Consider the following 51,679-nt stretch of genomic DNA (forward strand, 5'->3'; position numbering starts at 1 on the left):
TCTGTGGTATATTTTTTGCGTTCACCGGTAATCGTTGCCCGGGTAAAATGGGGCGACGTGGTCAGCGCATTCTGGCGGGCCGGGTCTTCGCCCGCATCGGCGGTCGAAGCCTCGTCGGGAAGTGGTTCGACGATCATGAACGTCGGGTCCCACATGTGCATCGGCGCCAAGGGTGGCGGGTCCGAACCCGGCCGCCTCGTCCAGCAGTGGGACTGCAGCAAGAAGCCTGAGCAGAGCTGGACGTTCAAGGAGGCGGGGCAGGGGTACACGATCGAGAACGGTCACGGCCTGTGCCTCGGCATACAGGAAGGCAGCAAGAACAAGGGCGCCCCGGCGGTCCAGGCGAAGTGTGACGGCAGTAACGACCGGCACTGGAAGCTCAACTTCGTCCACGGCTCCAACTGGCAGCTCGTCAACAGCAACTCGGGCTACTGCCTGGGCATCCGGGAGGGCAGCAAGAAGGAGGGGGCCGACGCCCTCCAGTGGGACTGCCTCGACATCCCCGATCAGCAGTGGAAGCTTCAGGTGGGCTGACAACCCCGGAGACGATCTCCGCGGTGGTTGGACCGCTGCGTGACTCTTCCCAGCGTGGTGGGCACCCGCAGGAGCCCGTCGGCGCTAGGGAGAAGGTCCGGCCGGAGAAGCAGCGCAAGTAGGGACATGCTCTTCCACGCGGATCCGGTGCCGGCCTGAATGACACCGGGCACCGCAGCAATTCCGGGACCGCCAGGCGTCATTGACGTCTGGCGGTCCTTCGTGGTCTCAGCTCTCGTCCGTCCTGGGTCGTGGTCTGCGCTCGGTGGCGGGCAGACGCAGGACGAGCCGGGCGCCGGGCGCCGTCCCGGCGGGAGCCTCGGCTGTGAGGGTGCCGTGGTGGGTGGTGGCGATGGACCGGGCGATCGCCAGGCCGAGGCCGGCTCCTCCGCAGCCCCTGGTCCTGGCCGCGTCGAGCTGCGTGAATCGTTCGAAGACCCGTTCCCGGTCGGCGGGCGGGATCCCCGGACCGTCGTCGGCGACTTCCAGCGTGATGCTGCCGTCCTCCGTCGCGACCCGGACGTGGACTGCGGCGCGCGCGTGGCGGCGGGCGTTGTCGACGAGATTGGTGAGGACGCGGCCCAGGTGCGCGGGAGTGCCCCGGACCGTTGCCGGGCCGGGCGCGTCGACGAGCACGACGGGGGCGGCCGAATTCGACGGGACCGCTCCGTGGGCACGGGCCAGCTCGGCGAGGTCCACCTCTCTCTCGCGGCCCGGGCGGTGCGCGTCGAGCCGGGCGAGCAGCAGCAGGTCGTCGACGAGCCCCGCCAGTTCGTCGGTGTCCTCCAGGGCGTCCGCGACGGTCCGCGGCCAGTCGGTCCGGTCCGGGTGGGCCAGCGACAGCTCCAGACGCGTACGCAGGGTGGCGAGGGGGCTGCGCAGTTCGTGGGAGACGTCCCCGGTGAACGTGCGCAGCCTGGCCACCGCGTGGTCGAGCCGGTCCAGCGTGGCGTTCATGGCCGTGGCCAGGCGGGCGATCTCATCGCGCCCGCCGGGTACGGGCAGGCGCCGGTGCAGGTCACCGGCCGTGATGTCGGCGACCTCGCGGCGCAGCGCCTCGACGGGCGCCAGCACACGGCCGACCGCGGTCCAGGTCAGCCAGGCGCAGAACAGCACGAGGACGAGGAGGATGGGGATCATCCACGACGACATGCTGAGCAGCGTCGCGCGCGCGGCGTCGAAGTCGACGACCGCGGCGACCTGGAAGCGGCCGTCGCCCGAGTTCACGATGGCCGTCGCGTCCGAGGGGGCGCCGGCGGACGGGGAGGCAGAGGTCGGTGACACTGCCGCGGAAGGGTGCTGCGCGACCGGTCCGGGATCCCACTGCGCGGCCGTCGTACCGGGGTCGCCGAGGCTGACGGCGCCGACGGCGCCGCCCCGGACCGTGTAGCTGCCGCCGGAGGAGCTGCTCTGCGCCTCCAGCACTTCCATGGCCGAGACCGCGTTCCGCCGTGCTTCGTCCCTCGCGGCTTCCCACAGGTCGGCCCGCAGGGCAGCGAGGAACGCGGCCGAGGCCGCGACCAGCGCGAGGGTGAACGCCGCGGTGACGGCGGCGGTGGCCCGGGCGCGCAGCGTTCGCGGAGCCGACCGCCTCAACCGCGCTGACTGCTCGTTCACCGGCGGCCGATCGGTCGGGCGGCGTCGTCCCGGGGCTGTTCACAGGAGACGGTCGTGGCGGGAGGGGCTGACGGAACGGGCAGCAGACGCATCCCACCAGGATGCCTGAGTGCGCAGGTCCGGCCACGAATCCTGAGTACGGCGTCAGTTCGCCATTCGCTGGTTCACGGGGCTCACGGGGCTCACGGGCGGGAGGTGCCGCAGTGCCGTGCCGTGAGCCGGTAGCCGGCGCCCCGCACGGTGAGGATGCTCACCAGCCCGAAGGGAGTGTCGAGCTTCCGGCGCAGGGCGCTGATGTAGACCTCGACGACGTTGAGCGGCCGGGGCGACCGTCCCTCCCAGACCCGCTTGATGATCTCCGGCTTCGTGACGACCTGCTCGGCCCGTTCGGCCAGGCAGGCCAGGACGGCGAACTCCTTGCCGGTGAGCTCGACCTCCGTCCCCCCGCGCCAGACCCGGGTCGACACCGGGTCCACCCGCAGGTCGCCCACCAGCCACTCGGTCGGGGTCCGCTGCGCGCTGCGCCGCACCAACGCCTTCAGGCGGGCGAGGAGCACGACGAACGAGAAGGGCTTGACCAGGTAGTCGTCGGCGCCGGTCTCCAGCCCCTCGGCGATGTCGTACTCCCCGTCCTTGGCGGTGAGCATCAGGACCGGCGTCCGGTCGCCGACCGTCCGCAGGCGCGCGACCACCTCGTACCCGTGCATCCCCGGCAGCATCACGTCGAGGACGATCACGTCGTAGTCGCCCTCCAGGGCCCGTCGCAGGCCCGCGTGCCCGTCGGGGGCCCAATCCGCGTCGATGCCCTCGGCGGCCAGGCCCTGGCGGAGCAGGTCGGCGAATCTGGCGTTGTCTTCCACGAGCAGCAGACGCATGACGCCAGCATGACGCCCGTCGTCGCAACCCTCCGGTAACCCTGAAGCAGACTTCAGGAGACTACCGGTGGCGGCCGGTACGTGGTCTAGCTTTCACCCAGCGGCTCCGGACGTTCGGCGCCGGGCCCGCATGTTTGCCGGGCCTGGGTGTTTGCCGGGCCCGCGTGTTCGCCGAGCCCGCGCGTTCCCGGCGTCGATGCACGGAAGACCGCCCGATCGCGAGGCCCCGGCCGTCACCGGCCGGTCCGGCGGGGGATGCGCCCGGAGGCTGAGCTCGGACCGCTCCTTGCACCGACCGCCGATTCACCTTCCGTCCTCGGTCCCGGCTCTGCTGCCGAGGACGTCGTTGCTCTTGAGACAGGGACACCCACGATGTCGTTGCCGGAATTCAGCGAGATCCCCGCACCCGCCGACTGCCCGTGCCCCGGTTGCGCCGAGGCCGCCGCGCAGGACCGGGCGGCCGTGGCCCGTTCGACCCGCGTACGGGCGACCAGGCTGGTCGCGGCGGGTGCCATGACCGCGGCGGCATTCGCCGGTGCCGGGACCGCCGGGACCACCGAGGCCGTCGCGGCGGAGGGCGCCGCACCGGCCGCGCCCGTCGGTAAACCGACGGGCGACGACGACGGCTCGCCGTCCCCGCAGGGCATGCCCAGTCCCTCCACCGGCTCCGCGGCGACCGCCGCACCCCGGCTGACCCGTGCCCAGATCCTGGCCCGGGCCCAGGGCTGGATCGATGCCAGGGTCCCGTACAGCATGAACCGCTACCGCCAGGGCTACCGCACCGACTGCTCCGGCTTCGTCTCGATGGCGTGGTCCCTGCCCGGCAGCCACTGGACCGGGGACCTGCACCAGTACGCGACCCGCATCACCAGGACGGAGCTGCGCCCGGGGGACATGCTGCTCTTCCACAACACCGCGAACCCCCAACGGGGTTCGCACGTGGTGCTGTTCGGCGGCTGGGCCGACGGGGAGCACACGCGGTACGTGGTGCTGGAGCAGGCCGGCGGGCGTGGTGCGATCAAGCGGACCATTCCCTATGCGTACACCTCGCACGGGTCGTCCTACATCCCGTACCGCTACAACGGTGTCCAGGAGGAGGACATACCAGGAGACGGTTCCGATCGCGCCTTCCCGGGCGCGGCACGGTTCGGCCCCGGGGCCGACAACGCGGACGTCACCAGGCTCGGCACCATGCTGATCGGCCGCGGCGCCGGGCGCTTCTACCAGCACGGGCCCGGCCCGCGCTGGGGCCGTCCCGACAGTGATGCCACCCGGGCGTTCCAGCAGGCGCAGGGCTGGTCGGGGGCGGCCGCCGACGGAATCCCCGGGGCGCAGACCTGGCGACTGCTCGTCGAGGGCCGGGGCAAGGACATCGGACCCGGCGCGGACCGCCCCGCCGACCACCCCGCGAACCGGCCCCCGGCATTTCCCGGGGCCGGGCACTTCAGGCCGGGCCAGCGGAACGACCACGTGGCGCTCCTCGGCAGGCAACTGGTGGCCAAGGGCTACGGCCGGTACTACCGACAGGGCCCGGGGCCTGCCTGGAGCGAGTCGGACCGCCGCGCGGTGCAGGCCTTCCAGACCGACCAGGGCTGGCACGGCGCCGACGCGGACGGATACCCGGGGGAGCACACCTGGCGACTGCTGTTCCGATGAGGTGAATGCGTGATGCCGGGTCAGCCATGTGTGGACGGTGGCCCGGGCACTGTCCTCGACACGTAGGACCGAGACTCATCGTGGAGCGCATCGAGGGCCCCTGAGCGGGTACCGGTCGGCGGTTTCCTCGATTCACTTTGGTGCATCCCCCCGGTGACTTTCCGGTCTACCGGGGGGATCGGCGAGGACCCAGGATCGATGCACGGTGGGACCGACCCGCCTGAACCATCGACAGGGATCGAGGAAGAGATGTGCGATGACGTCGGCCGGTCGGAGCGGACGAAGAGGCGGCCCGAGTACCGGGACCTCGCCGCCGACCTGGTCGATCGGCTGCCCCGGCCCAGGTCGCCCGAGCGGGTCCCGGCGGTCGGGCGGATCGCTCGCCTGTACCGAATCCCCGTCCCCACGGCGGAGTTCGTCCGGCGGGCTGCGGTCACCCTGCTGCGGCGACCGCCCTGGCTCCTGCCGCAGCCCCCCGGATCGGTGGCGTGGCTGGGCGTGGCTGCGGATCTGCGTGAGCGCATCGAGGCGCGCAGCCTGCGAGGGCGGATCCCCGGGCGGCGGGCGCTCGCGGAGGCGTACGGGGTGAGTTTCGACGTAGTCAACCAGGCCGTCGAGGCGCTGATCGAACAGCACCTGCTGGTGGTCAGGCCCGGTTCGCCGGGCACCTACGTCAACGAGGAACGGCCGTGACCGCCGCGAACAGCACCCCGGGCAGGGGTGCTGTTCGCGTTTCAGCTGCTCAGATTTCAGCTGTTTGCGTTTCAGGGGGCAGGGCGCAGGCCGGTGACGAGGTCCTGGACGAGGGTGTACGAGCGGATGCGCAGCGCGTGGTCCGGGCACGGGGTGGAGACGGCGAGGGTGTCGGGCCGGTACAGGTCGAGCAGGTAGGCCAGGTGTGGCCTGATCCGGTCGGGCGTGCCGACCAGCGTCCGAGGCCGAGCGGTGGCCGTAGGCGGCTCCGCCCAGGCGAGCAGGGCCTGCAGCGCGGCGGCCTCGTCGGGGTTGTCGGCGCACGCGATCCGCAGCGCCAGCGCGACGCGCGGTGCCCCGGGGCCGGCCTCCGTGCGGCAGAACTTCCGGTAGTGGTCCAGGAAGTCCGGGCGCGGCAGGTGATCGGCGGGGAGTTCGAGGCAGAACGGAAGCCCGTACGCCGCCGCGACGGCGGCGTCCTCGGCACGCTGTCCGGTCAGCCAGATCCGCGGTGGAGCGGTGGGGGAGCCGTGTACGTCCTCATAGCGGAGGGCGGCGAGCAACGCGGTGAGCCGGGGGCCCGGGAAAGGCGTGCCGTGAGCGGCGTCCGGATCGGTGGCGACGATCAGATCGGTCCGCCGCGGGTGCAGGTGGGCGAGCGACATGAAGCCGGCGGCGCCGCGGACCGGGCCGCCGTCCTCGGGCAGGACCAATCCGGTTCCGACCCGTATGGATCCGGTGATGGTGGCGGCGGCGGAGGCCATGGCGGTGAGCATGTGCGAGTGACGGACCGTGCCGGGGTCGACGGCGGCCCAGTAGCCGTCCCAGCCCAGCTCCTCGCAGTCGACCGCCAGCCGGACGGCCTCCTGCGCGGCGGCCGCCGCGCCCGTCAACGCGTGCTCGCGGCCCGACACGTGGATCGGCGCCTGATCATCGACGATCAGTTCCATCGGAGTTGAGGGGAGCCCTTCGGGTCGCGGAGCCTGGAGTCCGTCCCGCACCGCGTGCGAGGAATTCCACTCCGGTGTGCGGGTGGTGTTAATCATGGCGCTTCCTGGTCGAATGGGCGCAAAAGGACGGTAGCACCGGGGAAGGCCACTTTCGCTGCCCGTCCGGTCCACTTTGGATTCGCCCGCCCCAGGTTTGATCGATGGGTGCTTGGCCGACCCGGCCGGCCGCGGAAAATCCGAAAAGCGGAGATCAATTCAATGACGATGAACAACCGGCGCACCGAGACCGCTAAGCGCTGGACGAAGCTGGCGGCCGTGCCGGTCGGTGTCCTGGCCGCGGGGGCGATGGTGCTCGGCGCCACCCACGCGACGGTGAAGGCTGGCGCGTGGAACAAGGACAACACGATCGAGTCGGGTTCTTGGACGAAGTCCAAGGTCGGCAGCGACCAGGGCACCGACGCCGTCGTCAAGGTGTCCAACCTGATGCCCGGCAAGCCGGGTAGCGCCAAGGTGACCTACACCTACGAGCCCAAGAAGTCGGAGGGCAAGGAGAGCTGGGGCCAGGTGGTACTCAAGGACATCACCGTCACGAAGAGCGGCGAGCCGATCATCATTCCCTCGCAGACCGAGCTGGCCAAGAACCTGTACCTCAAGATCACCATCAAGCAGGGGAACCACACGACGGAGGAGCAGAAGACCCTCGCCGCGTGGTACGAGATGACGAACACGGACAAGAACAAGATGGGCCGCATGGAGCTGCGGCGGGAGAAGCTCGACCGGAACAACGTCCACGCCCCCGAGAACAAGGCTGACGTCACGCTTGAGTGGAAGCTCGCCGACAACGCCCCGGCAGAGGCCGAGAACTCCGGTCTGAAGTTCGACCTCGGCGCTGAGATCGACGCCGTGTAGTACCCCTCCACCCTCGCGGCGGCGCCCGGCTAGGAAGCGAGGTGCCGCCGTGAGGTGAGGTAACACCGACAGAAAAGCAGGAAGGCGTACGGGGTGAACGGCGATTCGAAGCCGGAGGAGGGGCGAGCGAGTGCTCAGGAGCCGGAGGCCCAGGAGCACGACGTAGAGCAGGAGCAGGCCAATGAGGAGACCGAGAGCTGGTGGGCCGTCGTAAGCGTCGCGTTCTGCCGTGCGGTCGTCACGCTGGTCACGAGCCTGGTGCTGATGCCCCTGGCGGCGCTGGTCTGGGGCTGGAGTCCGTCCGTGGTCATCTCCGACTCCATGAGGCCCGCGTTGAGCAGGGGCGATGTGGTCGTCACGCGGTCGGCGGACCTCGGCGAGATCGGCGGTGGAGCGGTGATCTCGTTCAAGGACCCCCTACACGACGGTCGCCCGACGACCCACCGTGCCGTCGAGCGTCTGGAGAGTGGTGCCGCCTACCGGACCAAGGGCGATGCCAACCCCGATCCGGACCCCTTGCTCGTCAGGGCCGGGGAGTTCACGGGCATCGTCACGGTCGCGGTCCCGTGGGCCGGCAAGGCCTGGACCTGGGCCGAGGACCGGGACTGGGGCCCGTTGGCGGTCGCCGTGGTGCTGTACGTGCTGCTGCTGCGGGGCTGCTGGACCGGTTCCCGGCGATCCGGGGCCGCCGTCGCGGCGCCCTGAGGCGCTCTGCTTCCCGCTCTGTTCCACCGCTCTACTCGCCGTCGAGGAGCCCCGCGTTGTGCGCCAGGATGGCGGCCTGGGTCCGGTTCTCGACGGCGAGCGCGGTGAGCAGCCGCGAGACGTACGCCTTGACGGTGCCCTCGGCGAGGTACATCCGCTGGGCGATCTGCGCGTTGGACAGGCCGCCGCCGACCAGGCGCAGCAGTTCGCGTTGCTGCTCGCTGAGCTTCTCCAGGCGGCGCCGCTGGTCCGGGGGGACTCGGACCGCCTGGTCGGAGCGGTCGCGGGACGCGTTCACGAGGTGGGCCGCCGAGGCCGAGGCCAGGACCGTGCCGCCGCTCGCCACCAGCCGGATCGCGCCGACCAGTTGCTCGGGCGGGGCGTCCTTGAGGAGGTAGCCGGCGGCACCGGCCTGGAGGGCCTCGGTGACGCCCTCCTCCGTGTCGAAGGTGGTCAGGACCAGGACGATCGGCGGATTCGGCAGGGCCAGCAGCTGCTTGGTGGCGGTGATCCCGTCCATGCCGGGCATCCGGAGGTCGGTCAGCACGAGGTCGGGCGCCAGGGCCCGGGCCTGTGCGAGGGCCGTGGCCCCGTCGGCGGCCTCGCCGACGACGGTGATGTCGTCGGTGGCGTCCAGCAGCGCGCGCAGTCCGAACCGGACGAGCGGCTCGTCGTCCGTCACAAGCACGCGGATCACTGCCGTCTCCTCTGGGTTCGTCCCCGTTTCGTCAGGGGCTCCGGATCAAGATCTCCGAGGGTCGCACGGCGGATGTTCACGAAAGTGAATGGTGCGCCCGCCGAAAGTGGGGACTCGCGGGACTCACCGGAGTCACGGGCTTGCGGCCGGATTGTCGAGCGGGACCGACGTCACGACGCGCCAGCCGCCCCCGTCGGTGGGACCGGCGTGGAAATCCCCGCCGAGCAGCAAGAGGCGTTCCCGTAGCCCGATCATTCCGAAGCCGTCACCCGCCACCGCGATCCGCCGGGCGGGGACCGGCGATGGGTCGTTGCGCACCATGGTTTCGAGCCTGCCCTCCGCTGTGGAGACCCGCACCTCGGTCCTCGCCTCCGGGGCGTGCTTGACGACGTTGGTGAGCGACTCCTGGACGGTGCGGTACGCCGTCAGCGCGATCTCGGGCGGGACGGGGCCGAAGACGTTCGTGGCGAAGGTGACGGGCAGGCCGGACGAGCGGGCCTCGGCCACCAGCTTCTCCAGGTCGGAGAGGCAGTGGCCCGCGATCACCGAGTCGTCGCCGTCGCGCAGCGCGCCCAGCACCTGGCGCAGGTCCCGCAGGCCGGCCCGGGCGGTGTCGCCGATGGCACGCGCCACCCGCCGACTCTCCGGCTTGACGCCGGGGACGAATTCGAGGGCTCCGGCGTGCATGGCGATGATCGCGATGCGGTGCCCGAGGACGTCGTGCATCTCGCGGGCGAGCCGGACGCGTTCCTCCGCCCTGGTCTGGGCCACCCGGCGCTCGCGCTCCTCGCGCAGGGCGACGATGCTGTGCTCGTAGGCCCGTGCGCCCAGCCCGCAGACGACCGGGAAGAAGGCGTAGAAGGCCGCGGTGAGGAGGTCGTTCGTCAGCGACTCCCCGGGGCGGCCGGGGAGCAGCGCCTTCAGCGGGACGGACAGCACGCCGGCGGCTGTGATGACTGCCGCGCGGTGCCGCGGCTGGAACCTGGCGAGGCTGAACAGCGCGAGGAAGACCGGCGTGCGGGCACCGTCCAGGACCAGCCCCGCGAGGGTCAGCACCGTGACCGCCAGGGGGGCCTGCCGGCGCCACAGGAAGCCTGCCGTCACCACCAGGGCGACCGCGAGGCTGGGCACGACGTCGCACAGCAGGCCAGTCGTCGGTTTGAGGGCGTTGTTCACCGACCCGATGCCCACCAGCCCCACGATCAGCAGGTCGGCGCGCGTCCACCGGGACCGGCCGGCCGGCTTCGTGAAGGCGGTGTACCAGCGCTCGAAGGCGTCCGGAGCGATGGAGAGCGTCACGGGGGGCGGTCCTTGATCGAATGCGGCTGATTCGGGCGAAAGATGACGATTCTAGACGTTTTCCTGCTTGATCGCTGCGGACTCTCGATCGCCGCGGCGTCTCGGCGGGCGGAATTCGATCATCGGCAGGGTGCAGCGGGAGCGGGGAAGTATTCCGTGGCGACGCCGGATTCTCCATGCACGAATGGCAATGCAATTCACAACTCCGGATGCGTTTCCGACCACCTTCGGCCGTGGCCGGGACGGATGGGCACAGGCATGATCATTGGCGCCCGAGAGATCACCCTTCCGAAGACAGGAATCCCCGTGCCCGCAATTCCCGTCCTGCCCGAGGACATTCCCGCGGAATGGACCGCCCATGAGGCCGTCCTCCGTCGGATCCTGGCCGGCCTCCGGTCCGCCGAGGCGACCGAGCTGCCTACCCCTGGCGCGAAGGAGAGCGGAGGCCCTCTCTCCGCCGGTCGGCCCCGCTGACCTCCGTCCGCCCCCGCCGATCCGGCACGACCACTCCGCAGAGAAAGCGCCATGAGCATCCGCCGACTTCGCACCCGCAGCACCGGCCTCGTCCGGGCCGCCGTGACCCTCGCGTCCGGACGCCCGCCCAGGACCCGACCCGACAGCCGGGCAAGGACATCACCCGATCGTGGCCCGGAGGCGGTGGCACTCCCCGGACTCCCCGGACTCCCCGGGCTCCCCGGCGTGCCGGACACCCCGGCAGCGCGGGAGTCCGCCCGGCTCTTCGTCGCCGAGGCCGCCCGGACCGGGCTCGCCGAGGAGGACCCGGCGGTGACCGAGGTGGTGGCCCGCTGCGGGTACCACCCGCTCGCCATCCGGCTGACGGCGGCCCGTTTCCGGGACCGGCCGCTCTGGTCGCTCGGCAGCCTCAGCGCCGAACTGGACGCCACGGCACGGCAGTCGACGGGCACACCCGCCGTGCCCGCTACCGTCCCCGCCGTCGTGGCCGCCGCGTTCCACCTGGCGTACCGCGACCTGGCGCTTCCGCAGCAGCGCCTGCTCAGGAGGATCGGGCTGGTTCCCGGTCCGGACTTCGACGTCCTCGCCGCCTCCGCCCTCGTCGACAGTGATCCGGCCACGGTCGAGGCCCTGCTGGACGGCCTGGTCGGACGCCACCTCGTCGAGAAATCGGCCCACGGACGCTACCGACTGCCCGGGGTGCTGCACGAACCAGCCCGCGTGCTGGCGTTCGGTGACGGCCCCAACACCCGTGCGGCGGCCATCAACCGGTTCCTGGACCACTACCTCGCCTGCGCGACGGCGGCCGACCGCCAGCTGGCCCGCCGCCCCCTCCTCGCGGCCGGACGGCTCGCGCCGGGCGCGGACCGCGCCCCGGACCTGTCCACCCCGGAGCGGGCGATCGCCTGGATGCAGGGCGAGTGCGCCAACCTGCAGGCCGCCGTGGAGTTCGCCATCCGGCACGGCCGCCACGCCCACGCCGTCCACCTGCCGGCCGCGCTGCACGCCTACCTGCGTGGCCGTGGTCACTGGCAGGAGGCCCGCGTCCTGCACCACCTCGCGCTCGACAGCGCCGTCCTCCTCGGCGATCGGCCGGGCCGGGCCGAGACGCTCCTCAACCTGGCCGAGCTGGACGGGCTGACGGGCGAGCAGGCGGCGGCCGAGGAGCGGTACTCCCAGGCACTGGAGCTGTACCGGGGCCTGGCCGACCGCACCGGCGAGGCGTACGCGCTCTCGGGGCTCGGCCTGGTCCAGGAGGCACAGGGCCGGTACGAGAGCGCGGTGGAGACCCACCAGGCCGCGCTGCACCTCCACCTCGCCGACGGGGACCGCCACGGCCAGATCGCCGCGATGGTCGGACTCGCCCGCGCCCAGCGGACGTTGGGGAATCACACGCAGGCCACCCAGAACCTCCAGCCGGCGCTGGAGCTGTCCGAGTTCCTGAACAGCCGCCCCGGCCGGGCCGACGCCAGCCTCGGCCTGGGCGTCGTCGGCGAGCTCACCGGGCAGTACCAGGCCGCCGCCGCCCGGCACTGGGAGGCCGTGAACCTCTATGCCGCGATCGGCGACCGACTGGGGCAGGCCGATGCCCTGTCGGCACTCGGACGGATGCAGCAGCTGATGGGGCAGTACGCGGCGGCCCTGGGGAGCCACGGGGAGGCGCTGGAGATCCACCGGGTCCTGGGCCACGACGAGGGACGGGCGGACACCCTGCTGCTGCTCGGGGACGCCCATCTCGCGCTCGGCGAAAGCGACCTGGCCACACGGGAGTTCACGACCGCGCTGGAGCTGCACCGCGACGGGGGCCGCCGGCGGGCCGAGCTGGACGCGCTCCTCGGGCTGGCGCGGCTGGACCACGCGGCCGGTCGCTCCCGGGTCGCGGTCGAATGGCTGTCCGGGGTGGTGGCCGGCTACCACGAGCTGGGCGTCCGGCCCGGCGAGGCCCGCGCGCTCGCCGTGCTCGGCGACGCCCAGCGGTCCACCGGCGCCTACGAGCCTGCGCTCCAGAGCCTGTGGCGCGCCCTGAGCCTGTGCCGGGACCTCCAGGACCCGGGCGCGGAGGCGCAGACGCTCAACCTGCTGGGCCGGCTGCTCGCGGAGACGGGCTGGTCGAACCCGCACACCCACTACGCGCAGGCCCGCGACCTCGCCTGCGAACTGCCGCTCCCGTACCAGGAGATGCTCGCGTTGGAGGGCGCCGGGATCGGCCTGTGCGAGGAGGGCTCGGAGGCCGAGGGCGAGATCTGGCTGCGCAGCGCCCTCGGCGTTGCGGACCGGCTCGGGATCCCGGACGCCGAGCGGATCCGCGCCCGCCTCGACGCCCTCACCCGCGGTCCCGTCCTCGTGGCCCGGCCGGAGGCCGCGCCGGAGTCCGCGCCGGAGCCCGCACGGGACGACCAAGGCTGACCTGCCGGACACAGAACGGCTGCGGTCCCACACCCGGGGTTCGGGTTTGGGACCGCAGCCGTTTCGCGCCCGGCAGATCAGCGCACGTCGCCCATCAGGGACCGGACGGTCCGGCGGCCCAGGTGGATCGCGACGCCGGCGAGGACGGCCAGCGCCGCCTGACCGACGATGGCCGGAGTGCCGTTGAGGTTCACACCGGTCATCGAGAGCAGACCGGCCACGCAGTCACCGGCGGTGACCGCGAGGAACCACACGCCCATCATCTGCGAGCCGTACTTCGCCGGCGCCATCTTCGTGGTCAGGGAAAGGCCCACGGGGGACAGGCACAGCTCGGCGACCGTCTGGACCAGGTAGATCGCGACGAGCCACATCGGGCTCACCTTCTCGTCCGGGCCGGCCACGGCCAGCGGCACGGCGAAGACGAGGAACGAGGCGCCGACCAGGACGAGGGCCAGGCCGAACTTCACGACGGTGCTCGGTTCGCGGTCCCGGCGTGCCAGTCCGAGCCACAGCGCGGCGAAGACCGGGGCCAGGGCCATGACGAACAGCGGGTTGAGGGACTGGAACCAGGTCGACGGGAAGTCGAAGCCCAGCAGCGTGTTCGCGGACTTGCCCTCCGCGAAGGTGGCCAGCGTGGAGCCGCCCTGGTCGTAGATCATCCAGAACACGGCGGCGGCGACGAAGAACCAGATGTAGCCGTTCATCCGCGCCTGCTCGGTGTCCGAGAGTTCCTTGTCGCGCTTGATCCGGACCAGCACGCCGACCGGGATCAGCAGACCGGCCAGGGAGAGCGGGAGGAGCGCCCACTCCAGGGTGAACGCGCCGGCCATGACCACGCCCGTGTAGAAGAGCGCGATGACACCCGCGACGGCTGCCGCCGTGGCGAGGAGCTTGGAGCGCTCCTGGGGGCTCAGCGGGTTCGGCACGACGTCGCTCTTCGCACTCAGGTGCCGGGTGCCGAGCAGGAACTGGAGCAGCCCCAGGGCCATGCCCACGCCGGCCAGGGCGAAGCCCAGGTGCCAGTTGAACTCCTGGCCCACGGTGCCGATGACGAAGGGCGCGACGAAGGCGCCGAGGTTGATGCCGACGTAGAACAGCGTGAAGCCGCTGTCCCGGCGCGGGTCCGCCGGTCCGTCGTACAGGTGCCCCACCATCGTGGAGATGTTGGCCTTCAGCATGCCCGAGCCGACGGCGACGAGCGCGAGCCCGGAGAAGAACATCGCCTGCCCGGGGACGGCGAGCAGGAAGTGGCCCGACATGATCACGACGCCGGCGACGGTGACGGTCTTCCGGGCGCCCCAGACCCGGTCTCCGAGCCAGCCGCCGGGCATGGCCATGAGGTAGACCATCCCGACGTACACCGAGTAGACGGCCGTCGCGGTCGCCATCTTCATGGCGAGGCCACCGCCCTGGCTGCCCGCCGCGGAGTCCGGCCCGCCCGAGATGAGGTAGACGACGAGGAGGGCGCGCATGCCGTAGTAGGAGAACCGCTCCCACATCTCGGTCATGAACAGGGTGGCCAGGCCACGGGGTTGACGGGAGTGGGACGTCCCGCTGGCGGTGCCGACCGTCTCGTTGGTCAGGCTTGGTGCCATGGTGGTTCCTTACTGATTGCTGCTCACTGGTCGCGCGTGGGGGCGTTGCACCCCTGCGACGGATCGGGGGCCGGTACGGAGTCCGGCCGCCTGGGCGTCTCGTCCCGGAGGGCCCGGATCGCCCACAGGCCCCTCATTTCTAGGCCGCCACGCGCGGGCCGCGACAGTCGCCGATCGTCCCCGCCCGATGCCCTTTCGATGTGCGCCAGGGGCCCACCCGTGCACCAACGTCGACTACCGGCGGGTCGCCTGCACGGCTTCGGGTGGCTGGTTGGGGACGGGTCGAGACCTGTACGCCATCGGTAATCGGTCAATGAACTTTGGATTCCCACTCGCCCTATTTGGTTTGTGGACGCCCCGAGGTTGCTCTGCATAGAGTCGGCCGAAGCAATCGGGATCAGTCGGAATATGGATCCCGACCGTCAGTTCCCATTGGGGGAGAACTTTCATGGCGATGATTCGACGTATTTCATTTGCGGCGGCAGCGGCTGCTGCGGCGATGCTCGGAGTGGCGGGGACGGCGCATGCCGTCGGGAGCAAGTCCTCCGACGGCCTGGGGGAGGCCCCGATTGACCAGCAGACCTGTGGCGCCGGATCGGCGGGCCTCAACGGGGCGAAGGATCCGGTGGGTGAGGCGGACTGGGGCAAGGCCGGGAAGGTCACATCGGGTTTCTTCTACTCGGACAAGCAGCAGGAAAGGCGCACCGATGACATCGTCGCCTGCTTGAAGGACGGACAGGTCCTGCTCTACCAGAACGAATCCGACGGGAATTTCTCGAAGGTCCACAAGCTGGCGGAGCCCGGCTCGGAGGGGCGCTGGAAGGATGCCGTCTCCATCACTGCGGGCAATTTCACCGGCTCCGGCAGCAATGACCTGTTCGTGCGCTGGCGGGGCGGAGCCGCTTCGCTGTTCAAGAACGTCTCCACCGGTCACAAGCTGAAGGAGGAGATCCAGATCGCCCCGCCCGCGGGTGAGGAGGGGGTCTGGCACAACAACGTCGTCAGCATCACCTCCGGGAAGTTCCACAAGGACGGGGGTCTGGACGATCTCGTGGTCCTCTGGACGGACGGTGAGGTCACCCGTTACGGGCTGACCGCTGCGGGATTCGGCGAGCAGGGTCAGCTTCGGGCGCCCGACAAGAAGTGGAGGGCGACCAGGACCGTCGCCGCCGGGCACCTCGACGGAACCGGCGACAAGAGCATGAGCGACCTGATGGTTCGCTGGAGCGACGGTCGGGTGAGCGTCTACGACTATTCCGTCGAAAAGGGCCTCCACTCCGAGTCGTTCATTCGGCCGGCAGGGGACCACGAATGGGAAGGCGGCCTGATGGCGATCGGCAACTATCATCAGGCCGAGGGGAAGCCGACGAATCTGCGGGACGATCTCCTCCTCCGGTGGCCCAACGGCGGACTTTCCCTGTTCCAGGACACTTCGAGCAAGGGCCTGGGTCGGGAAGTGAAGCTGTCGAAGCCCCGCCCCTGATAGAGATCTCTGGATCTATTCGTGGGACGTGATTTCTGATGCCTGGGGCGGGAACTTCCGGCCCCAGGCATGTCGCCGTGGTCGCTGCCTCGGTGGTCACATCGATATTCGTTCTCCTCGGGATGTCCGCCCTGGTGACCCATGAGTCGATCAAGGTCGCCAAACGATTTGGCGGGATATCCAGCGTGGGGGTGTTCGTCGATGGCGGCAGGGATATCAAGGAGCACAATTGCACGGGTGCTGTGATCGAGAGTCCTGGGGGTGGCATCGTCATCACTGCCGCCCATTGTGGCGTTCAGGCCGGCAAAACGCGGTTCATTCCGGGATATGACGGGGCCGAGGGGAGTTCCGGGCAGCCTTTTGGTATTTGGGATGTGGATAGGACCTGGACCGATCCGCGTTTCTCCCGCACCCCGGAGGGTGAGGAGTTCGACTTCATGTTCGTGCGGCTGAGGCCGAACTCGGCAGGTGCCCCGATCGCTACGGTCACGGGAGCCAACTCCCTGCGGAGGGGCTCGTGGCATCACGACGGTCCTGTCACGGTCATCGGATACCCCTGGCGCCGGAAGAATCCGGCCGACTTGCCCGTCAGGTGCACTGCGGGCACGGGCACGCTCTCTGGAGGCCGGTACCTGCGCATGAGCTGCGACGGCTACGCCAGCGGGGTCTCCGGAGGGCCGTGGCTGTCGAATTTCGACGGCATGACCGGCGAGGTCATAGGAGTGACCGGAGGGAAGGGCGGGGGAGGGCCGGTGGACTGGATAACCTACAGTCCGGTCTTCGGCGAGGCGCTCACGGAACTTTACGTCGAGGCGACCCATGGCCGGCAGTGAACCTTCCGCCAACCCGACCCTCCATGCCGTCGGGCCGCGCCGCGGATCTGCCCGTCCGGCGCTGGGCCTGCGGCAGTGGGACGGCGCGACGGCCCTCCTGATCGCCGGTGCGGTGCTCTACAGCGCGTGGCCGCTCGAAAACCTCGTGGTCACGGGTCTTCCTCCTGGCCGCTCCTTCATCTCGGAACTCGCCGCAGAAGGCCAGCCGACCCGATCCCTGTTCGCCGCGTGCGACGCCGCAGCGGGTGCGCTCATCGCGTACGGCTGCATCGCCAGACTGTTCTCCTCGGCCCAACATGTCTGCTGGGCACGGACCTTCCTCTGGCTGACGCTCCTCGGCGCCGGTGTCATGACGAGTGTGTGCGCGGTCCTGTCCCCCATGGAGTGCTCCCCTTCCTTGGAGGAGGGGTGTGAAACCCTGGGCTTCAACGGCATCCTGCCCTCGCAAGCCCTGACACACGTTGCCCTGAGCACCTTGGTGGAGGCCGCGTTCCTCGCAGCCATGAGGATGGCGCACCGCCTCGCGCCCACCACGTACCGCTTTCGTCGGGGCCTCCCCAGGGAGTCGTTCCTGGGCGTTCTGAGCTGTTGCCTGCTGCTCGTCGACATCGCGCTGTCGGCGTACGAGAGCAGTCTGCACGGGCTCGTCCAGCGTGCGCACGTGGCAATCGTGGCCGCATGGCTCATCAGCCTGGCCTGGAGCACCAGGCGTCAGGCGGTCGAACCCGCCTCTCGCTGACATGGACACCGGCCCGGCCTGGGCATGAATCACTGGAACCCAAGGAACGACCCTGAAGAAAGCCCTGTACCTGACTCCCCTGCTGATCCTCGCCGCCTACTGCGCGAGCAGCGCCCCCGTCGCGACACTCGATGGCTCGGTCCCGACAGCGCCACCGGACGAGCGTCGGCAACGGACCCTGGCCTGCGGGACCACGATCGCCCCGCCGCGTGCGGAGTCCCTCGCCGGCGACCACGTGTACCTCACCCTCCCCCGCGCCGAACTCGATGGCACCGGGATCGCCGTCACCTACCGGATCACGGCCAAGGACCCCGCGGAGATGCTGACGCTGCCGTTCATCGGAGTCCCACCGACCGCTCTCCTCCTCAAGGACGGGAAGATCGTCGCGACGCAGACGCCCCACCGCGGCGACGGTCCCACTGCCACCGTCGCCTTGGATTATCGCGTCGGAGAGGAGCCCTACGAGGAGCACCTGACCATCGACCGGGCGTGCCCCGGTACGAGCTTCAAGGACGTGGCCACGGATCCCGGCCGGTACCGGGTCGTCACCGTCATGTCCGTCCAGGGCGCGGGCATGCCTGAGGACATGAAGACGGTTCCCCTCGTCCAGGCCTCCGCCGCACTGGGCGTAACGGCATGACAGCCTCGACAGAGGTTGCCGGCCAGTAGTTGACGGGGGTGGGGCGTCCCGCTGGCGGTGCCGACCGTCGCGGTGGTCAAGCCTGATGTCATGGTGGTTCCTTACTGATTGCTGCTCACTGGTCGCGGGTGGGGGTGTCACAGGATGGACATCTCGTTCTGGCACCTCGCCTGGCTGAACGCGCCGCTCTTCCTCGACGTCCCGCGCGCCCTTGCGAGAATCGCCGTCGACACCGACCCCCGACCGAACGGCTGACCACGCCATGCCGCTGAACCCCCTCCCGCCCACCGCCCTTCGGGCCGACGGCATCGAGCTCCTGGAACTGCAGCTCGCCGACTGGCCGTTGGAGCAGCAGCTGTCCCGCGTGCCCGACGTGGTCCGCTGGACCTTCTACCGGGCCGACATGACCGAACAGCAGGCCCGCGAACGCATCGAGCTCGGGCACGCCCGCAGCCGCGACGGCGTCAGCCGCCGCTATGCCGTCCGCCTCGACGGCCAGTCCGTGGGCACGGCGGGCATCATCGTCACGCGCGAGCATCCGGAGGTCTTCTACGCCCTCCTTCCGGACAGCCGGGGCCGGGGGGCTGCGACGGCGGCCGTCCGTGCGCTGAGTGACTGGGCCCTGGACGCCGGGGCGGATCAGGTCGTCATCTGGACGGGCGAGGGGAACGCGGCCAGTGAGGCGGTGGCCCGACGTGCCGGGTTCCTCTTCGCGGGTACCGAGGTCGACCTCGACCACGGTGAACCGGAGACGCTTCTGAAGTGGGTCCGGCGTGGTGGTGTGCCGCGGTGAGATGGGTTACCGGCCAGTAGTTTGGCTGATCATCGTCTCGTCTGAGGCGGCGTCAGATCGTTAGGCTCCCTGCGATCGGATGTTGTGAGCAGTAGGGAGAACAGCGTGATGGCACGACCCCACCGCAGTGGCGGACACCGGGCGGTGAGCGTCGCGCTCGTCGTGGCGCTCGGGCTGGGGGCGGGGGCCGCGGTGGCGCCGGCCGCCGTCGCGGCGCCCGCGGCCGCCGCGTCCGCGTCGGCGCTCGGCGGGTTCCGGCTGGCGAGCATCACCGCCTCGGACGGGGTCGTGCTGAAGGCCGACGTGTTCACCCCGCCGGCCGGGACACCGGGGGCGGACGCGCAGGGGCGGTACCCGGTCGTGGTGCAGCCGGCGAGCTGGGGGCAGAACGACCTGGAGTACGTCGCCCAGGGGCACAAGTTCGCCGCCGCCGGGTACGTCGTCGTGACGTACACCGTGCGCGGGTTCTGGGGCTCGGGCGGGCAGGTGGACGTCGCCGGGCCCAAGGACGTCGCCGACATCTCGACGGTGATCGACTGGGCCCTCGCCAACACCTCCGCCGACCCCGGCCGGGTCGGCATGATCGGGCTCTCCCTCGGCGGCGGACTCACCCTCCTCGGCGCCGCGTTCGACCCGCGGATCAAGGCCGTCGCCTCGCTGAGCGGCTGGGCCGACCTGACCGACGCGCTCTACAGTGGGCAGACCCGGCACACCGCCGCCGCCACCCGCCTGGAGAACATCGAGCACCTGACCGGCCGCAAGAGCCCGGAGTTCGCGACCGCCCTGGACGACCTGTTCGGCGACCACGACCTGCCCGACGTGATCAAGTGGGCGGGCGTCCGCTCCCCGGCCACCTACCTGGACCGCATCAACGCCAACGGCGCCGCGATCTACCTCGCCAACGGCTGGAACGACAGCTTCTTCAACCCCGGCCAGATGGCCGACTTCTACCAGCGGCTGACCGTCCCCAAGCGCCTCGAACTGCGCCCGGGCGACCATGCGAGCCAGGAATTCACCGGCCTGCTCGGCTTCTCCAACGCCACCTGGGACAACGCCCGCGGCTGGCTCGACCACTACCTGATGGGCGCAGCGGGCTCGCAGGGCCCCCAGGGCGTGGACCTGGAGGTCCGCCCGTCCGGCGCCCACGAGGCCTACCCGGACTGGAGTTCCGTCAGCTCCCGCACCGAGCGGCTGAGCCTCGACGGCAGCACCACCGTGCGCGGCGACGAGTCGTCGGGCGCGAGCGGCGGCGTCGTCCTGCTCTCCGGCATGATCGACCAGTGGCTGCACCAGCCGCCGACCGTCGTCGTGCCGTTCCTGGACCGCTCGGCCGCCGCCGTCCGCCAGTCGGAGCCGTACGGGCAGGGCCTGCGGGTGCGCGGCGCGGTCCGCGTGCACACCACCGTCACCAGCTCGGCGCCGCAGGGCACGGCCGTCGCGTACCTGTACGACGTGGACGCGCTCGGTGTCGGCCGCCTCGTCGCGCACGCCCCGCAGAGCTGGGCCGGACGCCCGGCCGGGCAGCCGTTCCCGCTCGACGTCACGCTGTTCCCCACCGCCTACGACGTCCCGGCCGGCCACCGCCTCGCGCTCGTGCTCGGCACCCGGGACGACCTGTACGGCGGCGAGACGCCCGAGGGCAGCACGGTGACCTTCGGCCCGGCGGACGTCTCCGTCCCGGTCCGCTAGGGCCACGGCACTAGGCACCCAGCATGATCCGGGCGACCAGCTCCCGCCGGCTGGCCACCCCGGCCTTGGCGAACACCGACTTGAGGTGGTCCTGCACGGTGTACGGCGCCATCGCGAGCGTCCGCGCCACCTCACGGGTGTCGCAGCCGCGCACGAGCAGCAGGGCCACCTCCTGCTCGCGCGCGGTCAGCCCGTACGCGGCCAGGTAGAGCGGCACCGTCTCGGCGGGCGTGGCGGGGGAGGCGACCACCGTCGCCTGGCCCGCCACACCCGCGCCGCGAAGTGCGGAGCCGTGCAGCACGTACCAGCGGCCGTCGCGGGTCTGCACCCGAACCGGCAGCTGGGACGCGGGCAGTCCGTGGGCCGCGCGGCGGGCGTGCTCGGCGGCCATCGCGACGGCGGTGGGCACGTCGAGCGCGGTGGGCGTCGGGTCGGCGAGCCGGGCGAGCAGGTCCTCGGCGGGGCCGGAGAGGGCGAGGAGCCGGTTGGCCCGGTCGAGCACGATCACGGCTGGCGCGCGGTCACCATCCTCACCCACCCGACCGGACGGCGGGACGTGCGAGGCGCGCAGGGCGTTGCCGAGGTGCCGCGCCGCGAGGTCCGCGAACCTGCGCTGCCGTGCCGGGTACGGGCCGCGGTCGGGCGCGCGCATGAACGCCGCGCAGCCCCACATGCCGCCCGCTGCGTCGAAGCAGGCGCGCAGTTCGTCCCCGAACCCGGCCGGGCGGATCTGCTCGCGGTAGCGGACGCTGCGCCCGGGCCGGCCCTGGCTGGCGTGGCTGATCGTCTCGGCCCGGCGGCCCGCCCGGCGGATCTTCGGAAACGTCGCCAAGTCGTCCGTCCACACCTCCAGTTGGACGGCGTGGTCGTACGCGGCGAGGCTCAGGTCCTCGCTCTGCACCGAGGTGACGAGCCCGGTGGCCGGGTCCGCGGTGTGCCAGCAGACGGCGTCGAACTCCAGCACCGGGCGCAGGATTTCGTCCGCCGTCCGGAAGATCCGGTCGGTCGGCAGGGCGGCCGCGGCGAGCTCCCGCAGCCCCTCGATGGCACCCGCCTCGGCGGCGGCCCGCGCGTTCCGTAACCCCATGACGCGGAACCTAACACCCGGTTCGTGCCCCGACCACGCGCCGATCGGCGGGCCCCCACTCCTCCTCCCGACGGGCGTGGTTCCGGCCAGTCGGGGGCGCGCCGAGGCGGCGCTCCAGGTGGTGCTCGGCGCGTCGCCGGTCCGGTGACGAGGTCACGACGGGTCGGACAGGTGCACGTCCAGGGACGGGCCTTCCAGCGCGAGGGCGGTGAGACCGGTGGCCGTGCCGGACGCATGGTCCTCGCCGGGCTCCCAGCGGACACCGTCGCCGGCCGACACGGGAATCCGGTGCCCGTCCGGACCGGAGATCCAGCCCTCGCCCGTGATCACCAGGAAGACCTGGCGAACCGGGGCGGGATGGGAGCCGATCGTTCCTCCCGGTCCGATGGTCAGATAGGTGAGATGGGCGGATCCCGGTCCTGCGGCGACGTGAGCGGCGGTCGCGCCCACGCTGTCGAAGCGGTCAATGGCCTTGTCCGCGCGGTCGAACCGGAACAACTCCACGTGGGCTCTCCTCGCGAGATCCGAAAGGCACCGATCCTAGTGGGGACGCCCCGAGGTGCCGAACGGTCGTGAATCCGGGCGGGTGTCCCGTACCTGGCGAGGGGCGGCGGGGCATGGAGCGGGCACGAACGACGAATATCGATGACATCCTGTCAGGATGATCGATCATTCCGGGCGTCCACTACGCCGCCAGCTCGCCCAGCCGTTCTCCCACGCCGACGCCGCGGTCGACGTTCCGCTCGTCGAGCCGCAGGGACCCGTGGGCTCCCCGTTCTCCACGCCGGCCCCGGATCCGGCGGCATCCGAGACCGGGCCGGGCCGGACGGAGGTGCCGGCTGCACGGCGACCCCTCGGGCCCGGCGGTACCGCCGTACGGTCGGCTCAAGTCTTTACCGGGATCGAGGACTGACGACGATGCGGACGTGAGGGAGCCGCAAGAGCAGGGCCGGGGCCGTCGATCCGGACGAACGCCTCCCGGACGGCGACCCGGCCGGCGGCGCGGAAGGAGCGTGCGCTCGAATCCACGTCGTGTATGACCGTACGGTGGATGAGGACGGCCAGCGCCACCCCACCCGCGCCGCGTGCGGCCAGCTCTTCGCGGATGCCTTCGACGAACGACTCGTGCCACGAGCGGAGTTCACCCTCCGGGATCGTTCCGACGAGCTCCGCCCCGTGCGCGACCTCCAGGACGATCCCGTCCTCCCAGGGCTCGAAGTCCACCGTCACGTCAGCGAAGTCGGACGGACACCCCACCTGCCACACGTAGCGGGCGCGCACGTCCCGCACCGGGTACGGCGGGAACACCTCATTCTCCACACGGTGACCGTAGCTCACTGCCGCGTCGGTAGCATCGTCCTTGATCATCGACGGTGCTCCGACGGTGATCCGACGATGCCGGGGGAGCGGGAGCAGCGGTGACCAGTCAGGACCACACGGGCATGCCGCCGTTGCGGCCGGGCGACCCGCGCGACGTCGCGGGCTACCCGCTGCTGCGCCGGATCGGCGAGGGCGGCATGGGGGCCGTGTACCTGTCCCGGACGCGTGGCGGCCAGCCGGTCGCGATCAAGGTGATCCGTGAGGAGTTCGCCCGCGACGGGGAGTTCCGCCGCCGGTTCGAGCAGGAGGTCCGCGCGGCCCGGACGGTGCAGGGCTACCACGTGGTGCCCGTCATCGACCACGACACCGGTGGCACCACGCCTTGGCTGGCCTGCCGCTACGTTCCCGGCCTCGCACTGGACCAGGCCCTCGGCGGGTTCGGGCCGCTGCCCCTGACGACCGTGTTCCAGGTGGTCGGCTGCGTCGCGGAGGCGCTGCGCGCGGTGCACGCGGCCGGGATCGTCCACCGGGACCTGAAGCCCAGCAACGTCCTGCTCGCCTCCGACGGCCCGTGGGTCATCGACTTCGGCATCGCCCGGGCCGAGGACGGCACCCGGCTGACCGCCAGCGGCTCGATGATCGGCACGCCCCATTTCATGTCCCCGGAGCAGGCGCTCGGAGAACCGGTGACCCAGGCCGGCGACGTCTTCGCGCTCGGCCTGATCGCCGCCGTCGCCGCCACCGAGCGGCACCCGTACGGGGAGGGCAGCGCGATCACCCTCGCCACGCGCATCGCCAACACCGAGTACCGGCCCCCGGACCTCTCGGGCTACCAGCCCGAGCTGCGCGCGCTGCTCGCCCGTTGCCTGCACGCCGACCCGGCGGCCAGGGCCACGCCCGAGGAGCTGGCGGACCTCTGCAACCGTGTCCTTCCCCGGCCTCTCCGGGCCTTCGAACACTGGCTGCCGGCACCCCTGGCGGGGGAGATCCGTCGCCGCGAGACGGCCGTCCGCCGGCTCCTGGACGGGGACGCGCCGGTCGAGGGGCCGCCGGCGGAGGAGAGCCCGGTCGAGCCTGCGGTGCCTGAGCCCGCCGCGCCCGCGCCAGCCCCGGCCGAGTACCTGCCCACGGCCCCCGCCACCGCCCCCGCCGTACTGCCCCGGCCGCAGCCGCCCGCGCCCACCCGCGTCCTGGATCCGGACTTCCTGGCGGCCGTTGCTCCCCGGACCCCCGCTCCGCCCGCGCCGCCCGCCTACGCCCCCCAGGTCCCCGTTCCCCCCGCTTCGCACACGCCCGCGAGGCCCAGGCGACGACGACGTCTGGTGGCCGTGTCGTTCCTGGTCGTCGGCCTCTATATCGCCTACCTCTCGTTCGCGGCGCTGGACGTCCCCGACGAGAAGTCCACCGCTCCCGTCAAGTACGGACCGGTCGATGTCACCATCGACTCCGCTCAGGCCGCCTCCATCGACCTCGACGCGGACCGGCCGGTGGTCGGTGCGGATCCCGCCGATCTGGCGGTGCGGTGGAACGCGGCCGGCGCGCCGAGCCTGGGGGTCGAGCGGGCGCGACCGGCCCTGGCGGCGGCCGCCCGCCCCTTCGACGACTATGGTCCGAGCTCCGGCGAATGCAAGGTCCAGATCAAACAGAACGGCGCCGCCGACAGCGGCCCCCTGGTCCCCGGCAAACAGTTCTGCTACCAGACCCGCAAGGGCCGTACGGTCGTCCTGAGGATCGTGGCCGTTCCCTCGGGCGTTGGTCCCCTCCGGTTCGCCGTCACCGCCTGGGACGACGGGCCGAAGTGACCCCGGCGGGCTCTCAGGCGGGAATCAGCGCGTCCCACTCGGCGCGGGTCGGCCCGTCGTGGATCGGGGCGAAGTCGGGGCGGTCGGCCAGCCAGGCCGTGACGTGGCGGTCCACCTCGTCGCTGCCGTAGGCGGTGTCGGGGGTGTGGACGAGGTGGCGCACGTGGGCCCGGGCGCGCATGACGACGGGGTCCTCGAAGGCGCACGCGGCCACGGCGGCGGCCCGCACGTCCGTGGCCGGTGCGGCCTCGGCGAGGCGCTGGGCGTTGGTCTGGTCGGCCTTCACCTGGGCGTCGAACCACGGCCGGAGGGTCCGGGTGCTCCAGGCGTGGTAGCCGGCGGGGTCGGCGGCGACCTCGTCGGCGTGCGCGGCGAGGTACTGGCCGGCCAGGAGCCCGAGGGCGACGCCGTGGCCCAGGGTGGGGTTGGTGTGGACGAGGCTGTCCCCGGCGTTGACCAGGCCGGTGACGACGGGCCCGTCCGCGTCGACGAGTGAGGACCAGCGGTTGTCCAGGCCGGCCATCGCCAGGACGGCGGACTGCGGTTCGGGGGCCAGGTCGAGCCAGGCGGCGCAGGCCGGGAAGCGGTGGAGGACGGCCTCGAACACGGCGGGGTCGGTGAGCGCGCCCCGGGTCGGGTCGGCCGTGGAGAGCACCAGGCTCAGCGCGAAGGTGTCGTTGTCGGACGGGAAGACGCCGGCCATCGCGAACGGCGCGACCGAGCCCGTCTTGACACGCCCGGGGTCGCGCGGGCCGTCGGGGCGCAGGCGGTACCAGCGGCACAGGTAGGCGATCCCGGCGCGGTGGCTCTCGACCACGGGCGGACGGCAGCCGGCCGCGGTCAGCCAGCCGGGCACCGGCGAGCGGCGGCCGGCGGCGTCGACGACAAGGTCCGCCGGGTGGGTCCCGGCGTCCGTCTCCACGCCGGTGACCCGGGTGGGACGGTCCGCCGCGAAGGCGAGGCCGCGCACCCGGCAGCCGCGCCGCACGTCGACGGCGGCTTCCCGCTGCACGGCGGCGGTCAGGGCGGCCTCCAGCACGATGCGACGGGTGCGCAGGGTGATCAGGTCCTCGTCGCCGTCCCGCTGCGGCGGGTGCGCGTCGAACCAGTCGAAGTCGTGGTACTCGTGGGCGCCGCGCGCCAGGAGGTCCGCGTAGACGTCCGGGGCCTCGGCCCGCAGCACGGTGCGCACCGGCGCGAGGAACGAGTGGGGCTGGTCGGCTTGGGGCACCCGGGGCCTGGCCCAGTCGTAGAAGTCCCGGTCGAGGTCCTCACCGGCGGCCCGTGTGTCCTGTTCGAACAGCGTCACCACATGGCCCCGCCGGCCCAGCATGAGCGCTGTCCCCAGCCCGCTGATACCGCCACCGATCACTGCAACCCGCGCCACTGAGGCTCCCCTTCGCGTCGTGTTGCGGAGCGATCTTACTGTCCGATGATCGCCGCCCGTCAAACCGGCGTCGCCCCTGGCAGCGCCTCCGGGGTGCGACTGGAAGCAGCGACGCTGACCGCGTTCCGACGCCGCGGCCTGTGCGCCTGACACCGCAGGGCGAGGGCGGGAAGCGGCCGTCTCTCCTGCCCCCGCCCTGCGGTACCACAGCACCTCGTCCAGAGCATCCGCCCCGCGTATACGGCATTACGCCCGCGCGAGCGCCCCGCCGTCGATCACGTAGCCGGAGCCGGTGATGCGGGCGGCGTGGTCCGAGGTCAGGAAGGACACGAGGTCGGCGACATCCTCCGGCTCGCTGACGCCCTTCATCGGTGCGCCCTCCATCTCGACCATCATCTGGACGACATCGTCGCCGTCCTGCCCGGTGGCACCCCTGATACTGTCCGCGACCATGTCCATGGCCGGGGTCCTGACCAGTCCCGGAAGGACGCTGTTGACGCGGATCCCGTACCCGGCGACCTCGGCCGCCAGTCCCTTCGCGTAGTGGAGGAGCGCCGCCTTCGCCGCCCCGTAATGGAGCAGGGCGCCGACCGGCCGCTGGGCGGTCGTCGATGCCATCTCGATGATCACCCCGCTGCGCTGTTCGATCATCGACGGCAGGACGGCCCGGTCGAGCCGGACCGCAGCGAGGTAGTTCGTCTTGAGTGCCTCGATCCAGTCCTCGTCAGGGATCGTGGAGTACCCGCCCAGGTGCGGCATGCCGCCGCTGCTCGCCCCACCCGCGTTGTTGACCAGAATGTCCACACCGCCGAGTAGTTCGAGAGCCGTGTCGGCCAGCTGCCGAACGCCCTCCGGGCTGCTCGAATCGGCGATCACCAAGTGTGCCGAGTCCGGGAGCCCGGGCGCCTCCTTCCGTGCCGAAGTCACCACGGTCGCCCCCTCGGCGACGAGCCTCCGCACGATCGCCAAGCCGATACCGCGGGTACCGCCTGTCACCAGCGCGCGTTTACCCCGCTTACTCGTTGACGCGTTTGTTTCGTAGGACATGACGCTTTCCTGTCTTCGACGGTGCTTCAGTGATGGCCCCGCGGGGTGGCGCGGGGCCCGGTGGCCGGGCGATGATCAGCTCGTCGGCTTCTGCGACTGCCGTTCCGCCGCAAGGTCCAGGATGTTCCGGTTCCCCTCCGTCCAGAGGATGGTCATCGCCAGCTCGTCGATCCTCCAGTTGTCGCCGGAGCGCACGAGGTGGAAGCGGTAGGTTCCGCCGATGCGCCAAAGCGGGGAGCCCATGGGGTTGTCCAGCCGGTGAGTCGCCTGGAAGGAGGCCGTGCACTCGGCCGTGGCGCCCTCGAACGACACCAGGTGACTGGTCATCAAGTGCTGGGAGGAGTCGTAGCCGCCGAGCACCGCGACCCAGGAGTCGACGAGTTCCTTCGACGTCACCGTGGTCGGTGACCCGCCGAGCAGGCTGGTGTAGTCGAGGAGCACTTTGGGAGCGAACAGGGCGCGGGCCTCGTTCCATTCGCGCCGGTCGCTGTGCCACCCCATGCGATCGCAGATCTCGATGACGGCGGTGCGGTCGTCCATGCGTTGTTCCTTACCGGGATCGGTCGGGGATGGGCGTGGAGGAGCGGTCACCAGGTGACGGGGAGGTCGTGTAGGCCCTCCAGCGTCATGCCGACCTTCATGGAGACCTCGTCCATCGGCACCGCGAGGCGCAACGTGGGGATCCGCTCGAAGAGGGTGGTGAACAGGATCTCCAGTTCGGCCCGCGCGAGGTTCTCTCCCAGGCAGCGGTGCGGTCCGTGACCGAAGGCCAGATGGCCCTGGGTGTCCCGGCGTATGTCGAACACGTCGGGATTCTCGAAGGCCCGGGTGTCGCGGTTGGCTGCGGCGGTGGACAGGATGACACCGTCCCCTTCCTTGATCGTCCGCCCGGCCACCTCCACATCGGCGGTCGCGACCCGCAGCGTCGTCAGGTCGGCGATGGACAGGAAGCGCATCAGCTCCTCCACCGCGCCGGGGACCAGCTCCGGGTCCTCGCGCAGCATCGCCAGCTGGTCAGGGTGCTGCAGCAGCGTCAGGGTGCCCAGGCCGATCATGCTCGTGGTCGTCTCCTGACCGCCGATCAGCAGGGCGACCATCAGCTTCGACACCTCGATCGACGTCAGCTCACCCGTGTTCAGCCGGTCCCTGATGAGCGTGCTCAACAGGTCGTCGCTCAGGTTCGTCCGCTTCGCGTCCACCACCTTCACCAGGTAGTCGAGCAGTTCCCGGCCGGCCGTGACGGCCTGCTCCAGGTCCGGCGCCTGCATGATCCCCTGGGCGTGCACCTCGAACAGCTCGTGCTCCTCGTAGGAGATGCCGAGCATCTTGCAGATCACCCGCGACGGCAGCGGCCTGCCCAGCACCGCGACCAGGTCGACCGGAGTCTCGTGCCGCAGCAGGTCGCCGATGAGCTCGTCGGCCACCTCCTGGATCATCGGACGCAGCCTCTCCACCTGCTTGGCGGTGAAACGCGGCAGCAGCATGCGCCGGCGGGCCTTGTGCCGCTCCCCGTCCAGACCGAACAGCTCCTGGGTGAACTCGGGGAAGTTCTTCTCCCGTTCGGCGAGGATCGGGAAGGCGGGGTTGTCGTGGTCGGAGGAGAACAGTTTCGCGTCGGCGAACATCTCCCGCGTCTCCTTGTGCTGGGTCACCAGCCACGCGACCCGGCCGTCGTAGAGTTCCACCTGGGAGAGCGGGCCCTGCTCGCTCAGCTCCGTGTACTCGGTCGGCGGGTGGTAGGGGCAGCCCCGCCTCATCGGGTACTCGTGCAGCTCCGTGCCGGTCGTCGTCGACTGCTCAGTCATGGTCAGAACCTCTCTCGTCGTGGTGGGGACGTGCTGCGGATGCGGAACGCCTGTCACAGGCCGGGAAGGGGGGCGGAGAGCCATCGGTGCACCGCCAGGGCGGCGGCTCCGGCGTCGTCCTCCACGATCGTGAAGTGGTCGCCGTGCACCTCCCGGACGGCCATCGGGAACGCCGGGTCCTGCTCCCAGACGTCCGCCGGGACCTCGGGGGAGCCGTCCACCGGAGGCAGCGGGACCGTGGCGCGGACCAGGAGATGGGGCGCACGGGTCGGTGCCGGGGAGAAGCCGGCGAACATGCCCAGATACGCGCCCATCGCGGTCCACCGCACGTGGTCGATCCTGCCGATCGACTCCTCCCGGTCGAACATGCCCCGGGTCAGCGCGGGCTGGATCAGCGGGAGCCGGCTGTCGGCGAAGTACGTGTCCAGCAGCACCACGCCCAACGGGCCGCGGTCCGTCTCCTCCAGACGGCCCGCCACCGCGTTGGCCAGCCAGCCGCCGGAGGAGTAGCCGACGAGGACGTACGGGTCACCGGCCGTGTGGCGCAGGACCGCCTGTGCCTGCGTCTCCACCATGGTGGCGAAGTCGGCGGGCAGCGCCTCACCCTCGACGAAGCCCGGCACCTGCATCGCGGACACCTCGCGGACGCCCGCGAGCGCCGCGGCGAAATGGGCGTACTGGAGCGGGCTTGACGAGGCCCCCACGGTGGGGAAACAGACCAGGGCGGGGCGCTCGGGGCCGCCCGACAACCGGACCGGTTCCCGCACGGCCCCGTCCTGCGACGCCGTGAACGTCGGCCGCAGCCGGGCGGCGGCCACCAGGAACGCGTTCCCCTCACCGATCCTGCCCTGTGCGCATGCCTGCCGGTACAGCACGTCGACGGTGTCCTGCGTCCGGTGTGCGACGGCGTCCTGCCCGGACCGGCTCGCGCCGAACAGTGCGTCGAGCCGCTCGGCGAGCCCGGCCGGTGTGGCGCTGTCGATCACGATCGTGGCGGGAAGACGGAGGCCGGTCGCCTCGCTCAGGGCGTTGCGCAGCTCCACGGCGGTCAGCGAGTCGAACCCCGCCTCCAGGAACGGCCGGGAGACGTCCAGGGCCCCAGGGTCGGTGTGGCCGAGCACGCTCGCGGCGCGCGTCCGCACCAGATCCAGGAACTCCTCCCGCCGCTCCTCCGCGCCGAGATCCGCGAGGTTCCTGCGGGCCGTAGCCGTAGCCGTAGCCGTAGCCGGCGCAGGCGGCGGCGCGGGCAGGAGCCCCCTGAGCAGCGTCGGCACCTCCTCGCGGCCCGCCGCACGCAGCGCGACGGTGTCCACGTGCATCAGGACGACCGATGCCTCGGCACCCGACCGGGCCACGTCGAACAGGTCCAGGCCCTCCTCGGAGGAGAGGGCGGCCACCCCCGAGCGTGCGAGCCGGGCGAGCGGGTTCCGGGCCGCCGTCCCGGTCATGCCGCCGCTGCTCTCCTCCCACGGCCCCCAGGCCAGCGAGACGGCGGGCAGCCCCTGGGCGGACCGGTGCTGCGCCAGCGTGTCGAGGAAGACGTTGGCCGCCGCGTAGTTGCCCTGCCCCCCGGCGCCCAGGACACCGGACGCCGAGGAGAACAGGACGAACCCGGCGAGGTCGCTGTCCCGGGTCAGCTCGTGCAGGTACCACGCGGAATCCAGCTTGGCCCGCAGCACTCTGTCCAGTTGCTCCGGGGCCAGCGAGGTGAGCACCCCGTCGTCGAGCACACCGGCCGCGTGCACCACCAGGCTCAGCGGATGCGTGGCGGGCACGCCCGCGAGGAGCTGCGCCAGCGCCTGCCGGTCGGACACGTCGCAGGTGGCCACGGTGGTCTCGGCGCCCAGCTCCGCCAGCTCCGCGACCAGCTCGGCGGCCCCGTCGGCGGCCCGGCCGCGACGGCTCGCGAGGAGCAGGTGCCGTACGCCGTGGCGCTCCACCAGATGACGGGCCACCTGTCGGCCCAGGCCCCCCGTGCCCCCGGTCACCAGCACAGTGCCCTCGGGGGCGAGCGCGAGATCCCCGGGCACGCCGCCCCCCGCCGCCCTGGCGAGCCGAGGGGTGAGGAGCGCGCCCGAGCGGATCGCCACCTGGGACGCGCCGCAGGCGAGCGCGGCGCTCAACGCGCCCGACGACCCGTCCTCACCGTCCACGTCGATCAGCACGAAGCGGTCCGGATGCTCCGTCTGCGCGGACCGGACCAGGCCCCACACCGGCGCGTGGGCCAGCGCCGACGGGTCCTCCTCACGGCGCGCGGCCACCGCGCCGCTCGTCACGAAGGCGAGACGTGCCTGCGCGAACCGCTCGTCGGCGAGCCAGGACCGGACCACCACCAACGCCTCGTGGACGGCGGCGTGGCTCGCCGCGACGACCGACCCCGCGCCCGGCCCCAGGACCACGACCACGGCATCCGGCACCGCCTCACCGGCGGCGACCGCGTCCCCCAGGTCCGCCACACCAGCGAAGCGGCCCACCCGGACACCACCGGCCTCCAGAGCCCCGGCGTACCCGTCACCGCCCGGACCCACGACCGCACAGCGCCGTACCGGCACCGCGTCGCGTGCCGCCGTCCCGGCCCAGTCGACCCGGAAGACAGCGCCGTCCCGGACACTCTGCGTGGCGCGGATCTGCTCGCGGGAAATCGGCCGCAGCGCGAGGCCCCGTACCGACATCACCGGCCGGCCGTCCAGGTCCGAGGCGGCCACCTCGATGCTACCGGGCCCGTCCGGCGCCAGCCTGACACGCAGCGCGCACGCCCCGGCCGCGTGCAGCGACACACCGCTCCAGGAGAACGGCACCATGGCCCCGCCCTCGCTCTCGACCAGGCCGCCCAGGCCGGCACCGTGCAGTGCGGCGTCCAGCAGCGCCGGATGCAGACAGAACCCGCCGGTCTCGTGCGTGCGTTCCTCCGGCAGCGACACCTCCGTGAAGATCTCCGCACCGCGCCGCCACGCCCGCCGCACCCCCCGGAACAACGGCCCGTAACTCAGGCCCGCGGCGGCCAGCTCCGCGTAGAGGCCGGACGTGTCCAGTGCGAGCGCGCCGTCCGGCGGCCACACCACGGGGTGCTCCGGCTCCCCGCCTCCGGCGGAGAGGAGACCGGCGGCGGAGAGGAGACCGGTGGCGTGCCGGGTCCACGTCTGCGCCGAGGGCGCGTCCTCCGGCCGGGAGTGGACGCTCACCGGCCGGCGTCCGGAGGCGTCCGGAGCGTCGACCACGACTCTGACGTGGACGGCGCGATCCTCGGGGAGGACCAGCGGCTCCTGGAGGGTGAGTTCCTCGACGTCCGCGAGGCCGGTCTCCCGGCCGGCCGTCAGCGCCATGTCCACCAGCGCGGCCCCTGGCAGCACCGGGGCGCCGAGCACCGTGTGGTCGGCGAGCCAGGGCTGCTCCGCCGCCGACAGCCTGCCGGTGAACAGGACCGTCTCCGCCGTCGGCACGTCCACCTCCGCACGCAGCAGGGGGTGCGGCAGGTCGCGCTGCCCGGCCCGGTGGGGCTGCCCCGCCTCCCCGTCCGCGGACGGGGCGAGCCAGAAGCGCCGGCGCTGGAAGGGATAGGCCGGCAGGTCGACGAGCCGGGGCCCGGCCGCGGACAGGTACGTCCGCCAGTCCACCGGTACGCCGTGCACGTGCAGCCGGGACAGCGCCGTGACGAGCGTCTCCTCCTCCGGTCGGCCGGCCCGGACCGCCGCCAGTGCCACCGCGTTCCTGCCGGTGAGACAGCTGTCCGCCATCGGCGTCAGCGCGGCGTCCGGCCCCAGCTCCAGGAACGAGTCCACCCCCTGGGCTTCGAGGGTGCGGACGGCGTCGAGGAAACGCACCGCGTGGCGCGCGTGCCGGGCCCAGTAGTCGGGGGAAGCCAGCTCCTGCGCCGTGACCACGTCCCCGGTCAGCGTGGAGACCAGCGGGATACGCGGCGGCCGGTGGTCGACGCGGCGCGCGACCTCACGGAAGGCGTCCAGCATGCCTTCCATGTGCGGGGAGTGGAACGCGTGGCTCACCCGCAGCCGCCGGGTCTTGCGCCCGCGCGCGGCGAACCCGCCCGCGATCCGCTCGACCTCCGCCGCGTCCCCGCTGACGACGACCGAGGACGGGCCGTTGACCGCCGCGACGGCGACCTTGTCGCGCACGCCGTCCACAGCCGCCAGCACCTCGGCCTCGCTCGCCTCGACGGCCGCCATCGCGCCGCCCGAGGGCATCCCCTGCATCAGCCGGCCGCGCTCGACCACCAGCAGCGCGGCGTCCGGCAGGGACAGGCAACCGGCGACGTGCGCCGCGGCCAGCTCTCCCACCGAATGGCCGGCGACGCAGTCCGGCCGCACACCCGAGTGCTCCAGCAGCCGGAACAGCGCCACCTCGAAGGCGAACAGCGCCGGCTGCGCGTACGCGGTCCGGTCCAGCAGATCCTCGTGCCCGGAGTCGCCCAGGATCACTTCCTTCAGCGGACGGCCCAGACGGCCGTCCAGCTGTTCGAGCACCGCGTCCAGCGCCTCGGCGAACGCCGGGAACGCCTCGTAGAGCGCCTGCCCCATCCCCGGGCGCTGACTTCCCTGACCGGTGAACAGGAACGCGACCTTGGGCCGGCCGGCCGTACCGCGCACCAGACCGGGCGCGGTATCGCCGTCCGACAGCGCGCCCAGCGCCCGGCGCACCTGCTCTCGGTTCCTGGCCACGACCACCGCGCGGTGGCCGAGCGCGGCACGGCGGCTCAGTGACCACGACAGGTCGGCGAGCGGTACGTCGGTCCGTTCGTCCAGGTGCGTGAGCAGGCCGCGCGCCTGCGCCCGCAGCGCGTCGTCGCTCTTGGCGGACAGCACCCACGGCAGGGCGACGCCGGAGTCCAGGGCCTGCGTGCCGTCCACGGGGCGGCGGGTCTCCGTGGGGGGTGCCTGTTCGAGGATGACGTGGGCGTTGGTGCCGCTGACGCCGAAGGAGGAGACGGCGGCGCGGCGTGGGCGGTCGCTGTCGGGCCAGGCCCGGTTCTCGGTCAGCAGACGGACGGCGCCGGCCGTCCAGTCGACGTGCGGGGTGGGTTCGTCGACGTGCAGGGTGCGCGGCAGGACGCCGTGCCGCATGGCCATCACCATCTTGATGACACCGGCGACGCCGGAGGCGGCCTGGGTGTGGCCGATGTTCGACTTCACCGAGCCCAGCCACAGCGGCCGGTCACCGGAACGGTCCTGACCGTACGTCGCCAGAAGCGCCTGCGCCTCGATCGGATCGCCCAGCGTGGTCCCGGTCCCGTGCGCCTCCACGGCGTCCACGTCCGACGGCGACAGCCGGCACTGCGCCAGCGCCTCACGGATCAGCCGCTCCTGCGAAGGACCGTTCGGCGCAGTCAGCCCGCTGCTCGCCCCGTCCTGGTTGACCGCGGAGCCCCTGATGACCGCGAGCACGGGGTGGCCGTGGCGTTGCGCGTCCGACAGGCGCTCCAGCACCAGGACGCCGGCACCCTCGCCCCAGCCGGTGCCGTCCGCGGCTGCGGCGAACGGCTTGCACCGGCCGTCCGCGGCCAGCCCGCCCTGCCGGCTGAACTCCACGAACACGCCGGGGGTGGACATGACGGTCACCCCGCCCGCCAGCGCCAGGGAACACTCCCCGGAGCGCAGCGCGTTGACCGACAGGTGCAGCGCCACCAGGGAGGACGAGCAGGCGGTGTCCACGGTCACCGCAGGACCGGTCAGCCCGAACGTGTAGGACAGCCGGCCGGACGCGACACTGCCGGCGCTGCCGTTGCCGAGATAGCCCTCCAGCTCCTCGGGCGCCTCCCGCAGCCGTCCGCCGTAGTCGCTGTACATCACCCCGAGGAACACGCCGGTGCGGCTGCCCCGTAAGGCGTCGACGTCGAGATGCCCTCGCTCGAACCCCTCCCAGGCGAGCTCCAGCAGCAGGCGCTGCTGGGGGTCCATCGCGAGCGCCTCGCGCGGACTGATCCCGAAGAACTCGGGATCGAACTCGGCGCAGTCGTGGAGGAATCCGCCCATCCCGGCGTGCGACTTGCCCGGCCGGCCGTCACCGGTGCCCAGCAGCCGGTCGAGGTCCCAGCCCCGGTCGGCCGGCAGCGGGGACAGCGTGTCGCGGCCGTCGGCGACCATCTGCCACAGCTCCTCGGGACTCCGCGCGCCGCCCGGGAACCGGCAGGCCATGCCGACCACGGCAATCGGCTCCCGGGCCCGTGCCTCGACCTCGTCCAGACGCGCCTGCGTCTGCCGGCCGTCCGCGATCGCCCGCTTCAGGTACTCACGCAGTTTGGTCTCGTTCGTCACGTGTTCCGCTCCTTCCCGTCCGGCCGGCCAGACGGCCCGTCACTTCGCCTGCAGGAAACCGTTGTCGACCAGATCGAAGAGTTCCTCGTCGGTAGCGGCGTCGAGTTCCGTGCCCGAGGCCGGGCCGGGCTGCCCGGTCAGCTCGGCCAGCAGCTCCGCCAGGCGTGCCGCCGCCCGTTCCCGCACCTCGTCCCGCAGGGCCGTGCCCCGCAGGCCGTCCGCCAGCCGGTCGAGGCCGGCGATGACCGCCTCCGCCGCACGGTCCTCGTTCCCGGCCAGCAGCGTGCCCAGGTGACAGGCGACGGCACGCGGCGTGGGATGGTCGAACACGAGCGTGGTCCGCAGCCGCAGCCCGCAGGCGGCGGCGAGCCGGTTGCGCAGCTCGACCGCGGTCAGCGAGTCGAACCCCATCTCCAGGAATCCCCGGGTGTCGGAGATGTCATCCGCGGACCGGTGTCCCAGCACCGCCGCGACCGTGGAGCACACCAGCTTCAGCAGGACCCGCTCGCGTTCGCTCTCGGACAGGGCATCCACGCCTTCCAGCACGGCCGGCTCCACGGCGCCCGCACCGGAGCGCCCGGACGGCACCGCCTTGGGTCCGGCCAGCGCGCGCAGCACCGGTGGGACCGCGCCGGACGCGGCCCGCGCCCGCAGCGCCACCGGGTCGAGCCGCATGGGCACCAGGACCGCGTCATCGGCCGTCAGCGCCCTGTCGAAGAGTTCCAGGCCCTGCTGCGACGACAGGGGGCGCATCCCGGAACGCGCGATCCGGGCCAGGTCCGCCTCCGCCAGGTGCCCGGTCATCGCGCTCTGCCGCTCCCAGAACCCCCAGGCCAGCGACAGCGCGGGCAGGCCACTCGCCCGGCGGCGCTGTGCCAGCGCGTCCAAGGCCGCGTTCGCCGCGGCGTACGCCCCCTGTCCGGCCGTCCCGAGGACCCCCGACGCCGACGAGAACAGCACGAACGCGGAGAGGTCCGTCCCCCGGGTCAGCGCGTCGAGGTGCTCGGCCGCGTCGGTCTTCGGGCGCAGGACGCGGCTCAGCAGGTCGGGTGTCACGGAGGTCACCACCGCGTCCTCCAGGACCCCGGCGGTGTGGATCACCGCGGTCAGCGGCGCATCGGCGGGTATCCGGGTCAGCGTCGCCGCCAGGGCGTCCCGGTCGGCCACGTCACACGCCGCCACCTCCGCCTCGGCCCCCAGCGCGGACAGCTCCGACACCAGCTCCGCCGCACCCGGGGCCGCCGGGCCCTGACGGCTCACCAGCAGCAGCCGCGCTGCCCCGTGGGCGGTGACCAGGTGGCGGGCGACGAGGCCGCCGAGCATGCCGGTGCCGCCGGTGATCAGGACGGTTCCGCCGGTGAACGGCCGCCGCGCACCGCGCTGTTCCGCGGGCCCGTCCGACGCGGCCAGCCGGGGCAGCATGACCTCGCCGGCGCGCACGGCGACCTGTTCCTCCCCGGTGGCCAGCGCCGCCGCCAGTTGCTCGGGGGAGATGCGGCCGGTGTCCACGTCCACCAGGACGAAGCGGTCCGGGTGTTCCGTCCGAGCCGTCCGCACCAGGCCCCAGACCGCCGCCTGCGCGCTGTCCGGGACGTCCCGCTCCCGTGCCGCGACCGCGCCGCGGGTCACCAGGACCAGCCGCGACGAGGCGAGGTGTTCGTCGGCGAGGTAGGACTGGACCAGGCTCAGCGCCCGCCCCGCCGTCTCCCGCACGGACCCCTCCCCGCCGGCGGACCCGGCGGCGGAGTCCGGGACGCAGGACGCCACCACGACCTCGGGCTCCGCCGCACCGGAACGGACGTGTTCGCCCAGGGCGGCCAGATCGCGGTGCCGGCGCACCTCGGTGCGGTGGTCCGCCGACGGCGTGTCCGAGGGCTCCTCGTATCCGGGAACGGCACCCACCAGCGCCCACCGCGCGGGTGGTTCGGCCCGCCGGGCGGGCGCTGCGGTCCAGTCGAGGCGGAACAGCCCGTCGTGCCGGGACAGGCCGTCGTGCCGGGACAGCCGGGCCGGGCCCAGCTGAGCGGGATCGACCGGCCGCAGGGCCAGCGAACCCACCGAGGCCACCGGGCTGCCGGACGAGTCGGTGAGCGTGAGCGTCACCGCGTCCGGCCCCACGGGCGCCAGCCGTACGCGCAGGGCGCCGGCCCCGGCCGCGTGCACGGACACGTCGCTCCACGAGAAGGGCAGCCGGGCCGCCGCCCCCTCGCCGTCGTCCGAGCCGGTCAGCGCGACGGTCTGCAGGGCCGCGTCCAGCAGCGCGGGGTGCAGGCCGAACGACTCGGCGTCGGAGAGGTGCTCCTCGTCCAGCCGCACCTCGGCGAAGACGGCGTCCCCGAGCCGCCAGGCGGCCCGCAGCCCCTGGAAGGCGGGACCGTACGCGTACCCCTGGTCGGCCAGCCGGGCGTAGTGGCCGCCCACGTCGACCGCGACCGCGCCCGCAGGCGGCCACGCCCCGCTCTCCACCGGAGCGGCGGGCTCTTCGGCGACGAGGAGACCGGTCGCGTGCCGCGTCCAGGGCTCGTCGTCCCCGACCCGGGAGTGCACGGTGACGGACCAGCCCTCGTCCCCGCTCTCCGCCACCACCTGAAGGGTCACCGCCTCGTCGCCGGACAGGAGGAGCGGAGCCTGGACGGTCAGTTCCCGCACCCGCCCGGCGTTCAGCAACCGGCCGGCGTGGTGCGCCAGTTCGAGGAACGCGGTGCCCGGCAGGAGGACGGCGCCGTGCACGGCGTGGTCGGCGAGCCACGGCTGCGTACGGACCGATATCCGTCCGCTGAGCACCAGACCGTTCCCGGTCGCGGCGGCGACGACCGCCTTGACCAGCGGATGCCCGGCCGGGGACAGGCCCGTCGCCGAGAGGTCCGCGCTCGCGCCACGGTCGTCCAGCCAGTAGCCGCGCCGCTGGAAGGCGTACGTCGGCAGATCCACCCGGCGCCCGCCGCCCGCGAACACCCGGGCCCAGTCGAGCGCGGCCCCGTGGGCGTACAGCCTGCCCGCCGACCGGAGGAAACCGTCCGCCCCCGCGTCGTCCCGGTGCAGCGACCCGGTGACGAGCACACCGTCCGTCCCGGAGTGCTCCACGGTCTCCTGGAGCGGGACGGTGAGCACCGGGTGAGGGCTCATCTCCAGGAAGACGTCGTAACCGCTCTTCGCCAGCTCCCCGGTCACCTCCGCCAGCCGCACGACCTGGCGGAGGTTGCGGTACCAGTAGTCCGGCCCGAGCTCACCGGCGCCCAGGGCGGTGCCCGTGACCGTCGAGAAGAACGGCGTGCGCGGGGAGGCGGGCGAGACACCGGCGAGCGCTTCCAGCAGCTCGTCGCGCACCTCCTCGACCTGCGGGGAGTGCGAGGCGTAGTCCACCGGGACGCGGCGCGCCCGCACGCCGTCCTCGGCGCACCGGGCCATCAGGCCCTCCAGCGCGTCCGCGTCGCCGGACACCACCACCGAGGAGGGACTGTTGACCGCGGCCACGGACAGCCGCTCCCCCCACAGCCCGACGAGAGCCCCGGCCTCGGCCTCGCCCAGCGCGACGGTGGCCATCGCGCCCCGCCCGGCCAGCGCCCGCAGCGCCTTGCTGCGCACCGCCACCACGCGGGCCGCGTCCTGGAGCGAGAGGGCTCCCGCCACGCAGGCGGCGGCGATCTCGCCCTGCGAGTGGCCCACCACGGCGTCCGGCTCTACGCCCACCGAGCGCCACAGGGCCGCCAGCGACACCATCACCGCGAACAGGGCGGGCTGGACGACGTCCACCCGCTCCAGCCAGCCGGCGTCCGCCCCGCGCAGCACGTCGAGCAGCGACCAGTCCACATGCGACGCGAGTGCGTCGGCGCACTCCCGCAGGGCGTCCCGGAAGACGGGGGAGGAGTCCAGCAGGCCGACGGCCATGCCGGCGAACTGCGCGCCCTGGCCGGGGAAGACGAACACGGTCCGGCACCGCCCGGCCCCGGCGTCCTCCCCGTCGCGCGGCGGAGTGCCGGAGACGACCGCCGGGGACTCCTCGCCCCGGGACAGCGCCGTCAGCGCCCGCACGAACTCGTCCCTGCCGGAGCCGACGACCACCGCCCGGTGCGGGAAGACCGCCCGGGTCGTCACGAGGGAGCGGCCGATGTCCGCGTCGGTCACCTCGCGGTGGGCGTCGGCATAAAAGGCCAGACGCTGCGCCTGCGCCCGCAGCGCCTCGCGGCTCGCGCCGGACACCATCCATGGCAGGGTCCGCGTGACGGACGGGGCCGCATGCTCGTCCCCGTCGGTGACGGTGGTTTCCGGGGGCGCCTGTTCGAGGATGACGTGGGCGTTGGTGCCGCTGACGCCGAAGGAGGAGACGGCGGCGCGGCGTGGGCGGTCGCTGTCGGGCCAGGCCCGGTTCTCGGTCAGCAGACGGACGGCGCCGGCCGTCCAGTCGACGTGCGGGGTGGGTTCGTCGACGTGCAGGGTGCGCGGCAGGACGCCGTGCCGCATGGCCATCACCATCTTGATGACACCGGCGACGCCGGAGGCGGCCTGGGTGTGGCCGATGTTCGACTTCACCGAGCCCAGCCACAGCGGCCGGTCACCGGAACGGTCCTGACCGTACGTCGCCAGAAGCGCCTGCGCCTCGATCGGATCGCCCAGCGTGGTCCCGGTCCCGTGCGCCTCCACGGCGTCCACGTCCGACGGCGACAGCCGGCACTGCGCCAGCGCCTCACGGATCAGCCGCTGCTGGGACGGGCTGTTGGGCGCCGTCAGCCCGTTCCCGGCACCCGCGTGGTTGACCGCGGAGCCCCTGATGACCGCGAGCACGGGGTGGCCGTGGCGTTGCGCGTCCGACAGGCGCTCCAGCACCAGGACGCCAGCACCCTCGCCCCAGCCGGTGCCGTCCGCGGCTGCGGCGAACGGCTTGCACCGGCCGTCCGCGGCCATACCGCGCTGCCGGCTGAACTCCACGAAGGCGTTCGGGGTGGACATGACGGTCACCCCGCCCGCCAGCGCCAGGGAACACTCCCCGGAGCGCAGCGCGTTGACCGACAGGTGCAGCGCCACCAGGGAGGACGAGCAGGCGGTGTCCACGGTCACCGCGGGACCGGTCAGCCCGAGCACGTAGGAGGCCCGTCCGGCGGCCACGGCCGCAGTGCTCCCGGTCAGCCGGTAGCCGGCGACCTCGTCGTCCGGGTCCAGGCGCGAGGGGAAGGCGTACCCCTGGTGCGTCATCCCGACGAAGCCCGCGGTCCTGCTGCCCCGCAGGGACACCGGATCGATGCCCGCCCGCTCCAACGCCTCCCAGGTGACCTCCAGCCACAACCGTTGCTGGGGATCCGTCGCGAGCGCCTCGCGCGGGCTGACCCCGAAGAACTCCGCGTCGAAACCGGACGCGTCGTCGAGGAACCCGCCGGTGCGCACATAGCTCTTGCCGGGGCGGCCCGGCTCCGGGTCGTACAGGTCCTCCACGTCCCAGTTGCGCCCCTGCGGGAACCCGGACACCACGTCGGCCCCGTCGCGGACCAGGCGCCACAGGTCCTCCGGGGACTCGACGTGCCCGGGGAACCGGCATCCCATGCCCACGATCGCGACCGGTTCGTGCTCCTTCTGCTCGGCGTGCTCCAGAAGTGCCCGCGTCTGGCGGAGCTCGGTGGTGACGAGTTTCAGGTACTGGCGAAGTTTGTCCTCAGTGCTGGTCACGAGATCCCAAGCTCCTTGTTGACGATGTCGAACATCTCGTCGTCGGTCGCCAGCATCAGGGCGTCTTCCTCCGGCGCCCCGGCGGTGACGAGGCCGGGCTCGGCCCATTTCCACAGCAGCGTCCGCAGCCGCGTGACGACACGGGCGCGCGTCTCGTCGTCGGCGTCCATCGCCTCGACCGCCGTCTCCAGCCGGTCCACGTCGGCGAGGACCGCGTCGGCCCGCACGCCCTCGGGGAGGACCTGCGTGCGCAGGTGCCGGGCCAGCGCGGCCGGGGTGGCGTGGTCGAAGACCACGGTCGTCGGCAGGGTCAGACCCGTGGCCTCGTTGAGTCGGCTGCGCAGCGTCAGCGAAGCCATCGAGTCGAACCCGAGATCCTGGAACGTCGCCGCAGCGCGGACGTCCTGCGCCGCGCGGTGGCCGAGGGCGGCAGCCGCGTGGGTGCGCACCAGGTCGAGCAGCAGCCGCTCCTGCTCCTCCCCGGACATGGACGCCAGCCGCTCCCGCAGCGCCCCGGCGCGCCCCGGCCCGGCGTCGCCGCGCAGCACGCGCTGTGCGTCGGGCAGGTCGTTCAGCAGCGCACGCGAGCGGGACGCGCCGTACGCGGGCGCGAACCGCTCCCAGTCGACGGCGGCGAAGGCGGTGGCGGTCTCGTCGCGGTCGAGCGCGGCCCGCAGACCCGCGAGGGCCGTCTCCGGAGCCATCAGCGGGACACCGCGCCGCAGCAGCAGCTCGCCCGACCCGGCGGCCATCCCGCCGCCGCCCCAGGCGCCCCAGGCGACCGAGGTCGCGGCGCGCCCTTGTGCCCGGCGGAAGCTTGCCAGGGCGTCGAGGAACGCGTTGGCCGCCGCGTACGCCGCCTGCCCGGTGTTGCCCCACAGCCCGGCGCCGGAGGAGAAGAGGACGAACGTGTCGAGGGGCCGGCCGCAGCCGTCGAAGACGGCGTCGAGGTTCCTCGCCCCCGCGAGCTTGCCGGACATCACCTCGGCCATCTCGGCGAGGTCGCACCGCGCCAGCGGTTTCTCCTCCTGGACCGCGCCCGCCGCGTGCACGACGGCGGTGACCGGACGGTCCTCGGGGAGCGACTCGACGACCCGGCGCAGGTCGTCCCGGTCGGTGATGTCGCAGGCCACGACGGTCACCTTGCTGCCCAGCCGGAGCAGGTCGGCCTCCAGCCCAGCCGCGCCGGGCGCGGCGGGCCCCCGGCGGCTGAGCAGCACCAGGTGCGGGACGCCCTGGCCGGCCAGCCACCTCGCCACCTGCGCGCCGAGTCCGCCCGTCCCCCCCGTCACCAGGACGCTGCCCGTGGCCTGCCAGACGCGCCGCACCGGCGTCTCGGCCGAGGGGGAGCGCACCAGCCGGCAGCCGAGGACGCCATCGGCCCGCACGGCCAGCTGGCTCTCGCCGCCCGGCTCGGCGAGGACCGCCACGAGGCGCGACAGCGCGGTCTCGTCCACCGACTCCGGCAGATCGGCCAAGCCGCCCCACCGGTCCGGCCATTCGAGCGCCGCCACCCGCCCCAGCCCCCACACGGTCGCCTGCGCCGGGCGCCGCACCGGGTCGGGGCCGACCGCCACCGCACCCTGGGTGAGACACCACAGCGGGGCGCCGGTCCCGGTGTCGCCCAGCGCCTGCCCCAGCACCACCGTCGCCGCGAGGCCGCAGGTCAGTGCAGAGCTGTCCGGCAGGGGCCGCTCGTCCACGGCCAGGAGAGACATCACACCCGTGAACGGCTGCTCCCCGGCGGCCTCGCGCAGCCGGCGGCCGAGAGCCGTCCGGTCGGTCCCCGTCACGGCATCGAGGCTCAGCCGGACGACGTCGTCCGCCCCGGCGCGCCCGAGCGCCGCCGACAGCTCGTCCGCCGGGCAGGCGACGCCCTCCGGCAACACGACCAGCCAACGGCCGGACACCCGGGGCGCGGTGGGCGCGGGCAGCGGCGCCCAGTCGACGCGGTAGCGGTGATCGTCGACCCGGGCCGAGGCCCCGTCACCGCCCGCGGCCTCCAGCCAGTGGCGCCGGCGCTGGAAGGCGTAGGTGGGCAGCGGCACCGTCCGGGCGTCGGTGCCGGCGAGCACGCCCGCCCAGTCCACCCCGACGCCCCGTACGTGCAGCCGTCCCAGCGCGGCCTGCAGGGTCCGCAGCTCGGGCTCGTCCCGGTGCGAGACCGCCGTGAAGTCGAGGTCGCCGCCGTCGGCGCACTCCTGGCCCAGTGCGGCGAGCACGGCGTCCGGACCGAGTTCCAGGAACGTGGTGACGCCCTCGGCCTGAAGGGCGCGGACCGCGTCGAGGAACCGGACGGTGTCCCGCGCGTGCCGCGCCCAGTACTCGGGGGTGCACAGGTCCCCGGCCGCCACCACGGTGCCGGTCAGCGCGGACACCACCGGGATCCGCGGAGCGTGCAGGGACACGGTCCGCACCACGGCGGCGAAGTCCTCGGTCATCGCGTCCATCCGGTGCGAGTGGAACGCGTGGCTCACCCGCAGCGGCCGCGTCTTCCGTCCCCGGCCGGCGAAGTGCGCCGCCACCTCCGCGACGGCGTCCTCGTCACCGGCAACCACCACCGAGGCGGGGCCGTTCACCGCCGCGAGCCCGGCACGCCCGGGCCGCTGTGCCAGCAGCGGCGCCACCTCCTCCTCGGACGCCTGCACCGCCGTCATCGCGCCTCCTCGCGGCAGCGCCTGCATCAGCCGGCCCCTGGCCGCGGCCAGGGTGGCCGCGTCCGCGAGCGACAGCACCCCCGCGACGTGCGCCGCGGCCAGCTCGCCGACGGAGTGGCCGGACACGAGATCAGGGCGCACACCCCACGACTCCACCAGCCGGTACCAGGCGATCTCGACCGCGAACAGCGCAGGCTGGGTCCAGACCGTCTCGTCGAGCAGTCCCTCGGTGCCGGGGCCGCCGAAGACCACGTCGCGCAGCGGCCGGCCGAGATGCCGGTCCAGTTCGGCGCAGACCGCGTCGAAGGCGTCGGCGAACACCGGATACCGCGCGTACAGGTCCCGTCCCATGCCCACCCGCTGCGCGCCCTGACCGGTGAACAGGAACGCCAGCTTGCCGTCGGACACCGTGCCGCGTGCGCCCGAGGCGGGCACCTCGCCCTCGGCGAGGCGGCCGAGGCCGTGCACCAGCTCGGCATGGTCCGCCGCGACGACGACCGCGCGGTGGTCGAAGGCCGACCGCGTCGTGGCCAGTGAGTACGCCACGTCGGCGAGGCGCAGGGCAGGGCCGTCCTCCACGTACCGGCCCAGCCGCCCGGCCTGGGCCCGCAGCGCTTCCTCGCCGCGGGCCGACACGAGCCACGGTAGCGGGACGCCCTCGGCCTCGGGCGGGCGCTCGTCGCCGCCCCCGCCGCTGTCCGGGGCCTCCTCCACGATCACATGCGCGTTGGTGCCGCTGATGCCGAAGGACGACACCCCCGCGCGGCGCGGGCGCCCGGGGTCGGGCCAGTCCCGGGTCTCGGTCAGCAGCTCCACCGCCCCGGCCGACCAGTCCACCCGGGTCGAGGGCTCGTCGACGTGCAGGGTCCCGGGCAGCACACCGTGCTGTAACGCCTGCACCGTCTTGATGACCCCGGCGATGCCCGCCGCGGCCTGGGTGTGGCCGATGTTCGACTTCACGGAGCCGAGCCACAGCGGGCGTTCACGGTCATGGCCGGCGACCGCGAGGATCGCCTGCGCCTCGATCGGGTCGCCGAGCGGCGTGCCCGTGCCGTGCCCCTCGATCATGTCGATGTCCGCGGCCGACAGCGCCGCGTCGTCGAGGGCCTGCAGGATCACCCGCTGCTGCGACGGCCCGTTCGGCGCCGTCAACCCGCTGCTCGCGCCGTCCTGGTTCACCGCGCTGCCGCGCACCACGGCAAGGACACGGCGTCCGTTGCGGTGGGCGTCCGACAGCCGCTCCAGGAGCAGCACCCCGGCGCCCTCGCTCCACCCGGCCCCGTCCGCGGAGTCGGCGAAGGACTTGCAGCGCCCATCCGGGGCGAGCCCGCGCTGACGGCTGAACTCCACGAACGTCGACGGGGTCGACATCACTGTCACACCGCCGGCCAGGGCCAGCGAGCACTCGCCCCGGCGCAGCGCCTGGACCGCCAGGTGCAGGGCCACCAGCGACGACGAGCACGCCGTGTCCACCGTCACGGCGGGCCCCTCAAGGCCCAGCGTGAAGGAGATCCGGCCGGAGGCGACGCTGCCCGCGCTGCCCGTGCCGAGGTAGCCCTCCGCCTCCTCGGACGCCAGGCCCGGCCGGGAGCCGTAGTCGTGGTACATCACACCGGCGAAGACCCCGGTCCTGCTGCCGCGCAACGACAGCGGGTCGATGCCGGCCCGCTCGGCGGCCTCCCAGGACGTCTCCAGCAGCAGCCGCTGCTGCGGGTCCATGGCGAGGGCCTCACGCGGCGAGATACCGAAGAACCCCGCGTCGAACTCCGCGGCGTCGTACAGGAACCCGCCTTCCCGCGTGTACGAGGTTCCCGGCTGGTCGGGGTCGGCGGCGAACAGTGACGCCAGATCCCAGCCGCGGTCGCCGGGAAACCCCGACACCGCGTCCCGGCCCTCCAGGACCAGGTCCCACAGTTTCTCGGGAGAATCGACACCGGACGGGTACCGGCAGCTCATCCCGACGATCGCCACCGGCTCGACCGCGGCCTGCACGGCGTTCCTGAGCCGCTCGTTCTCCTTCAGCGAAGCCCGCAGGGCCTCGACCACCGCTTCAGGCGATGCGGTCATGATCCCTCCATCCGTCCTGTCCGTCCTGTCCGTCCCATTCGCTCAACGCGGCCACGATCAGGACCTCTCCCCGTCGAAGGCCGCCCGCACGAGGTCGTCGACGTCCATGTCGTCGAACTCTCGCGCCGCGCCGCCCGCCGGCGGCTTTGTCCCGTTGTCCTGCGCGGCGAGCCCGAGCAGGGCCCTGAGCAGACCGGCCCGGCGCAACCGGGCCACCGGGATCGCGGCCAAGGCCTCGCGCACCATCTGCTCCTCGGCCTCGGGGCCGGTGAGTTCCCGCTCGTCCGGGAAGAGCCGCTCCCGCAGGTGGCGGGCGGTCTGTTCGGGCGTGGGGTGGTCGAAGATCAGCGTCGTCGGCAGCCGCAGCCCGGTGGCCGCACCGAGCCGGCCGCGCAGTTCGACCGCCGTCAGGGAGTCGAACCCCATCTGGAGGAAGCCCCGGCCGCCCTGCACGGCGTCCGGGGAGGCGAGCCCCAGGACCGTGGCCGCCTGCTGCCGCACCAGGTGCAAGAACGCCCGGTCCAGCTCCTCGGCGGGGAGCGCGGCCACCCGGTCGGCGAACGGCAGGCCGTCGTCCGCGCCCGCACCGCCGGGGCGCCGCCGGACCGGGACCAGCGCGCGCAGCACCGCGGGCACCAGCTCCGGTTCGCCCTCGGCGAGCATCGCCGCCGGGTCGAGCCTCATCGGCACCAGCAGCGGGTCCGGGGCGTCGAGCGCCGCGTCGAACAGCGCCAGACCTTCATCAGTGGGGAGCTGCCCGACCCCGGAACGCGCCATCCGCCGCAGATCCTGGTCCGACAGGCCGCCGGTGAGCCCGCTGCGCTGCTCCCACATGCCCCACGCCAGGGACGTCCCCGCCAGCCCTTCGGCCCGCCGACTGTGCGCGAGCGCGTCCAGGAACGTGTTCGCCGCCGCGTATCCGCTCTGTCCCGCGGTGCCCAGCACGCCGGCGGCCGAGGAGAAGAGCACGAAGGCCGACAGGTCCGCGTCCCGGGTCAGTTCGTGCAGGTTCAGCGCGCCGTCCACCTTCGGCCGCAGCACCCGCTCGACCCGCTCGGGCGTCAGCGACGTGAGGACGCCGTCGTCCAGGACACCGGCGGCATGGACCACCGCCGTCAGCGGACGGTCTGCGGGGATCCGTGCCAGCGTCGCCGCCAGCGCGTCCCGGTCGGCCACGTCACAGGCCGCCACCGTCACCCGGGCACCCTGAGCGGTGAGTTCCTCCTCCAGCTCGGCCGCACCCGCCGCCCCGCGACCGCTGCGGCTGGTGAACAGCAGGTCGCTCACACCGTGCCGGGCCACCAGATGGCGGGCGACCAGCGCGCCGAGCCCGCTCGTCCCGCCGGTGATCAGCACCGTGCCGCCGGGTGTGAAGCGCGGCCCGTCGCCCGTCCCCGCGGCGTCCGCCGGGACGCGGGTGAGACGGGGCGTGTGCACCACGCCCCGCCGCACCACCACCTGGGCCTCGCCCGACAACAGCGCCGCCGGCAGCACCCGCAGCGACGCGTCGTCGCCGTCGACGTCCAGCAAGCCGAACCGGCCGGGGTGCTCCGACTGCGCCGACCGCAGCAGGCCCCACAGCGGGGCGTGCGCAAGATCGTGCGGCGCGTCCTCGCCCACCGACACGGCGTGCCGGGTGACGAAGACCAGCCGCGACGCGGCGAACCGCTCGTCGGCAAGCCAGCCCTGCGCCAGCGCGAGCGCGCGGTGCACAGCCTCCCGCACGTCCTCGGCCCGGCCGGTGTCTCGCCGGGTGCCGTCCCAGCACGGCACCAGGACCACCTCGGGCAGCACGGCCCCCGAGGCGACGGCGCCGGCCAGCGCGTCCAGGTCGTCGTACCCGTCCCACCGCGTGCCGGACGGCTCCACGACGGCCGCCAGCTCCACACCACCCGGTTCCAGCACGGCCCAGGCGCCCGACGCAAAGGCCGGGGCCGCCGGGAGGGCGAGCTGTTCGCCGGTGATCCGGAACAGCGAACGGCGGCGCCCGCCGCGCGCGTTCTCCAGGCGTCTCGGCGACACGGGCCGCACCATCAGCGAATCGACCGAGAGCACCGGCGCGCCGGACAGGTCGGTCGCCGTCAGCGACACGGTGTCCGGGCCCGTCGCCGACAGCCGCACCCGCAGCGCCGCCGCCCCCGCGGAGTGCAGGGTGACGCCCTTCCAGGCGTACGGCAGCAGCGGGTCACCGGAGTGGGCCACCAGGCCGCCCAGGACGACCGCGTGCAGCGCGGCGTCGAACAGCGCCGGGTGCACCCCGTAGTTCCGGGCCTGGTCCTGGTCGGGAAGGCTCACCTCGGCGAAGAGGTCCCGCCCGTGCCGCCGGACCGCGCGCAGCCCCTGGAACGCCGGTCCGTAGCCGAGTCCGGCCGCCGCGAGCACCGCGTACCCGCCGTCCAGCTCCACCGGCTCGGCGCCCGCCGGCGGCCACTCGGCCACCGGCGCCGCAGGCGTGCCGCCGTGGACGCCGAGCACACCGACGGCGTGCCGCAGCCACGGAGTGTTCTCGCCGGACTCACCAGTTTCACCGGACTCATCGGCCTTCTCCGGCCGCGAGTGCACCTCCACCGACCGGCGCCCGGTCTCGTCCGGTTCCTCGACCATCACCCGCAGCTGGACGCCGCCGTCCCGCTCGACGATCAGCGGCTCCAGGAGCGTGAGCTCCTCGACCGTGCCGCAGCCGGTGACCTGCGCCGCGCGCAGGACCAGCTCGGCGAGCCCGGTGCCCGGGAAGAGGACCGTGTCCAGCACCGTGTGGTCCGCGAGCCAGGGCTGTGCCCGCGCCGAGAGCCGACCGGTCAGGACCGTGCCGGCCGGGCTGGGCAGGGTGACCACGGCGCTGAGCACCGGGTGCGAGCTGCGCCCCAGACCCGCCGAGGTGACGTCGGCCGGCCCGCCGGAGCGCCGCAGCCAGTACCGCTCGCCCCCGAACGGGTAGGTCGGCAGCTCGATCAGCCCGACGCGCCCCGGGAAGGTACCCGGCCAGTCCACCGGTGTGCCGCCGACGTGCAGCTGCGCGGCCGAGGTGAGGAAGCGCCGCAGTCCGCCGTCGTCGCGGCGCAGCGAACCCACCGCCACTGCGTGCGGAGCGTTCGCGGCGTCCATGGTCTCCTGGATCGCCACCGACAGGACGGGGTGCGGACTGGCCTCGACGAAGACGTCGAACCCGTCGTCGAGGAGGAGGCGCGTCACCTGTTCCAGCCGGACCGTCTCCCGGAGGTTGCGGTACCAGTACGCGGCGTCGAGCTGCGTGGTGTCCAGCTCCGTGCCGGTGACCGTGGAGTAGAAGGGGACGTCCGAAGGCATCGGGGAGAGGGGCGCCAGGTCCCGCAGCAACTGCTCCCGGACCTGCTCGACCTGCGGCGAGTGCGAGGCGTAGTCCACCGGCAGCGTCCTCGCCCGGATCCCGTCGGCCTTGCAGCGCGCCACCAGCTCCTCCAGGGCCCGCGGATCACCGGCGACGACCGTGGACGACGCGCCGTTGACCGAGGCGACGGACAGCCGGTCCTCCCACCGGGCCAGCAGGGCGGACACGTCGTCCTCGCCCAGAGCGACGGACACCATGCCGCCCCGGCCGGACATCGCGGCCAGGGCCTTGCTGCGCAGGGCCACCGCGCGGGCCGCGTCCTGGAGCGTCAGCGCCCCGGCCACGCAGGCGGCGGCGATCTCCCCCTGGCTGTGCCCCATCACCGCGTGCGGCCGGACCCCCAGGGACTGCCACAGGGCGGCCAGGGACACCATGACCGAGAACAGCGCGGGCTGCACGACGTCCACCCGGTCCAGGGACGGCGCGTCGCCCGCGCCGCGCAGCAGACCCGTCAGCGACCAGTCCACGAAGGGGGCGAGGGCGGCCTCGCACTCCTGGATCCGGGCGGCGAACACCTCGCTGCCGTCGAGGAGTTCCGAAGCCATGCCCGGCCACTGCGACCCCTGGCCGGAGAAGACGAACACCGTCTTCCCGCGTGTCTGTGCCTCGCCCACGACGACCGAGTCCCGGTCACGGCCCTCGGCCAGCGCGGCCAGCCCCTCCAGCAGGGACTGCCGCCCGTCCCCGACCACGACGGCGCGGTGACCGAGCAGGGCACGGGTCGTGGCCAGGGAACGGCCGACGCCCGCCACGTCGAACCCGGGATCGCCGGCGAGGTGGGAGAGCAGCCGACGGGCCTGCGCGCGCAGCGCCTCGGCGGTCCTCCCGGACAGGGGCCAGGGCACAGCCGCCGGCGCATCCGGCGCGGGGCCGTCGGCGCGGGGCTCGCCGGCCGCGGACGGGGGCTGTTCGATGATCACGTGGGCGTTGGTCCCGCTGATGCCGAAGGAGGAGACCGCGGCCCGGCGCGGCCGGCCGGTCTCGGGCCACGGCTCGGCCTCGGCCATCAGCGACAGCCCGCTCTGCGACCAGTCGATCTCGGGGGTGGGCCGGTCGACGTGCAGCGTCCGGGGCAGCACCCCGTGCTTCATCGCCGCCACCATCTTGATGACACCGGCGATCCCCGCGGCGGCCTGCGTGTGCCCGATGTTGGACTTCACCGAGCCCAGGCGCAGCGGGCGGTCCGGCTCCCGCTCGCGCCCGTACGTCGCCGCCAGCGCCTGTGCCTCGATCGGGTCGCCCAGCTTCGTGCCGGTGCCGTGCGCCTCCACCACGTCGACGTCACCGGCCGACAGGCGGGCGTCGGCGAGGGCGCGCCGGATCACCCGCTGCTGGGAGGGGCCGTTCGGCGCGGTCAGGCCGTTGCTGGCGCCGTCGGAGTTGACCGCGGAGCCGCGGACGACCGCCAGGACGGGGTGGCCGCTTCGCCGCGCGTCCGACAGCCGCTCCAGCAGGAGCATGCCGACGCCCTCGCCCCAGCCGGTGCCGTCGGCGGACGCCGCGAACGCCTTGCAGCGGCCGTCCGGGGAGAGCCCCCGCTGGCGGCTGAACTCCAGGAAGATGTCGGGGGTCGCCATGACGGCGGCCCCGCCGGCCATGGCGAGCGAGCACTCGCCGCGCCGCAGGGACTGCACCGCCATGTGCAGCGCCACGAGGGACGAGGAGCAGGCGGTGTCGATGGTCAGCGCGGGACCCTCGACGCCGAGGGCGTAGGCGATCCGGCCGGACATGACACTCGCCGTGCTCCCGGTCAGGAGATAGCCGCCCAGTTCCTCGGGGGCCTGGCGCGGATCGGAGGGGTACCCCTGGGACGCGGCTCCGACGAACACCCCCACCGGGCTTCCCTTGAGGGACGTCGGGGCGACGCCGGCCCGCTCCAGCACCTCCCAGGAGGTCTCCAGCAGCAGTCGCTGCTGAGGGTCCATGGCGAGGGCCTCACGCGGGCTGATCCCGAACAGCTCGGCGTCGAACCGTGCGGCGTCGTCGAGGAACCCGCCCACGCGCACGTACGTCGTCCCCGGCCGCACGCCGTCCGGGTCGTACAGCGCGTCCACGTCCCAGCCACGGTCGGCGGGGAACGGGGTGACCACGTCGGCCTCGTCGGCGACGAGCCGCCACAGGTCCTCCGGGCTCGCGATGCCACCGGGGTAGCGGCAGCTCATCGACACGATCGCGATCGGCTCATCGTCCCCGGGCGCGGCGCCCGGCACGGCGGCGACGGCCGCCTCGGTGCCCCGTAGTCCGGCCAGCAGATGCCGGGCCAGCAGGACCGGCGTCGGATGGTCGAAGATCAGGGTCGACGACAGCTGCTTCCCGGTGGCACCGCTGAGGCGGTTGCGCAGTTCGACGGCGGTCAGCGAGTCGAAGCCCGCCTCCTTGAACGTCGCGTCGGGGGTGACCCGGGTGGGGTCGGTGTGCCCGAGCACCGTCGCCGCGTGGGTGCGCACGAGGTCGAGGAGCAGCTGGTCGCCCTCGGCCTCGGACACGGTGGCCAGCCGGTTCTGCAGCCCGCCGGCCGCGGGGGGGGGGGGGGGGGGCCGCCCCCCGCCCCCCCCCCCCCCCCCCCGGGGGCCGCGGGCCCCGCGAGACGCTCGGAGCGCGCGCGCCCCCCCGCCCCCCCCGCGCCCCC

Annotated in this window: 29 protein-coding genes and 1 pseudogene; 13 read left to right on the forward strand and 17 right to left on the reverse strand. The window is 73.0% G+C overall.

The features are described 5' to 3' along the window. Nucleotides 1-57 precede the first annotated feature (57 nt). Nucleotides 58-534, forward strand: a complete 477-nt coding sequence (locus tag ACFV4F_RS12565; protein WP_380502030.1) for an RICIN domain-containing protein — start codon at nt 58-60, stop codon at nt 532-534. A 228-nt stretch (nt 535-762) separates the two neighbouring features. Here ACFV4F_RS12565 and ACFV4F_RS12570 read toward each other — a convergent pair whose 3' ends face one another. Beyond that, nucleotides 763-2,151 carry an ATP-binding protein gene (locus ACFV4F_RS12570; protein WP_380502032.1) on the reverse strand — a complete coding sequence of 463 codons (1,389 nt, stop codon included), beginning with the start codon at nt 2,149-2,151 and terminating at the stop codon, nt 763-765. A 182-nt stretch (nt 2,152-2,333) separates the two neighbouring features. Next, the gene (locus ACFV4F_RS12575) at nt 2,334-3,026 is read right to left on the reverse strand and encodes a response regulator transcription factor (RefSeq protein WP_380502034.1); all 693 of its coding nucleotides are present in this window, start codon (nt 3,024-3,026) and stop codon (nt 2,334-2,336) included. A 372-nt stretch (nt 3,027-3,398) separates the two neighbouring features. Here ACFV4F_RS12575 and ACFV4F_RS12580 point away from each other — a divergent pair, with 372 nt between their 5' ends. After that, complete coding sequence (locus tag ACFV4F_RS12580; RefSeq protein ID WP_380502036.1) at nt 3,399-4,682, forward strand: peptidoglycan-binding protein; 1,284 nt, start codon at nt 3,399-3,401, stop codon at nt 4,680-4,682. 249 nt (nt 4,683-4,931) lie between these two features. After that, nucleotides 4,932-5,375 carry a GntR family transcriptional regulator gene (locus tag ACFV4F_RS12585; protein ID WP_380502038.1) on the forward strand — a complete coding sequence of 148 codons (444 nt, stop codon included), beginning with the start codon at nt 4,932-4,934 and terminating at the stop codon, nt 5,373-5,375. Nucleotides 5,376-5,446: 71 nt separating this feature from the next. Here ACFV4F_RS12585 and ACFV4F_RS12590 read toward each other — a convergent pair whose 3' ends face one another. Beyond that, nucleotides 5,447-6,325 carry an LLM class flavin-dependent oxidoreductase gene (locus tag ACFV4F_RS12590; RefSeq protein ID WP_380502039.1) on the reverse strand — a complete coding sequence of 293 codons (879 nt, stop codon included), beginning with the start codon at nt 6,323-6,325 and terminating at the stop codon, nt 5,447-5,449. A gap of 258 nt (nt 6,326-6,583) precedes the next feature. On the opposite strand from ACFV4F_RS12590, the gene ACFV4F_RS12595 reads away from it, so the two are divergent. Both ACFV4F_RS12595 and ACFV4F_RS12600 read left to right on the forward strand, forming a co-directional pair. Continuing rightward, a complete protein-coding gene (locus ACFV4F_RS12595) occupies nt 6,584-7,234 on the forward strand; it encodes a hypothetical protein (protein ID WP_380502041.1) in 651 nt (216 codons plus the stop codon). A 93-nt stretch (nt 7,235-7,327) separates the two neighbouring features. Then, complete coding sequence (locus ACFV4F_RS12600) at nt 7,328-7,939, forward strand: signal peptidase I (RefSeq protein WP_380502043.1); 612 nt, start codon at nt 7,328-7,330, stop codon at nt 7,937-7,939. A 31-nt stretch (nt 7,940-7,970) separates the two neighbouring features. On the opposite strand, the gene ACFV4F_RS12605 is transcribed toward ACFV4F_RS12600, so the two are convergent. Both ACFV4F_RS12605 and ACFV4F_RS12610 read right to left on the reverse strand, forming a co-directional pair. Further along, nucleotides 7,971-8,636: a response regulator gene (locus ACFV4F_RS12605; protein WP_380444873.1), complete on the reverse strand. Its 666-nt coding sequence runs from the start codon at nt 8,634-8,636 to the stop codon at nt 7,971-7,973. Nucleotides 8,637-8,768: 132 nt separating this feature from the next. After that, nucleotides 8,769-9,935, reverse strand: coding sequence for a sensor histidine kinase (locus ACFV4F_RS12610; RefSeq protein WP_380502045.1), 1,167 nt, complete (start codon nt 9,933-9,935; stop codon nt 8,769-8,771). 657 nt (nt 9,936-10,592) lie between these two features. Between ACFV4F_RS12610 and ACFV4F_RS12615 the strand changes: the two genes are divergently transcribed. Beyond that, nucleotides 10,593-12,815, forward strand: a complete 2,223-nt coding sequence (locus tag ACFV4F_RS12615; protein ID WP_380502047.1) for a tetratricopeptide repeat protein — start codon at nt 10,593-10,595, stop codon at nt 12,813-12,815. 77 nt (nt 12,816-12,892) lie between these two features. On the opposite strand, the gene ACFV4F_RS12620 is transcribed toward ACFV4F_RS12615, so the two are convergent. Beyond that, complete coding sequence (locus ACFV4F_RS12620; RefSeq protein WP_380502049.1) at nt 12,893-14,410, reverse strand: peptide MFS transporter; 1,518 nt, start codon at nt 14,408-14,410, stop codon at nt 12,893-12,895. Between the two features lie 448 nt (nt 14,411-14,858). Here ACFV4F_RS12620 and ACFV4F_RS12625 point away from each other — a divergent pair, with 448 nt between their 5' ends. The 6 genes from ACFV4F_RS12625 to ACFV4F_RS12650 all read left to right on the forward strand — a co-directional run bounded on the left by ACFV4F_RS12625 (nt 14,859) and on the right by ACFV4F_RS12650 (nt 20,587). After that, nucleotides 14,859-15,893, forward strand: coding sequence for a hypothetical protein (locus ACFV4F_RS12625; RefSeq protein ID WP_380502051.1), 1,035 nt, complete (start codon nt 14,859-14,861; stop codon nt 15,891-15,893). Between the two features lie 122 nt (nt 15,894-16,015). Next, a complete protein-coding gene (locus tag ACFV4F_RS12630) occupies nt 16,016-16,726 on the forward strand; it encodes a trypsin-like serine peptidase (protein WP_380502053.1) in 711 nt (236 codons plus the stop codon). After that, the gene (locus ACFV4F_RS12635) at nt 16,713-17,465 is read left to right on the forward strand and encodes a DUF998 domain-containing protein (protein ID WP_380502055.1); all 753 of its coding nucleotides are present in this window, start codon (nt 16,713-16,715) and stop codon (nt 17,463-17,465) included. The genes ACFV4F_RS12630 and ACFV4F_RS12635 overlap by 14 nt, the downstream gene beginning before the upstream one ends. Nucleotides 17,466-17,700: 235 nt before the next feature. Continuing rightward, the gene (locus ACFV4F_RS12640; RefSeq protein WP_380502057.1) at nt 17,701-18,105 is read left to right on the forward strand and encodes a hypothetical protein; all 405 of its coding nucleotides are present in this window, start codon (nt 17,701-17,703) and stop codon (nt 18,103-18,105) included. A gap of 262 nt (nt 18,106-18,367) precedes the next feature. Next, nucleotides 18,368-18,898: a GNAT family N-acetyltransferase gene (locus ACFV4F_RS12645; RefSeq protein ID WP_380502059.1), complete on the forward strand. Its 531-nt coding sequence runs from the start codon at nt 18,368-18,370 to the stop codon at nt 18,896-18,898. 108 nt (nt 18,899-19,006) lie between these two features. After that, entirely contained in the window at nt 19,007-20,587 is a 1,581-nt protein-coding gene (locus ACFV4F_RS12650; RefSeq protein WP_380502061.1) for a CocE/NonD family hydrolase, read from the forward strand. A 10-nt stretch (nt 20,588-20,597) separates the two neighbouring features. Here ACFV4F_RS12650 and ACFV4F_RS12655 read toward each other — a convergent pair whose 3' ends face one another. From ACFV4F_RS12655 to ACFV4F_RS12665, 3 genes are all read right to left on the reverse strand, one after another. Further along, nucleotides 20,598-21,674, reverse strand: a complete 1,077-nt coding sequence (locus tag ACFV4F_RS12655) for a response regulator transcription factor (RefSeq protein ID WP_380502063.1) — start codon at nt 21,672-21,674, stop codon at nt 20,598-20,600. 153 nt (nt 21,675-21,827) lie between these two features. After that, entirely contained in the window at nt 21,828-22,178 is a 351-nt protein-coding gene (locus ACFV4F_RS12660; protein WP_380502065.1) for a cupin domain-containing protein, read from the reverse strand. Nucleotides 22,179-22,559: 381 nt separating this feature from the next. After that, a complete protein-coding gene (locus tag ACFV4F_RS12665) occupies nt 22,560-23,042 on the reverse strand; it encodes a hypothetical protein (protein WP_380502067.1) in 483 nt (160 codons plus the stop codon). Between the two features lie 50 nt (nt 23,043-23,092). Between ACFV4F_RS12665 and ACFV4F_RS12670 the strand changes: the two genes are divergently transcribed. Next, nucleotides 23,093-24,796 (forward strand): serine/threonine-protein kinase, encoded by a 1,704-nt coding sequence (locus ACFV4F_RS12670; protein WP_380502069.1) that lies wholly within the window; start codon nt 23,093-23,095, stop codon nt 24,794-24,796. Nucleotides 24,797-24,809: 13 nt separating this feature from the next. Here ACFV4F_RS12670 and ACFV4F_RS12675 read toward each other — a convergent pair whose 3' ends face one another. The 8 genes and pseudogenes from ACFV4F_RS12675 to ACFV4F_RS12710 all read right to left on the reverse strand — a co-directional run. Then, nucleotides 24,810-26,183, reverse strand: coding sequence for an FAD-dependent oxidoreductase (locus ACFV4F_RS12675; RefSeq protein WP_380502071.1), 1,374 nt, complete (start codon nt 26,181-26,183; stop codon nt 24,810-24,812). Nucleotides 26,184-26,429: 246 nt separating this feature from the next. Next, nucleotides 26,430-27,230, reverse strand: coding sequence for an oxidoreductase (locus ACFV4F_RS12680; protein WP_380502073.1), 801 nt, complete (start codon nt 27,228-27,230; stop codon nt 26,430-26,432). A gap of 75 nt (nt 27,231-27,305) precedes the next feature. Then, a complete protein-coding gene (locus ACFV4F_RS12685; protein WP_380502075.1) occupies nt 27,306-27,770 on the reverse strand; it encodes a nuclear transport factor 2 family protein in 465 nt (154 codons plus the stop codon). A 47-nt stretch (nt 27,771-27,817) separates the two neighbouring features. Continuing rightward, a complete protein-coding gene (locus ACFV4F_RS12690; RefSeq protein ID WP_380502077.1) occupies nt 27,818-29,035 on the reverse strand; it encodes a cytochrome P450 in 1,218 nt (405 codons plus the stop codon). A gap of 53 nt (nt 29,036-29,088) precedes the next feature. Further along, a pseudogene (locus tag ACFV4F_RS12695) lies at nt 29,089-35,262 on the reverse strand (type I polyketide synthase); the annotation flags it as partial. Between the two features lie 78 nt (nt 35,263-35,340). Beyond that, nucleotides 35,341-40,959 carry a type I polyketide synthase gene (locus tag ACFV4F_RS12700; protein WP_380502079.1) on the reverse strand — a complete coding sequence of 1,873 codons (5,619 nt, stop codon included), beginning with the start codon at nt 40,957-40,959 and terminating at the stop codon, nt 35,341-35,343. Next, nucleotides 40,956-45,683: an SDR family NAD(P)-dependent oxidoreductase gene (locus ACFV4F_RS12705; protein WP_380502081.1), complete on the reverse strand. Its 4,728-nt coding sequence runs from the start codon at nt 45,681-45,683 to the stop codon at nt 40,956-40,958. The genes ACFV4F_RS12700 and ACFV4F_RS12705 overlap by 4 nt, the downstream gene beginning before the upstream one ends. A 57-nt stretch (nt 45,684-45,740) precedes the next feature. Next, nucleotides 45,741-51,679 (reverse strand): type I polyketide synthase (locus ACFV4F_RS12710; protein ID WP_380502083.1); only part of this gene is annotated, 5,939 nt, incomplete at its 5' end.

It is taken from the genome of Kitasatospora sp. NPDC059722, assembly GCF_042733235.1.
In the GTDB taxonomy this organism is placed as follows: Bacteria; Actinomycetota; Actinomycetes; order Streptomycetales; family Streptomycetaceae; genus Kitasatospora.

Coding starts and splice junctions, on each gene's coding strand:
- ACFV4F_RS12630 (WP_380502053.1), top strand. CDS start 16,016: ATGTCCGCCCTGGTGACCCATGAGTCGATCAAGGTCGCCAAACGATTT.
- ACFV4F_RS12655 (WP_380502063.1), bottom strand. CDS start 21,674: ATGGGGTTACGGAACGCGCGGGCCGCCGCCGAGGCGGGTGCCATCGAG.
- ACFV4F_RS12595 (WP_380502041.1), top strand. CDS start 6,584: ATGACGATGAACAACCGGCGCACCGAGACCGCTAAGCGCTGGACGAAG.
- ACFV4F_RS12705 (WP_380502081.1), bottom strand. CDS start 45,683: ATGACCGCATCGCCTGAAGCGGTGGTCGAGGCCCTGCGGGCTTCGCTG.
- ACFV4F_RS12585 (WP_380502038.1), top strand. CDS start 4,932: ATGTGCGATGACGTCGGCCGGTCGGAGCGGACGAAGAGGCGGCCCGAG.
- ACFV4F_RS12680 (WP_380502073.1), bottom strand. CDS start 27,230: ATGTCCTACGAAACAAACGCGTCAACGAGTAAGCGGGGTAAACGCGCG.
- ACFV4F_RS12665 (WP_380502067.1), bottom strand. CDS start 23,042: ATGATCAAGGACGATGCTACCGACGCGGCAGTGAGCTACGGTCACCGT.
- ACFV4F_RS12575 (WP_380502034.1), bottom strand. CDS start 3,026: ATGCGTCTGCTGCTCGTGGAAGACAACGCCAGATTCGCCGACCTGCTC.
- ACFV4F_RS12650 (WP_380502061.1), top strand. CDS start 19,007: ATGGCACGACCCCACCGCAGTGGCGGACACCGGGCGGTGAGCGTCGCG.
- ACFV4F_RS12635 (WP_380502055.1), top strand. CDS start 16,713: ATGGCCGGCAGTGAACCTTCCGCCAACCCGACCCTCCATGCCGTCGGG.
- ACFV4F_RS12580 (WP_380502036.1), top strand. CDS start 3,399: ATGTCGTTGCCGGAATTCAGCGAGATCCCCGCACCCGCCGACTGCCCG.
- ACFV4F_RS12645 (WP_380502059.1), top strand. CDS start 18,368: ATGCCGCTGAACCCCCTCCCGCCCACCGCCCTTCGGGCCGACGGCATC.
- ACFV4F_RS12620 (WP_380502049.1), bottom strand. CDS start 14,410: ATGGCACCAAGCCTGACCAACGAGACGGTCGGCACCGCCAGCGGGACG.
- ACFV4F_RS12685 (WP_380502075.1), bottom strand. CDS start 27,770: ATGGACGACCGCACCGCCGTCATCGAGATCTGCGATCGCATGGGGTGG.
- ACFV4F_RS12590 (WP_380502039.1), bottom strand. CDS start 6,325: ATGGAACTGATCGTCGATGATCAGGCGCCGATCCACGTGTCGGGCCGC.
- ACFV4F_RS12625 (WP_380502051.1), top strand. CDS start 14,859: ATGGCGATGATTCGACGTATTTCATTTGCGGCGGCAGCGGCTGCTGCG.
- ACFV4F_RS12690 (WP_380502077.1), bottom strand. CDS start 29,035: ATGACTGAGCAGTCGACGACGACCGGCACGGAGCTGCACGAGTACCCG.